Origin of the sequence: Micromonospora sp. NPDC007230, from assembly GCF_042869115.1 — a bacterium.
Lineage (GTDB): Bacteria > Actinomycetota > Actinomycetes > Mycobacteriales > Micromonosporaceae > Micromonospora.
The window spans coordinates 166965-223623 of the sequence record NZ_JBIAFE010000005.1 but is presented as its reverse complement, the minus strand read 5'-3'; the positions used below and the strand labels follow the sequence as shown (position 1 = coordinate 223623).

At 72.4% G+C, this 56659-nt stretch carries 50 protein-coding genes, 1 pseudogene and 1 riboswitch (2 of these 52 only partly in view); of the genes and pseudogenes, 31 read left to right on the top strand and 20 right to left on the bottom strand.

All coding sequences use genetic code 11. The features are described from left to right. Positions 1–70, bottom strand: partial view of a BTAD domain-containing putative transcriptional regulator gene (locus tag ACFYML_RS09850; RefSeq protein WP_387420210.1) — the 5' end (the start) only. 3206 nt of this gene lie to the left of the window's left edge; only the first 70 of its 3276 coding nucleotides appear in the window; its start codon is at positions 68–70; the stop codon falls past the left edge of the window. A gap of 278 nt (positions 71–348) precedes the next feature. Between ACFYML_RS09850 and ACFYML_RS09845 the strand changes: the two genes are divergently transcribed. Beyond that, positions 349–1938, top strand: a complete 1590-nt coding sequence (locus ACFYML_RS09845; protein WP_387420209.1) for an MFS transporter — start codon at positions 349–351, stop codon at positions 1936–1938. A 55-nt stretch (positions 1939–1993) separates the two neighbouring features. On the opposite strand, the gene ACFYML_RS09840 is transcribed toward ACFYML_RS09845, so the two are convergent. Then, positions 1994–3250 (bottom strand): methyltransferase domain-containing protein, encoded by a 1257-nt coding sequence (locus tag ACFYML_RS09840; RefSeq protein WP_387420208.1) that lies wholly within the window; start codon positions 3248–3250, stop codon positions 1994–1996. A 235-nt stretch (positions 3251–3485) separates the two neighbouring features. On the opposite strand from ACFYML_RS09840, the gene ACFYML_RS09835 reads away from it, so the two are divergent. The 5 genes from ACFYML_RS09835 to ACFYML_RS09815 are packed head-to-tail and all read left to right on the top strand — an operon-like array spanning position 3486 to position 9230. Next, positions 3486–5549 carry a hypothetical protein gene (locus tag ACFYML_RS09835; protein ID WP_387420207.1) on the top strand — a complete coding sequence of 688 codons (2064 nt, stop codon included), beginning with the start codon at positions 3486–3488 and terminating at the stop codon, positions 5547–5549. 27 nt (positions 5550–5576) lie between these two features. Further along, entirely contained in the window at positions 5577–5942 is a 366-nt protein-coding gene (locus tag ACFYML_RS09830) for a hypothetical protein (protein ID WP_387420206.1), read from the top strand. 24 nt (positions 5943–5966) lie between these two features. Beyond that, positions 5967–7307 carry a nucleotide disphospho-sugar-binding domain-containing protein gene (locus ACFYML_RS09825; protein WP_387420205.1) on the top strand — a complete coding sequence of 447 codons (1341 nt, stop codon included), beginning with the start codon at positions 5967–5969 and terminating at the stop codon, positions 7305–7307. Between the two features lie 7 nt (positions 7308–7314). Further along, positions 7315–8487, top strand: a complete 1173-nt coding sequence (locus ACFYML_RS09820; RefSeq protein WP_387420204.1) for a DegT/DnrJ/EryC1/StrS family aminotransferase — start codon at positions 7315–7317, stop codon at positions 8485–8487. Positions 8488–8519: 32 nt separating this feature from the next. After that, a complete protein-coding gene (locus ACFYML_RS09815) occupies positions 8520–9230 on the top strand; it encodes a class I SAM-dependent methyltransferase (protein WP_387420203.1) in 711 nt (236 codons plus the stop codon). 45 nt (positions 9231–9275) lie between these two features. Here the strand turns inward: ACFYML_RS09815 and ACFYML_RS09810 are convergent, their stop codons facing one another. Next, positions 9276–10430, bottom strand: a complete 1155-nt coding sequence (locus tag ACFYML_RS09810; RefSeq protein ID WP_387420202.1) for an epoxide hydrolase family protein — start codon at positions 10428–10430, stop codon at positions 9276–9278. A gap of 188 nt (positions 10431–10618) precedes the next feature. Between ACFYML_RS09810 and ACFYML_RS09805 the strand changes: the two genes are divergently transcribed. Then, complete coding sequence (locus ACFYML_RS09805; protein WP_387420201.1) at positions 10619–11068, top strand: DUF1579 family protein; 450 nt, start codon at positions 10619–10621, stop codon at positions 11066–11068. A 54-nt stretch (positions 11069–11122) separates the two neighbouring features. On the opposite strand, the gene ACFYML_RS09800 is transcribed toward ACFYML_RS09805, so the two are convergent. From ACFYML_RS09800 to ACFYML_RS09775, 6 genes are all read right to left on the bottom strand, one after another. Then, the gene (locus tag ACFYML_RS09800) at positions 11123–12490 is read right to left on the bottom strand and encodes an FAD-dependent oxidoreductase (protein WP_387420200.1); all 1368 of its coding nucleotides are present in this window, start codon (positions 12488–12490) and stop codon (positions 11123–11125) included. Positions 12491–12851: 361 nt separating this feature from the next. Next, complete coding sequence (rfbB, locus tag ACFYML_RS09795) at positions 12852–13856, bottom strand: dTDP-glucose 4,6-dehydratase (RefSeq protein ID WP_387420199.1); 1005 nt, start codon at positions 13854–13856, stop codon at positions 12852–12854. Positions 13857–13897: 41 nt separating this feature from the next. Continuing rightward, the gene (gene rfbA / locus ACFYML_RS09790) at positions 13898–14758 is read right to left on the bottom strand and encodes a glucose-1-phosphate thymidylyltransferase RfbA (protein ID WP_387420198.1); all 861 of its coding nucleotides are present in this window, start codon (positions 14756–14758) and stop codon (positions 13898–13900) included. 368 nt (positions 14759–15126) lie between these two features. Continuing rightward, entirely contained in the window at positions 15127–15771 is a 645-nt protein-coding gene (locus tag ACFYML_RS09785; protein ID WP_387420196.1) for a MerR family transcriptional regulator, read from the bottom strand. 167 nt (positions 15772–15938) lie between these two features. After that, the gene (locus ACFYML_RS09780; RefSeq protein ID WP_387420195.1) at positions 15939–16742 is read right to left on the bottom strand and encodes a helix-turn-helix domain-containing protein; all 804 of its coding nucleotides are present in this window, start codon (positions 16740–16742) and stop codon (positions 15939–15941) included. 595 nt (positions 16743–17337) lie between these two features. Further along, on the bottom strand, positions 17338–17907 hold the full coding sequence (locus ACFYML_RS09775; protein ID WP_387420194.1) for a dihydrofolate reductase family protein: 570 nt from the start codon (positions 17905–17907) through the stop codon (positions 17338–17340). An 81-nt stretch (positions 17908–17988) separates the two neighbouring features. Between ACFYML_RS09775 and ACFYML_RS09770 the strand changes: the two genes are divergently transcribed. From ACFYML_RS09770 to ACFYML_RS09725, 10 genes are all read left to right on the top strand, one after another. Continuing rightward, positions 17989–18885, top strand: a complete 897-nt coding sequence (locus tag ACFYML_RS09770) for a sigma-70 family RNA polymerase sigma factor (protein ID WP_387420193.1) — start codon at positions 17989–17991, stop codon at positions 18883–18885. Positions 18886–19244: 359 nt separating this feature from the next. Continuing rightward, complete coding sequence (locus ACFYML_RS09765) at positions 19245–20768, top strand: hypothetical protein (protein ID WP_387420192.1); 1524 nt, start codon at positions 19245–19247, stop codon at positions 20766–20768. Positions 20769–20901: 133 nt separating this feature from the next. Continuing rightward, entirely contained in the window at positions 20902–22797 is a 1896-nt protein-coding gene (locus ACFYML_RS09760) for a glycosyltransferase family 2 protein (protein ID WP_387420191.1), read from the top strand. Further along, positions 22794–23951: a glycoside hydrolase family 26 protein gene (locus tag ACFYML_RS09755; RefSeq protein WP_387420190.1), complete on the top strand. Its 1158-nt coding sequence runs from the start codon at positions 22794–22796 to the stop codon at positions 23949–23951. The genes ACFYML_RS09760 and ACFYML_RS09755 overlap by 4 nt, the downstream gene beginning before the upstream one ends. Positions 23952–24064: 113 nt before the next feature. Further along, positions 24065–25261 (top strand): glycoside hydrolase family 26 protein, encoded by a 1197-nt coding sequence (locus tag ACFYML_RS09750; protein WP_387420189.1) that lies wholly within the window; start codon positions 24065–24067, stop codon positions 25259–25261. 121 nt (positions 25262–25382) lie between these two features. After that, complete coding sequence (locus ACFYML_RS09745) at positions 25383–26537, top strand: glycoside hydrolase family 26 protein (RefSeq protein WP_387420188.1); 1155 nt, start codon at positions 25383–25385, stop codon at positions 26535–26537. 169 nt (positions 26538–26706) lie between these two features. After that, positions 26707–28986, top strand: coding sequence for an FAD-dependent monooxygenase (locus tag ACFYML_RS09740; protein ID WP_387420187.1), 2280 nt, complete (start codon positions 26707–26709; stop codon positions 28984–28986). 23 nt (positions 28987–29009) lie between these two features. Then, positions 29010–29303, top strand: a complete 294-nt coding sequence (locus tag ACFYML_RS09735) for a putative quinol monooxygenase (protein WP_387420186.1) — start codon at positions 29010–29012, stop codon at positions 29301–29303. Next, positions 29300–30526, top strand: coding sequence for a cytochrome P450 (locus ACFYML_RS09730; protein WP_387420184.1), 1227 nt, complete (start codon positions 29300–29302; stop codon positions 30524–30526). Before ACFYML_RS09735 ends, ACFYML_RS09730 begins: the two co-directional genes overlap by 4 nt. A 60-nt stretch (positions 30527–30586) precedes the next feature. Then, positions 30587–31249, top strand: coding sequence for a TcmI family type II polyketide cyclase (locus ACFYML_RS09725; protein ID WP_387420183.1), 663 nt, complete (start codon positions 30587–30589; stop codon positions 31247–31249). A 45-nt stretch (positions 31250–31294) separates the two neighbouring features. Here the strand turns inward: ACFYML_RS09725 and ACFYML_RS09720 are convergent, their stop codons facing one another. Then, positions 31295–31462 (bottom strand): hypothetical protein, encoded by a 168-nt coding sequence (locus ACFYML_RS09720; protein ID WP_387420182.1) that lies wholly within the window; start codon positions 31460–31462, stop codon positions 31295–31297. Between the two features lie 168 nt (positions 31463–31630). Between ACFYML_RS09720 and ACFYML_RS09715 the strand changes: the two genes are divergently transcribed. Beyond that, complete coding sequence (locus ACFYML_RS09715) at positions 31631–32014, top strand: DUF1622 domain-containing protein (RefSeq protein WP_387420181.1); 384 nt, start codon at positions 31631–31633, stop codon at positions 32012–32014. Between the two features lie 11 nt (positions 32015–32025). On the opposite strand, the gene ygiD is transcribed toward ACFYML_RS09715, so the two are convergent. Further along, on the bottom strand, positions 32026–32895 hold the full coding sequence (ygiD, locus tag ACFYML_RS09710; RefSeq protein ID WP_387420180.1) for a 4,5-DOPA dioxygenase extradiol: 870 nt from the start codon (positions 32893–32895) through the stop codon (positions 32026–32028). A 307-nt stretch (positions 32896–33202) separates the two neighbouring features. On the opposite strand from ygiD, the gene ACFYML_RS09705 reads away from it, so the two are divergent. The 3 genes from ACFYML_RS09705 to ACFYML_RS09695 all read left to right on the top strand — a co-directional run bounded on the left by ACFYML_RS09705 (position 33203) and on the right by ACFYML_RS09695 (position 35914). Next, the gene (locus ACFYML_RS09705) at positions 33203–35179 is read left to right on the top strand and encodes a heavy metal translocating P-type ATPase (RefSeq protein ID WP_387420314.1); all 1977 of its coding nucleotides are present in this window, start codon (positions 33203–33205) and stop codon (positions 35177–35179) included. A gap of 33 nt (positions 35180–35212) precedes the next feature. Continuing rightward, entirely contained in the window at positions 35213–35503 is a 291-nt protein-coding gene (locus ACFYML_RS09700; protein WP_387420179.1) for a GNAT family N-acetyltransferase, read from the top strand. A 129-nt stretch (positions 35504–35632) separates the two neighbouring features. Beyond that, the gene (locus ACFYML_RS09695; RefSeq protein WP_357445192.1) at positions 35633–35914 is read left to right on the top strand and encodes a hypothetical protein; all 282 of its coding nucleotides are present in this window, start codon (positions 35633–35635) and stop codon (positions 35912–35914) included. A gap of 160 nt (positions 35915–36074) precedes the next feature. On the opposite strand, the pseudogene ACFYML_RS09690 reads toward ACFYML_RS09695, so the two are convergent. Continuing rightward, positions 36075–38610: pseudogene (locus ACFYML_RS09690) on the bottom strand (CDP-alcohol phosphatidyltransferase family protein). Positions 38611–38703: 93 nt separating this feature from the next. Between ACFYML_RS09690 and ACFYML_RS09685 the strand changes: the two are divergent. The 7 genes from ACFYML_RS09685 (at position 38704) to ACFYML_RS09655 (ending at position 44467) form a co-directional block, all read left to right on the top strand. Then, positions 38704–39681, top strand: coding sequence for a dehydrogenase (locus tag ACFYML_RS09685; protein ID WP_387420178.1), 978 nt, complete (start codon positions 38704–38706; stop codon positions 39679–39681). A 3-nt stretch (positions 39682–39684) separates the two neighbouring features. Further along, positions 39685–40083: a 6-pyruvoyl tetrahydropterin synthase family protein gene (locus tag ACFYML_RS09680; protein ID WP_387420177.1), complete on the top strand. Its 399-nt coding sequence runs from the start codon at positions 39685–39687 to the stop codon at positions 40081–40083. 4 nt (positions 40084–40087) lie between these two features. Further along, positions 40088–41122, top strand: coding sequence for a glycosyltransferase family 4 protein (locus ACFYML_RS09675; protein ID WP_387420176.1), 1035 nt, complete (start codon positions 40088–40090; stop codon positions 41120–41122). Then, positions 41119–41931 carry an SAM-dependent methyltransferase gene (locus tag ACFYML_RS09670; RefSeq protein WP_387420175.1) on the top strand — a complete coding sequence of 271 codons (813 nt, stop codon included), beginning with the start codon at positions 41119–41121 and terminating at the stop codon, positions 41929–41931. The genes ACFYML_RS09675 and ACFYML_RS09670 overlap by 4 nt, the downstream gene beginning before the upstream one ends. A gap of 193 nt (positions 41932–42124) precedes the next feature. Then, entirely contained in the window at positions 42125–43060 is a 936-nt protein-coding gene (locus tag ACFYML_RS09665) for a lysylphosphatidylglycerol synthase domain-containing protein (protein WP_387420313.1), read from the top strand. 70 nt (positions 43061–43130) lie between these two features. Next, a complete protein-coding gene (ribA, locus tag ACFYML_RS09660; RefSeq protein ID WP_387420174.1) occupies positions 43131–43778 on the top strand; it encodes a GTP cyclohydrolase II in 648 nt (215 codons plus the stop codon). Further along, positions 43775–44467 (top strand): RibD family protein, encoded by a 693-nt coding sequence (locus ACFYML_RS09655; protein ID WP_387420173.1) that lies wholly within the window; start codon positions 43775–43777, stop codon positions 44465–44467. Before ribA ends, ACFYML_RS09655 begins: the two co-directional genes overlap by 4 nt. A gap of 523 nt (positions 44468–44990) precedes the next feature. On the opposite strand, the gene ACFYML_RS09650 is transcribed toward ACFYML_RS09655, so the two are convergent. The 5 genes from ACFYML_RS09650 to ACFYML_RS09630 all read right to left on the bottom strand — a co-directional run bounded on the left by ACFYML_RS09650 (position 44991) and on the right by ACFYML_RS09630 (position 49472). After that, on the bottom strand, positions 44991–45746 hold the full coding sequence (locus tag ACFYML_RS09650) for an amino acid ABC transporter ATP-binding protein (RefSeq protein ID WP_387420172.1): 756 nt from the start codon (positions 45744–45746) through the stop codon (positions 44991–44993). Beyond that, complete coding sequence (locus ACFYML_RS09645; protein WP_387420171.1) at positions 45743–46540, bottom strand: amino acid ABC transporter permease; 798 nt, start codon at positions 46538–46540, stop codon at positions 45743–45745. The genes ACFYML_RS09650 and ACFYML_RS09645 overlap by 4 nt, the downstream gene beginning before the upstream one ends. A gap of 41 nt (positions 46541–46581) precedes the next feature. Then, entirely contained in the window at positions 46582–47442 is an 861-nt protein-coding gene (locus tag ACFYML_RS09640) for an ABC transporter substrate-binding protein (protein ID WP_387420170.1), read from the bottom strand. A 102-nt stretch (positions 47443–47544) separates the two neighbouring features. Continuing rightward, a complete protein-coding gene (locus tag ACFYML_RS09635) occupies positions 47545–47670 on the bottom strand; it encodes a hypothetical protein (RefSeq protein ID WP_387273807.1) in 126 nt (41 codons plus the stop codon). A 32-nt stretch (positions 47671–47702) separates the two neighbouring features. Next, positions 47703–47814: riboswitch (SAM riboswitch) on the bottom strand. A 107-nt stretch (positions 47815–47921) separates the two neighbouring features. Beyond that, positions 47922–49472 (bottom strand): NAD(P)/FAD-dependent oxidoreductase, encoded by a 1551-nt coding sequence (locus ACFYML_RS09630; RefSeq protein WP_387420169.1) that lies wholly within the window; start codon positions 49470–49472, stop codon positions 47922–47924. Positions 49473–49650: 178 nt separating this feature from the next. On the opposite strand from ACFYML_RS09630, the gene ACFYML_RS09625 reads away from it, so the two are divergent. Next, positions 49651–50976 carry a hypothetical protein gene (locus ACFYML_RS09625; protein ID WP_387420168.1) on the top strand — a complete coding sequence of 442 codons (1326 nt, stop codon included), beginning with the start codon at positions 49651–49653 and terminating at the stop codon, positions 50974–50976. On the opposite strand, the gene ACFYML_RS09620 is transcribed toward ACFYML_RS09625, so the two are convergent. Both ACFYML_RS09620 and ACFYML_RS09615 read right to left on the bottom strand, forming a co-directional pair. After that, positions 50969–53527, bottom strand: a complete 2559-nt coding sequence (locus tag ACFYML_RS09620; RefSeq protein ID WP_387420167.1) for a DUF6493 family protein — start codon at positions 53525–53527, stop codon at positions 50969–50971. The genes ACFYML_RS09625 and ACFYML_RS09620 overlap by 8 nt on opposite strands. Continuing rightward, positions 53524–54858 (bottom strand): SWIM zinc finger family protein, encoded by a 1335-nt coding sequence (locus tag ACFYML_RS09615; protein WP_387420166.1) that lies wholly within the window; start codon positions 54856–54858, stop codon positions 53524–53526. Before ACFYML_RS09615 ends, ACFYML_RS09620 begins: the two co-directional genes overlap by 4 nt. A 68-nt stretch (positions 54859–54926) precedes the next feature. On the opposite strand from ACFYML_RS09615, the gene ACFYML_RS09610 reads away from it, so the two are divergent. Beyond that, on the top strand, positions 54927–55487 hold the full coding sequence (locus ACFYML_RS09610) for a GNAT family N-acetyltransferase (RefSeq protein ID WP_387420165.1): 561 nt from the start codon (positions 54927–54929) through the stop codon (positions 55485–55487). Positions 55488–55543: 56 nt separating this feature from the next. Beyond that, complete coding sequence (locus tag ACFYML_RS09605) at positions 55544–55954, top strand: type II toxin-antitoxin system Phd/YefM family antitoxin (RefSeq protein ID WP_387420164.1); 411 nt, start codon at positions 55544–55546, stop codon at positions 55952–55954. Positions 55955–56048: 94 nt separating this feature from the next. On the opposite strand, the gene pgi is transcribed toward ACFYML_RS09605, so the two are convergent. Further along, positions 56049–56659, bottom strand: the 3' end of a protein-coding gene (gene pgi, locus ACFYML_RS09600; RefSeq protein WP_387420163.1) for a glucose-6-phosphate isomerase. The gene runs 1024 nt beyond the window's last position; the window shows 611 of its 1635 coding nt (coding positions 1025–1635); its start codon lies off the right edge, out of view — the gene reads right to left on this strand; it ends in the stop codon at positions 56049–56051.

The following is a 56659-nucleotide window of genomic DNA, read 5'->3' as shown; positions in this document are numbered from 1 at the left end:
ATTCCGGAATCGAGACAGGCTCGCCACCATCGGTCCGCACATCAAGCAGGCCCAATATCCGAAAACGCACTCCGTAACGGTAGCGTGACCTGGTCGGCCGCGACACCAGCGGCGTTCGTGGCGGTCGACAATTCTGTCCGGCCCCACCGACAGCCGACCGACAGCCGGCCGACAGTCCTCCCGATCAGACTGGCGTCGCAGAGCGATGTAGACGCAGGCACATCGATCGTGGAAGCCGGCCGCTGATGAGCGACGAGATCCGCGGCGGGTGGTGGTCACCGTCGGCAGCGCCCGCAAGCGGCCCGGCCGCGATCGTCCCAAAGCATCCGATCGGCAGAAGGGATTTCGATGGACGCCAACGCCTCTCCAGGGGAGGGCCCACGGGCTGGCCGCCGGGAATGGATCGGGCTGGCGGTGCTAGCACTGCCGACACTGCTGCTTTCCCTGGACATCAGTGTGCTGAACCTGGCATTGCCCCACCTGAGCGCCGCGCTCGGCGCGAGTAGCACCGAGCAGTTGTGGATCGTTGACATCTACGGGTTCATGATCGCCGGCTTCCTGATCACCTGGGGAACGTTGGGGGACCGGATCGGCCGGCGCAGACTCCTGCTGATCGGCGCGGCCGTGTTCGGTGCCGCCTCGGCGGCCGCCGCGTACGCGGACAGCCCGACGACCCTCATCGTCGCCCGCGCCCTGCTCGGCGTCTCCGGCGCCACCCTGATGCCGTCGCTGCTCGCGCTGATCAGCAACATGTTCAAGGACCCGAAGCAGCAGGGGCTGGCCATCGGGGTGTGGATGAGCTGCTTCATGGGTGGCATGGCCATCGGCCCGGTCGTCGGCGGGGCGATGCTCGGATCGTTCTGGTGGGGTTCGGTCTTCCTGATCGGTCTGCCGGTCATGCTGCTGCTGCTGATCCTCGGTCCGTTCCTGCTGCCCGAGTACAAGGCACCCGAGGCCGGCCGGCTGGACCCGCTCAGCGCGCTGCTGTCGCTGGCGACCCTGCTGCCGGTCATCTACGGGGTGAAGAAGCTGGCCGCGAACGGCGTCGCCGTGCCGCAACTGCTGTCCTTGCTGATCGGCATCGCGTTCGGCGTGGTGTTCGTGCTGCGCCAGCGCCGGCTCGAGCACCCCTTGCTCGACCTGCGCCTGTTCGGTAACCGCGCGTTGCGAGCCGCGCTCGGAGTGGCGCTGCTCTGCTCGGCGACCATGGGTGGCATCACGCTGCTGGTGTCGATGTACCTCCAGCAGGTGGCCGGGCTGTCACCGCTGATTGCCGGTCTGTGGCTGGTGCCCTCGTTCGCCCTCGCCATTGCGGGCAACATGGCGGCCCCGGCCCTGGCGAGCAGGTTCAACCCCGCCTACACCATCGCCGGTGGCCTGCTCGTCACCACCGTCGGGCTGCTCCTGCTGACCCAGGCCGACAGCGCCGGTGGCATCGCACTCGTCGTGGCCGGCTACGCCGTCGCCTTCGCCGGTACCAGCCCGATGGGCGTGCTGAGCACCCAGCTGGTCGTGGGCTCCGCCCCGCCGGAGAAGGCCGGCTCGGCGTCGGCCCTGTCGGAGACCAACGGGGAGTTCGGCATCGCGTTCGGCGTGGCGATTCTCGGCAGCCTCAGCGCGGCCGTCTACCAGGGGCGGATGACCGACGCCGTGCCGGGCGGCGTGGCGCCGGACGCCGCGGCCGAGGCGCGGGACAACCTGCCCGCGGCGTCCAACGTGGCCGACAGCCTGCCTGGCCAGCTCGGCACGCAGTTGCTCGACGTCGCGCGGGACGCCTTCACCGGCAGTCTGCACGTGGTCGCCCTGGTGTCCGCGGGCGCCATGGTGCTGTTCGCGCTCCTGGCGGTGGTGCTGTTGCGCAAGGCGGCCCCGGGCGGGGCTGGCGAGGGGCAGCAGCCGGAGCAGACCGACCGGGCAGCCGAACCCGTCGTCGGGTAGCTGCCGGTACGACGATCGGCGCGGCGCCCGCCGCGCCGATCGTCGTACGCCCGGTTCACAGCACACGTACGGTGGGCACGTAGCGGATCCAGCGCCCGCCCTGCTCGCTGAACTCCCGCTCGTTGGACATGATCTCCTCGGCGTGGTTCCACGCGAACAGCAACGCGTAGTCGGGATAGGGGCGGCTGAACTCCTCCTGGGGCCGGACCGGGATGCCGGAGCCGGGCGAGAGCCGGCCCTGCTTCTCCGGCGTGGAGTCGCAGACGAACGGCACCAGGTCCGGCCCGATACCGCAGTAGTTGGTGACGGTGGCGCTGCGGGAGGTTGCCCCGTACCCGACCACCCGCTTACCGTCGGCCCGCAGCCGCTGCAAGAGCGCGACCAGGTCGTACCGAATGGCCTCGATGCGGGCGGCGAACTCCTCGTACGTCGACAGCTCGGCCAGTCCCTGGCGGTTCTCTTGTTCCAGCAGGTCCCGCACCGCCGGCGACGGGGCGCGCGCACCGGCCCGAGCCACCGAGTACCGCAGCGATCCGCCGTGGACGTCGAGGTGCTCGACGTCGACCAACTCGAGCCCGAACCGGGCGACCATCTCCCGCACCGAGCGGGCCGCGAACAGGTAGAAGTGCTCGTCGTAGAGCTGGTCGAAGGACGAGTTCGCGACGATGTCGCCGAGGTAGCGGTCCTCGAACACGAACACACCAGCCGGGGCGAGCAGCTCCGCCACGCCACGCAGCACCCCGTCGACGTACGGGACGTGGCTGAAGGTGTTGGCCGAGAAGACGACGTCCGCGGGGCCCTCGGCCGCCCGGATCGACGCGGCCGTTGACTGTTCGAAGAAGTCCACCCGGACGCGGATCCCCTCGGCGGCGGCCACCTCGGCGGCGTCGCGTGAGGGGTCCACCCCGAGGTGCCGCACGCCGGCGGCCCGGATGGTCCGCAGCATCACCCCGTCGTTGCTGCCGATCTCGACGACGAGCGGATCCGGACCGGTCAGCTCGGTCATGAGGAGCCGCTCGGCGACCTGTTCGAAGTGCTTGCGCATCAGCGCCGAACCGGACGCGCGGTACGGGTAGTCCGGCCGGAACATGCTCTCCCGAGGGCACTCGTGGCGCTGCTGCACCATCGTGCAGGACTCGCAGATGCCGACCACCAGGTCGTACCGGATCCCGGCCACCGCGTCGCCCGGGTGGTGAAAGGCGTTGGAGATGGGTTGCGGCCCGAAGTCAAACCATTGCCGCACGGTTCCGCCGCAGATCCGGCACGTGAACGTATTCGCCGATGAATTTTCGTCAGTCACATCAGCCACCATTTCGAGATTTCGGCCAGTGATCGTCCGCGCGGCACGTCTCAGGGTGCCCGTCGGCGGTGTGGTGGGCACCTTTCAGGGTGCCGTCCGGGGCCGGGTGCGACGACGGGAGCCCGGCGGGGCCGGGACCGCAATCCTGAAGGTGCGGCGGCGTCCGGCGGACGACCACGATCTTCCTTGTCCGTGCCCGCGACAGGCGGAGCGAATCCGTGCACCGAGCCCTTCGGAGGTCATGACGATGAGTACAGGCAGGTACCGGAGCCGCCCCTGGGGCACCTCGCTCGGGGCCGCCACCATCTTGCTCGGCCTGGTGCTTTCCTTGACGCCGGCGGGCGTGGCAGGCGCGAGCCCGGAGCCGGTGGGCGGGCAGTCGGCCGCGCCGGCCGCCCGCGACCGCCACGTCACGCTGATCACGGGCGACCGGGTCACCGTGTCCGCGGGCACCGGCCGGGTCGTGATCAGCAGTGCCCCGGGCCGGCAGCGGCTGCGCTTCGCCACGCAGCGGGTGGACGGCCGGCTGACCGTCGTACCGGAGGACGCTCGCCCGCTGATCGCCGCAGGGCGGCTCGACCGGCGGCTGTTCGACGTCTCCGGGCTGATCGCTGCCGGCTACGACGACGAACGCCGCGCCGACCTGCCGGTACGCCTCACGACCGGTGCCCGGTCCTCGGTGGTCAAGGCGGCCGCCGGGCACACCTGGCGGGCGCTCGCGCACAGCCTGGCCACCGGCGAGTCACCCGGCCTGCGGCTGGACGGGGTGGCCGGGCCGGCCGCCCGCACGGCTGACGCCGGCACCACCACGCACACGCTGACGGTGCGCCACGTCGACCGCGACGGAAGCCTCGCCACCGACGCCGAGTCGCAGGTCCTGGGGCTGGACACGGCGGTTCGGGAGTACCTGACCCCGACGGGCGGCGTCGCCACGATCGAGCTGCCCGAGGGCCGGTACACGCTGGTCGGTGACATTGTCGACGCCCAGTCGAACTGGCACCGCCTGGTGCAGCCGACGCTCATGCTGGACCGGGATCTCACGGTCACGGTGGACGCGCGTACGACCCGGCCGGTGACCACGCGGGTGCAACGCGGCGACGCACGCCCGGCGTTGGTCGACGTCGGCTTCGACCGCTGGTACGGCGACGGTCAGCTCTACTCTCTGTCGCTCACCGCGGGCACCTTCGGGACGGTGTTCACGGCGCAGCTCGGGCCGGCGGTGACGGCTGCGGAGATGACCTCGGGGATCTCCTCGACGTGGGGCGTTCCCGGCCCGAAGGGCGACTTCCGTAACACCCCGTACACCTACAACCTGATCAACACCTTGCCTGGACAGTTCTTCACCGGGTTCCACCGGACCGTTGCCGACCGGGAACTCGCCGTGCTGACCTCCCGCCACCACAGCCAGGGGCCGGGCCGCATGGGCGTCAAGGGCTGGTACGGGCTGGCGCCCGGGTATGCCGCCGTTTCCGGCACGCTCCTGCCGTACGACCTGCCCGCCCGGGTGACGCATCTGCTGGACGCCCGCGACACGCAGTGGTCGGGGTCGTTCGGCGAGCAGATCCTCCTGAACGGTGTGCCCGTCTATGCGACGGCGATGGGATCGGACTACAAGCCGTACCTGGCGGGCCGGCGGTACACCGACCGCTGGAACGCCGCGGTGTTCGGCCCGTACCTGTTCCGGCCGGACCACGCCGCGGTGCGGGGCGACCGGATGTGGTTCGGGGTGCCGCTCTACACCGACCAGGACAATCACCGGGCCGGCTCGCGCTCCGACCACGCGTCGATCAGCATGTTCCGCGACGGCGTGCCGCTGGGCACGTCGACGGGCGGCCAGTTGACCGTGCCGGTGCCGCCGGGCCGGGCGACCTTCCGCATCAACAACGTCTCCGAGCGCGGGTCGATGTTCCTCATGTCCACGGGCGTCGACGCGACATGGACCTTCACCGTCGACGTCGACGGCACCAGCCGCGACCCGATCCCCCTGCCGCTGTGGGTGGTGCGGTTCTTCCCGGAGGTGGACGAGACCAACCGGCTCGGCGACAGGCCGGTCGTCCAGATCCCGGTCTCGGTGGAGCCCCAGCCCGGGGCCACGGTCGGTGCGCCAGGACAACTCGTGGTCAGCGTGTCCGCCGACGGCGGCACCAGTTGGCACCAGGCCCGCGTCGTGCCGGGCGGGCCGCGCGGCTACGTCGCGACGGTCACCCGGCCCGACGGCGCGCGGAGCCTGTCGCTGCGCGCCCAGTTCACCGACCGCGCCGGCAACTCCGTGGACCAGACCATCCACGACGCCCTGCACTTCGACAGCTGACCGGACCGAACGAGAGGAGCCCGATCCATGACCGCCTTCGCCCTTGCGTTGATGTCGCTCGGCGTGGTGGCCGCCGGTGGTGTGGCCGCACCCGCGCCGGTTGCCGACGAGAGCACCTGCATCACCATGCCGACCACCCCCGCCCGGGACGGCTTCCGGGTCTTCTCGCAGGCTCACAACGGCTGCTCGGCACCGACCACGCTCTGGCTCATCCGGCACGCGGCGGACGGATCTCCGTGGCACACCCCCACCGAGGTCGTCCTGATGCCGGGCACCTCCGGTCGGCTGGACATGCCGTGCCGCGGTACCGGCACGCAGACGTACAGCGCGGTCCAGTTCGACCCGAACATGGCGTTCAACCTGAGCACCCCCCGAGTCCTCATCAGCTGCTGACCCACCACCCTTAGGAGACTTCCGATGCGGGTCATGTTCCCCATCTGGCCGAACCCCTCACACCTCTACCCGATCGTGCCGCTGGCGTGGGCGTTGCAGAGCGCCGGGCACGAGGTGTGCGTGCCGGCACACCCGGACATCGCGGAGGCCACGACCGCAGTGGGGTTGACCGCCGTACCGTTGGGTGACCGGACGAAGATGCCGACCCCCATGGGCCCCGGCCGCCCGTACGTGTCCGAGCGGGCGCAGGTCGCCCGGGCCACCGAGGCCCTGGGCATCGCCGCCGACGAGCAGGAGGCGTGGGACTCGTTCAGCCAGTTCATGCTTCCGGCGATGTGGGACTTCCATCCGTACGGTGCGTCCCCGTCGGAGCCGCAGGAGGTGATGGACGCACTGGTGGCGTTCGCCCGGTCCTGGCGGCCCGACCTGGTGCTGTGGGATCCGTGCTTCCCCGGTGCGGCCGTGGCCGCGCGCGCCTGCGGTGCGGCCCAGGCCCGGTTCATCACCGCGCCCGACTACTGGGTGCACTCGATCGACCTGCTGGCCGCTCGCAGCGGCAAGCTGGCCGCCAACGGGGCCCAGGACCCGATGCTGGAGACGATCGCCCCGGTGGCCGAGCGCTACGGCGTCGAGGTCGACGCGGAGCTGCTGCGCGGGCAGTGGACGATCACGCCGCTGCCGGAAGGCATGCGGCTGCCGGTGGACACCCCGACCGACTCGGTGCGCTGGATCCCGTACTCGCAGCAGACCCCGGCGCCGGACTGGCTGTACCCGGTGCCGGAGCGTCCCCGGATCGCGATCTCACTCGGCCTGTCCTGGCGGAAGTACCTGGAGGGCGGGTGGAGCCATATCCCCGCCCTCCTGGATGCCGTCGCCAGCTTGGACGTCGAGGTGGTGGCGACGCTGAACGCCAAGCAGTTGGCTGAGGTGACCAGCCTGCCCGACAACGTCCGCACGGTCGACTACCTGCCGCTCAACCAGCTGATGCCGACCTGTCAGGCGCTGATCCACCACGGCGGCTTCGCCAGCTACGCCGCGGCGGCCGCGGTGGGGATCCCGCAGCTGGTCACCGACTCGCCCGAGGCGGGGGTGAACGCCGTCGCCGAGGGCGAGGCGATGAGCGCGACCAAGCACGCCGCCTCACCGGTCACCGTCCGGCATGTGACCGCCCGCGGGGCAGGGATGGTGCTCGACATCGGACGGCCGGAGGCCGGGGCGATTCGGGAGCAGGTGACTCGGGTGCTCACCGACCCGACGTTCCGCGACGGCGCGGCCAGCGTGTACGCCGACTACCTGGCCGCCCCGAGCCCGAGCGAGGCGGTCGCCGCCATCGAGGCCCGGATCGCCCGCGGCGCGGGCCGGTGAACCTGCGGTGCTCAACGTCTTCCAGCCCGCGCTCGGCGAGGAGGAACTCGCCGCCGTAGCCGAGGCGTTCGCCAGCAACTGGGTCGGCTACGGGTCCAGGGCGGCGCGGTTCGAGGCGGAGTTCGCCGACCACGTGGGCGTACCCGGTGAGAACATGATCTTCATCAACTCCGCGACGTCCGGCCTGTTTCTCGCCATGGAGCTGGTCGGGCTGGGCCCGGGCGACGAGGTGGTGCTCCCGTCCCAGGCGTTCGTCGCCAACGCCAACGCGGTGCTGGCGGCCGGGGCCCGGCCGGTGTTCTGCGACGTCGACCCGCACACCCTGAACCCGTCCGCAGCGGACGTGGAACGGGTCCTGGGCCCCCGGACGAAGGCGGTGATGGTGCTGCACTACGGGGGGTACCCCGGTGAGATCGCGGAGATCGCCGAGGTGTGCCGCCGGCGCGGCGTCCCGCTGGTCGAGGACGCCGCGTGTGCTCCGGCCTCCGCCGTCGCCGGCCGCAGCTGTGGCTCCTTCGGCGATCTGGCCGTGTGGAGCTTCGACTCGCGTAAGATCATCACCACGGGTGACGGCGGGATGCTGTACGTGCGGGATCCGGCCCTGGCGCGGCGGGCGAACCGGCTGGCCTACCACGGGCTGGAGGACCGCAGCTCCTTCACCACCGCGGCTCGCGTGTCGAGCCGTTGGTGGGACCTGCACGTCGACGAGCCGGGCCGGCGGCTGATCGGCAACGACATGACCGCGGCCATCGGCAGCGTGCAGCTGCGGCGGCTGCCTGGGTTCGTCCGCCGCCGACGCGAGATCGCAGAGCGGTACGACGAACTGCTGCACGACGTCGACGGGGTGCGGCTGCCACCGCCGCTGCCCGCCGGGCACATCAGTTCCTACTACTTCTACTGGGTGCAGATGGCCGCTGCGATACGCGACGAGGTGGCCGAGGACCTGCTCAAGGCCGACGTCTACACCACGTTCCGCTACGCGCCGCTGCACCACGTGCCCCTCTTCGGGTCGGCCGACCTGCCCGGCACCGAAGAGGCGAGCCGTACCACCCTACTGCTGCCGCTGCACCAGGGGCTGTCCGATGACGACGTGCGGCTGGTGACCGGGAGGTTGCGCGAGGCGGTCGAGAGCCGCCTGGCCGCCCGGCGCGCGGGCGCCACCGGCGGTTCCCGGGGGTAACCGGCGGACCGCCGCCAACCGAAGGGAAAGTCGTGTTCGGTGCGGAACTCTCCGAGGTGTACGACCTGGTCTACTCCTCGCGCGGGCAGGACTTCGCGGCCGAGGCGGCGCTGGTGACCGAACTGGTCCGCGCCCGCCGGCAGCAGGTGGCGTCGCTGCTGGACGTCGGGTGCGGTACCGGCGAGCATTTGCGCTGCTTGCGCGGGTCGATAGACCGGCTGGAGGGGGTGGACCTGTCGACCGCGATGGTGTCGGTTGCCCGCGCCAAGCTGCCCGGCGTCCCGCTGCACGTGGCGGACATGTGCCAGCTGGACCTCGGACGTCGCTTCGACGCGGTGATCTCGCTGTCGACCGCGGTGGCGTACCTGCCGTCGGTGGAGGCGATGGGGCAGGCGGTCGCCCGGATGGCGGCGCACCTGAATCCGGCCGGCGTGCTCGTCGTCGAACCCTGGTACTTCCCGGAGACCTTCCTCGCCGGGCACATCGCGGCCGACATCATCCGCGGGGCGGACCGCACGATCTCCCGGGTCTCCCGCACCGAGCGGCTCGACCGGGCCGCCCGCATCGACAGCCACTACGTCATCGCGCACGCCGACGGCATCCGGCACTTCTCCGAGAGTCAGGTGTTCGGGGTGTGGACGCGTGCGGAATACCAGGCGGCCTTTCAGCGGGCCGGCTGCACCGTCGAGTACCTGCCGCAGGTCCAGTCCGGTCGGGGACTGTTCGTCGGGCAGCTGCGGTGATCGCGCACCGCCGGCGGTGCGCGATCACCGCAGCTGGCCGGTTGCTCAGCGCAGGGACCGCGCGAACGCGCGGAGGTCGGTGACCATCGCGGACGGCTGCTCCATGGTGGCGAAGTGACCCCCTCGGGGGAACTCGCTCCAGTGGCTGATCGTCGGGTAGTCCCGCAAGGCGAGAGATCGCACCGGCGCGAAGTCCGGCTGGAAGACCGCCACCCCGATCGGCACGGGAACAGGCGCGGGCGCGGTACCCGGGGTGAACACCTCACGCATGTACTCGCGGGCCTCGTAGAACAGGTTCGCCGCGGAGGCCGCGGTGCCGGTCAGCCAGTAGAGCATCACGTTGGTGAGCATGAGGTCCCGGTCCACGGCGTCCTCGGGGGCGTCCGTGGAGTCGGTGAACTCGTAGAACTTCTCCACGATCCAGGCCAGTTGGCCGACGGGAGAGTCGGTGAGGGCGTAGCCGATCGTCTGCGGACGGGTTGACTGGACCTTCATGTAGCCGGACACCTCGGCGTCGAAGTACGCCAGCTTGCCCAGGCGGGCCAGATCATCCTCGGTCAGCGCGGCCAGCTCGGCGGGGTCTCCGCCGGGGACGGTGAGCAACATGTTGACGTGCACGCCAGCGACCCGCTGCGGAAACAACCGGCCGAGTTCGAGCGAGATGTACGCGCCGTGGTCACCGCCCTGGGCAAGGTAGGAGTCGTAGCCCAGCCGCTGCATCAGTGCGGCCCACGCGTGGGCGATCCGGGTGTAGTCCCAACCGGTCTCGCGCACCGGGCCGGAGAAGCCGTGCCCGGGCAGCGACGGGATGATCAGGTGGAACGCGTCCTGCGCCGAGCCGCCGTGGGCGACCGGGTCGTGCAGCGGGCCGATCACGTCGAGGAACTCGGCGATCGAGCCCGGCCAGCCGTGGGTGATCAGCAGTGGCCGGGCGTCCGGCTCGGGGGAGCGGACATGCAGGAAGTGCACCCGTGTGTCGTCGATCTCGGTGACGAACTGCGGGTACTGGTTGAATCGCGCCTCCGCGGCGCGCCAGTCGTACTTCGTGAGCCAGTGGTCGACGAGGTCGCGCAGGTACGACTGCGGCACGCCGCGCTGCCAGCCGGTGTCGGGCGTGTCGTCGGGCCAGCGGGTCGCGGCCAGGCGGCGCCTGAGGTCGTCCAGGACGGTCTCCGGAATGTCGATACGAAATGGCTTCACCGAATGGCACCTGCCTGTTCGTGATGATCGGGTCGAACGACGAGACCATCGTCGGCCCGCACCTCGCCCCGGGGCTACTTCATGCGTGCGGGATTCGCGCCGGAACCGGTGTGTCGCAATCCGGGGGACGGCAGCCGCGAGGCTGGGTAATCTGACGGGCGTCGACCACCGAACAAAGGATCCTCGCAATGGTGGACACTAGGGCACTCAAGCCACTCGAAGCGCTCGTCGGCAGGTGGCAGACGACCGGAGAGACAATCGCCGAACCGCCCGAGCCAAGTATCGCCATTTCTGGAACCGATGTTTATGAATGGTTCGATAACGTTTTTCTGCTTCATCATGCCGACGTGCAGATGGGCCCGCAGCGGATGCGGGTCCTTGAGATGATTGGCGAGCACGACCCGTCCGACGACAGTTACGCGATGCGCTCATTCGACAGTTCAGGAACCTTCACCACCATGCGGGCCAGCGTCGACGACGAGGGCGTGTGGACCTTCGCCAACGACGACATGCGGGTGAGGCTGGCTATCGGCGAGGACGGGCGGTCGATGGCGGCCCGCTGGGAACGGCGCACCGACGACACGATGTGGCGCCACTGGATGGACATGCAGTTCACCCGGCTACCGGACGCGGGCTGACCGCGTGGGATGTGCCGTACGCTTCTCCGGCACATCCCGGCGGACCCGGCCGTCTCAGGCCTGGCGCACCGGCGGGGCCGGCGCGGTGGCGAGCCAGGACGACGCCGGCTGCGGCCGACGCGGCGAGTGCCGCAGCACTCGCGCCATGATGGCCGGCCGCATCAGCGACGACGGTGGGTCCATCAGGCCGGCCACCCGCATGTACTGGTCGGTGACGGCGGCGTCCTTGGTCGCCGCGTACTGCACCCGGGCGATGTAGGCGTTGCCGACACGGATCTTCACGCTCCGGTGGCCCTCCACCTCCGGGAAGTCCAGGTCGCCCCCTGCCGAGATGTCCCACGGCACATCGATGACCCGGGAGATGTCGTGCAGAAACCGCAGCGGCGCCGGAGAACCGGCACGCAGGTACTTCTGCAACGTCATCGCCTCGATCGCGGCAACGCTCATCCCCTGCCCGTACACGGGGTTGAAGCTGCACACCGCGTCCCCCATGACCAGTAGGCCGTCGGGAAACCTCCGCAACCGCTCGTACCGGCGCCGCTTGCTCGCCGGGAAACGGAACGACTCGGGAGCGTCGAGCGGCTGGGCGTCCCGGATCGCCTCGTACACGTCCGGCACCGGCAGCGTGCGGGCGAACTCGAGGAACCCCTGCGGATCGGTGGGCGGATGGTCGCCGAGGATCCCGGTGAGCGACAGGATGCACGTGTCCGGCCCGACCTGGCCGAAGAACGCACCCCGGGGATGGGCTGGCGAGGCCACCGGATTGATCGATTGCACCCCGTCGAACCATTCGGGGCGGGTGCCGTAGTGACAGGTGGTGTAGGCGATGCCGACCTTCACCTCGTCCACGGTCGGCCGTTCGTAGCCGAGTTCGGTCAGCCATGCCGGGGTGCGGGATCCACGGCCGGTGGCGTCCACGACGAGGTCGCTGTCCAGGGTCTCCTCGGCCGCGTCGCGCGGGTGCACCCGGACGCCGACAACCCGGTCCCGGCCGGGCGTCGCGACCAGGTTCAGCACGTCGCACCGCTGCCGGAAACGAACGTTGGGCAGGGCTGCGACGCGGGCGCGGACGTGGTGCTCCAGCACCGGCCGGTCCGTCGTCACGGAGATCAGTCCGGTGCGGGCGGGCTTGAGCCGGCGGCCGTTGAAGTACCACCGCATCTCCCCCAGGTCGCCGGTGGGCACCCCGGCGGTGGCCAGTTCGGCGGTGAGGCCCGGGAAGAGTTCCTCCACGATGAGGTGCCCCCGGGCGTGCAGGCCGTGCGCGTGACGGGTGTGCGGCGCGCCACGACGGCTCTCGCGTACCCCCAGCACCTCATCCCGGTCGACGACCAGCACGGTGTCGTAGGTCTCGGCGAGCACCCGGGCGGCGAAGAGCCCGGCCATGCTCGCGCCGAGCACCACTGCGGTCTTGGTGGCCATCGTCACCCCTGCGCCGGGAGATGGGTGCGAACGGCGGTCGCCTGATCGTCGGGGCAGGACCGGGTGGCAGTGGATGGTGTGCTCGTGGTGATCATGTCCGTTCCCTTCCAGAGGTGGAGCGTGCGGGGTTCGGACCCGGCCCCAGACCCGGCGGTGCGGGTCGCGAGGTGGGTGCGTCAACGCGTGTCGGAGGTTCATCGCCTGTCCGCGCGGAGGTGAAATCGCTCGCCCCTGCACGCTCACATCCGGGCCGGTCGGGGCGCATCTTCCACATTGCGTGATCCCGTTCCCGGGTGGCCGCGCCCTGCCCGTTGTATGACTCGGCGTGCCGGGTTGCCGCGGTGGTGGTGTCCACTCACGGTCAGTGCGCGGTCAGGGTCATCTCCTGCTCCATCCGGCGGCGCAGCGGCTCCCACCACGGGCGATTCGCGCGATACCACTCGACCGTCGCGAGGATCCCGGCCCGGAAGGGCACCAGCGGCCGATACCCGAGCTCGGTGGAGATCTTCGTGATGTCGAGCGAGTAGCGCCGGTCGTGCCCCTTGCGGTCGGGTACGTACCGGAGCCGGTCGCGGCCTGCGCCGCAGGCCTCCAGCAGCATGTCGGCCAGCTGGTTGTTGGTGGTCTCGACCCCGCCGCCGATGTGGTAGATCTGCCCGGGACGACCGCCGGCGAGAACCAGCGCCAGCCCGCGGCAGTGGTCGTGCACGTGCAGCCAGTCCCGGACGTTGCCGCCGTCGCCGTAGAGCGGCACCGTACGCCCCTCCAGCAGATTGGTGACGAACAGCGGGATGATCTTCTCCGGGAACTGGTAAGGCCCGTAGTTGTTGGAACACCGGGTGACCACCACGGGTAGCTCGTGGGTGCGGTGGTAGGCCAGTGCGAGCAGGTCGGAGCCGGCCTTGCTGGCCGAGTACGGCGAGTTCGGGCTGGCGGGGAAGTGTTCTTTCCAGGAGCCGACGTCGATCGAGCCGTACACCTCGTCGGTGGACACGTGCAGGAAGCGGCGGAGACCGTGCCGGGTGGCCGCCTCGAGGAGGACAGTGCTGCCGAGCACGTTGGTGCGCACGAACGCGGCGCCGCCGTCGATCGAGCGGTCGACATGCGTTTCGGCCGCGAAATGCACGACCGCGTCGTGCCCGGGCAGCAGCGCGTCGACCAGATCGGCGTCGCAAATATCGCCGTGCACAAACGCCAGCCGGGGATCGTCGGCGACCGGGCTGAGATTCGCTCGGTTGCCGGAGTAGGTGAGCGCGTCCAGCACCGTGAGCCGAACGTCGTGCAGCCCCGGTAGCTTGCCGCGCAGCGCCATTCGCACGAAGCACGAGCCGATGAAGCCTGCCCCACCGGTCACAAGGATCCGCATCGATGTTCCCTTCGCATTGTCTGCTACCGGCAGGCGTGGCACTAGCCCAGCAGGCGCAGCAGGTACTCGCCGTACCCACTGCTCATCAGCGGCTGTGCGAGGGTGCGCAGCTGCGCGTCGTCGATGAACCCGGCCCGCCAGGCCGCCTCCTCGATACAGCCGACCTTGATGTTCTGCCGCTCCTCGACGACCCGCACGTACTCGGAGGCACGCACCATGTCGGCGACGGTGCCCATGTCCAGCCAGACCGAGCCACGGTCCATCACGGTGACCCGCAGCGTCCGTTCCCGCAGGTAGTAGTCGTTGATTGCGGTGATCTCCAGCTCGCCGCGCGGGCTCGGCCGCAAGGTACGCGCGATCTTGGTCACCTCGGTGTCGTAGAAGTAGAGGCCGGGTACGGCGTACCGGGACCGTGGCTGCGCTGGTTTCTCCTGCAGCGACAGCACCCGGCCGTCAGCGTCGAGTTCCACCACGCCGTAGTCCGACGGCCGGTCCACTGGGTACGCGAAGACGTGGCCGCCGGCCAGCTCGACCCCCGACCTCACCCAGGACCCGAAGTCCATGCCGTGGAACAGGTTGTCCCCGAGGATCAGGGCGGAGCTGAGCCCGCCCAGGAAGTCCTCACCGATCGTCAGCGCCTGGGCGATCCCCTCGGGCTCGGGCTGGACGGCGTACTCCAAGCGCAGGCCCCACTGGGACCCGTCGCCGAGCAGACGGTGGAACAGCGTTCGGTCCGTTGGGGCGGTGATCACCAGGATCTCCCGTATCCCGATGTTCAGTAGGGTGGACAGCGGATAGAAGATCATCGGCTTGTCGTGGACCGGCATCAGGTGCTTCGAGACCGACTTGGTGATCGGCCAAAGCCGGCTTCCGGTGCCGCCCGCGAGCAGAATCCCTCGCATGGGCGCGGTGTGTGGGTGCGCGGAAAGGCGATCGAGTGGCAAAGTCAGGCTCCTCGCGCTGTCGCGGCGAACGGATCTAGGGTGAGCTGAGCCCATCCAAGGGGCGATCCTCTGGCCGCTAGGTGGCGACCAGAACGTCCGATGCCTCGGTCGTCATCGGGATCGGGCCTTCGCTCAACCAGGATGCGTCGGGCGGGACATAGCGTTCATCTCCCAGGCTGCTCGCTCACCGGTGTCGAGACCGCAGGTCGCCCGCTTTCTCCATTGCGGACACAATGGCGGTCGGTGGGCGGACCGGACGGCTGGCTGTCGCCTCCGGGCAGGCTCACGAGTGGGCCTCCCTGCGGACCCGCAACTCCGGCACCGGCTCAGGCCGGCTCGGCGGTGGTTCGGGCGAACCGCAACGTGACGTGGTGCTCCTGCGCCATTCGGCGCAGCGCAGCGAGCGCGACCTCCAGGAGGATGGTCCGCACCACCGCGGCGGCCCGGTCGGCGTTCTGGCCGTCAGCCGGGAGTAGATCGAGCTCGCGGACCGCCAGATGCTCCGCTGCGGCCGCGTACGGCTTGAAGAACTCGACGCCGCAACCGCAGCCGAGGTGTTGCAGTGCCGCCAGAACGTGGGCGAGCCGATCCCGGCTCGCCGCGTCGGGGACCACCCGCCAGCCCAGTTCGACGATGAAGTCGTCCACATCGGCCCGGGCCCGTCGTACGTCGAAGGTCTCGCCGGTCGCCGGCTCGGCGGGGGAGATCGACTGGGTGACCAGGTCGTACAGCTCCGGCAGGGACAAGTGGTTGGCCTCGATTGCGGCCAGCAGTTCCCGGACGGTGGAGAGATCCAGCTGCCCGATGCCGGTGAACGCCCGGATCAGCCGCAGCCTGCGTACATGCGTCTCGCCGTACTCCGCCTGGTTCCGTCCGGTTGGCGTGCCCGCCGGGAGCAGCCGTTCCCGGAGATAGAACTTGATCGTGGCAACGGGTACGTTGGTCCGCCTGCTCAGATCGGAGATGCGCATCGACTTCCCTCGGCCTTGCTCCGCCGAGCGCGGCGGCGCTGTCTGAACCACCGTACGAGCGACCGAGGTGTGCCGTCCTCTTCAGGGTTGCGGCGCGCGCCGGCCGGCTGTGCCAGGCCCGGGCGGCCGGCTCCGGACCTGGCGGCCGCGACGCATCAGCTCGCCGGTCAGGCTGCGCTGCGGTCTGACGCGCGCAGGGGCGGGACCTGCGCCGTGGCCGGCATGATCGACGGCAGGTGATCGGTCTCCGCCCGGGCTGCGGTCCTGCCCAGGGCCAACTCGCGGGCGTCGAGTAGCGCCAGCAGCACCGGCGGGTCCAGGGCCCGCGCCGGCTGGAGCCGCAGGTCGGTGCGGATCACGCGGTCCTTATGGACGGTGAGCGGCCCGTGGCTGGCGACGGACACCAGACGTTCGGGATCATGCGGGGCAGGCTCGTCGAGATCGTCGGAGACCGACTGGGCCAGTAGGTACCAGGTGCCGGGCGGCACGGCGTCGAACTGGTATGCGCCTGGGCCGGCGAGGATCGCGCACCGGACGGGCTGGCCCTCCGGGACCCGGTTGGGGAACAGGCCGGCGAACACCGGTCCGGGCGCCTGGCCGGCCCCCAGGGAGATCCGGCCGTACACCTTGGCCGTGGAGGTGTGCCCCACGGCGAAGCGCGGGTCGGTGGGGATGCGGCGGGCGAACCCGGACCGCTTGCGGTACGTGGTCGGCGACATCCCGACGCTTCTGGTGAATCGGGAGCTGAAGGTTCCGACGCTGTTGTAACCGACGTACATGCTGATGTCGGCCACGTTCCACGACGTGGAAACAAGCAGATGCTTGGCTCGCTGCAGCCGCAGCGCCGAGAGGAACCGTCCGGGTGAGACGCCGGTGGTGTGCCGGAAGATGCGGGTGAAGTGGAACTTGCTGAACATCGCGGCGCGTGCCATGTCGTCCACGGTGAGTTGCTCGCCGAGGTGCTCCCGCATTGTGGTGATGGCGCGCCTTACGGCTTGCTCGATTGAATCCGCCACGATACCTCCAATCATCGAGAATGCCGTACGGGGCAGGTATTCGATTGGTGCGATGTCGCGCCGGTCGGGCTGCGGAATAAGGAATCGACGCGTCGCGAACCGCGCAGCCAGGATGCGCTTTTGCCGGCGTTTCGTCGCGCGATGGCGAGGTGCTCATTCGGCGAGTGGACTCGGACCGCGTATCCTGCTGTCCTCCGTCTCCACAGCCGGGCGCTTTGTCTTGGCCTGCGGTCGAGGCTAGCGGAGCCCCGTCCCGTCAGCAACGCGGTGGGTAACCGTCGGCCACCAAGCGCAATCGTGAAGTGGGTAGGCGGTCGGATCGGTTCGATGTGTGCCGGAATTGAACCGGATTGGACTCTGTGCGCGGATAGTGCTGCCATCCAGTCTCGATAGTGAGAATTGCCAGTCGACACCGGGCCCCGGTGGCGCTTCAGAATTCACCGGCCGGGGATCGCCGCCCGAGTGGGAGTAACTGGTGTGCGCCCGCCCACGCCGTACCTCACCTCCGGCGCGCCGCAGTCGGCGGCCGGCCGGCGGCAGCCGTCGCGGGTCAGGTTCCGACTCGCCCCACCCGGTAGGTCACGTGGGTGGCCTCCGGGGTGTCGACGGTGTCCAGGTGGTCCAGTTCCGGACCGGCGCCGTCGAACAGCGCGGTGCCGGACCCCAGCAGGAGCGGTACGACGTGCAGCCGCAGGCGATCGACGAGTCCGGTCCGCAGCGCCTGCTGGATGACCGACGCGCCGCCCATGATGTGGACCCGTTGGTCGCCGGCAGCTGCCCTGGCCGCTTCGACCGCGGCGGCCACTCCGCCGGTCACGAACGTGAACGTGGTGTCGCCCCTGCGTACGACGCCATGTGGCCGGTGGGTCACCACGAAGACCGGCATGCGGAAGAAGCCGCCTTCGGCCGCCCAGCCATCGGTGTCGTCGTACACCCGCCGGCTCGTCACGACGGCGCCGGACGCGGCGAACGTCGCCCTGCTCAGCCGCCGCCCCTCGTCGTGGTCGAGCCACGCGTGCAAGCGTTCGCCGCCCTTGCCGAACCCGGGCCACCGGTCCAGATCGGGGCCGGTGACGAACCCGTCCAGCGACATCGAGATGTCCGCTTCCACAACTGCCATACCCGGGTAGACGTAGCGGGGCCGTGAAGTGTCCGATGAGCCGGCCAACTTTTTCTCGTCGGTAGGGGTATGAACGGTGCTGTGGACGCCACGAGTTTCGCGGAGCTGACCCGCCGGTACCACCGCGAACTGCAGGTCCACTGCTACCGGATGCTCGGCTCGTTCGATGCGGCGGAGGACCACGTGCAGGAGGTCTTCCTGCGGGCGTGGCGGTCCAGGGACGCGTTCGAGGAGCGTTCCAGCGTCCGAACCTGGCTGTACCGCATCGCCACCAACGCCTGCCTGGACACGCTACGGCGCACCCGCCCGCCGCTGCAGCCGTACCCGGATGAACTGCTCGACGAGCACCCCGGCCCCGACGCGGTGACCATCGGCCGCGAGACGTTCGGTCTGGCGTTCCTCGCCGCGATCCAGCTGTTGCCGCCCCGCCAGCGGGCCGTGCTCGTGCTGCGGGACGTGCTGTCCTGGTCGGCGAGTGAGGCAGCCGCCCTGCTCGACACGACCGTGCCGGCGGTCAACAGTGCCCTGCAGCGCGCTCGGGCGACGCTCCGCGACCGGTGGCCGGGTGGTCGACTGGAGTGGTCGCCCACCGGTGCTCCGGATCCGGCGCAGCGTGAGCTGCTGCGGCGGTACATCGCCGCGCACGAACGGGCCGACCCCCAGGCCCTGGTGGACCTGCTCCGCGAGGACATCCGGTTGACCATCGAGCCGGACGTCGGCGAGTGGTCCGGCAAGGCCGCCGTCGCCGACGCGCTGTGCCGGGACATGAACACCCCCGGCCAGTGGCGGATGCTGCCCATGGCCGCCGACCGTCAGCCCGCCGTGGCCGCCTACGTCCGCGGCGCCGGCGACGCCACGTTCCGCCCGTTCGCGCTGATCGTGCTACGCGTGGAGGCGGGCCTCCTCCGCGCGATAGACGTGGTCAAGGCACCCGGCCTGTTCGCCACGTTCGGCCTTCCGGCGAGCCTGGACCGGTAGTGCCCCGAGGCTGAGTTTCGGCGCGCCGGAGGCGACGATGTCGATCTTGGTCCTGCCATACCCGGGTGGATCTTGGCGGCTCCGCCGTCCGGCGGTGGGCTGCCCCGTCCCGATGCTGCGATCATTGCATCTTTTGCCGTATCTGTCCTGAGCTGCCACTTTCGCCGCTTTTGCGGGCGTTCGACGTCCTCTGCTGAGGTTTGCTCAATAAGCTCCGAAGCGAGTTGCGGCACCGGCCCAGGCCCCTCCGGCGCGGGTCATGCTGCGCCATCCGCGCACCACGCGGACACCCTGCCTGACGTCCCTCGGGGCGGCCTGGGCGACGACCGCCGGAATCCCACGGAGATGCGTGAGACACGATGAAGGACTCGGACACCATGGTCCTGCCCCGGCTCGGGTCGGCCGAGGCCAGCGTCGAGGACCCCTGGGGAGAAGGGCACGGCGTCCCCGCCCCCGGTCGCCCGGCGACCGACGCCCCGCGGTGGCGTACCGCCGCCTGGCTGGTCCCGGCGCTGCTGATGGGCGCGCTGAGCGTCGTCGGGGCCGGCGCACCCGGACTCCGCACGGAGGAACTCGCGACCTGGGCCAGGGCCAACTCGTCCTGGCGGGACAACTGGTCCCTCCTCCACTCGAGCGACGCCACCGAAGCGCCCTACCACCTGCTGATGCGCGCGTGGGCGGAGGTCTTCGGCACCTCCGACCTCGCCCTGCGCGCGCCCTCCATGCTGGCCATGACCGCGGCAGCAGCACTGGTCGGCGTACTGGCGGCCCGGATGTTCGCGCCGGCCACCGGGGTCCTGGCCGGGGTGCTCTTCGCGTTGCTGCCGACCTCGACGCGGTACGCGCAGGAGGCCCAGCCGTACGCGTTGACCCTGCTCGCCGCGGTGCTCGCCACGTCGCTCCTGGTGCCGGCGATCGATCGGCCGTGGTTCTGGCGCTTCGCCCGCTACGCCGGTGCCGTGGCGCTGCTGGGCCTGGGCAACGTCGTCGCGCTCCTGCTGCTGGTCGGGCACGGCTGGGCGGTGTTCGCCTTCCGGCGCGACAAGGCGCTCCGATGGCTGGCCGCCGCGCTGGCGGGCGCGCTGCCCGCGGCCGCGTTGCTCTGGCTCGCCGCGCCGCACGGCGTATCGCTCGCGCGGAACGCGCACCCGAGCCTGCCGGCGTTGGCCGCGACCCCCCGGGAACTGTTCGGCGTCGCCGCACTGGGCGCCGTGCTGCTCGCACTGGCGTTGTTCAGCCTCCCGCTGCGCTATTCCGCCGCCGTGTGCACCGCCTGGGCGGTGGTGCCGCCGCTCGCGCTGTTGCTGGTCGCCCAGGCGACGCCCGTCTGGCTGCCGCAGTACCTGCTCTTCACCCTTCCGGCGTGGGCGATGCTCGGCGCGGCCGCGCTGTCCCGCGCCCGGCTCGGCTGGGCCGCGGGGGTGCTGGCGGCGATCGCGGTGATCGGCGCCCCGGCCCAGGCCGACCTGCGAGAACCGGACGGACACCAGCAGGCCAGCCACCGGCTCGCGGAGGTCGTCGAACGCCGCCTGCAACCCAACGACGGCGCCGTCTACGGCTCGACGGACGCGGGCGACGGACGGGTCGGCCGGGACCTGGTGGCGCACTACCTGCCCGCCGACCGCCGGCCGCGAGACATCCTCGCCACCGGCCCGCAGCGCGCCGACGGCCGGGGGCCGGTCGCCGAGTGCGCCGACGTGGCCGGATGCCTGCGGGGCACCCGGCGACTGTGGGTGATCCGGCTCGGGGAGCGCGCCGACCCGGTGCAGGGCATCGGCGGGGCGAAGGAGCGGCTGCTCCGCACGAGGTATCAGGTGGCGCAGGTCTGGAGACTCACGGGGCTGACGCTGGCCCTGCTGGTGAACGAGCGGAGCGATCTCTGACCGGTGGCGCGCCGGCGGCGAGCGCCGGGCCCGTCGATCGTCATCTCGCAATCCGCAGTGTCCATCCGTATCAGCCGCTCACGATCGGCCCGCGCCGAGTTCGTGGCGAGCAAGTCGAACCCTTGGGGGAAACGTGGGCGTCGCTGTCGATACGCGCCGGTCTGAATCCGCGGGGGAGGGGCCCCCCGGCCGGCGTCAGACGGTCACCTCGGCGCAGCCGCCAGCCGGCCGGCGCCCTGACCGTCGGCAACTGAACATCAAGGCCCGCCTCGCGTACGCGAAGTGCGGTGCGGTCGCCGGACCGCTGGTCGCGCCGCGGGACCCGCAGGCGCCGGTCGAGTTCCGCCGTGTCGCCTCGCCCGCGGCCCGGCTGATGCTGACCCTGCTCGTCCTCGTCAACAGCGCGGCCGGGTTGTTGCTCGTCGGGTGGCTGCTGCTGCCCGCGCACGTACCCGGCTCGGGCGTGCTCGGGCTCGGCGGCTGGCAGACGGCGGCGGCCCGGCTCGGCTTCTGCGTGGTCGTCGGGGTCGAGCTGATCCGCCTCGCGCAGAACGTGGTCGTCTGGGTGTTCGCGTACCACGCCAAGGACCCGGTGCCGGTCGATCCTCCGGTCGGCCTGCGGGTGGCGCTGCTCACCACGATCGTGCCCAGCAAGGAGCCGATCGACGTCGCCGAGCGGACCCTGCGGCGCCTGCGGCAGATCGTCTACTGCGGTCAGGTGGACGTCTGGATCCTCGACGAGGGGGACGATCCGGCGGTGCGGGAGATGGCCGCCCGGATCGGCGTGCACCACTTCAGCCGCAAGGGCCGACCCGAGTACAACCAGCCGAGCGGTGAGTTCCGCGCCCGGACGAAGTCGGGCAACCACAACGCCTGGCGGGCCGAACACGAGGACCGGTACGACGTGGTCGCCAACGTCGATCCGGACCACGTGCCGCTGCCGAACTTCCTGGAACGGACCCTCGGCTACTTCCGCGACCCGGACGTCGCCTTCGTGGTCACGCCGCAGGTCTACGGCAACATGCACCAGAACTTCGTGGCCCACGGCGCCTCGGTCCAGCAGTACCTCTACAACGGTCTGATCGCCCGCGGCGGGAACGGCCTGGACGCGCCGCTGCTCACCGGCACCGGCCATCTCTACCGGCCGTCGGCGTGGCGGACCATCGGCGGCTACCAGGACTCGATCATCGAGGACCACCTGACCAGCATCCGGATCCACGCCGCCGTCAACCCGGAGACGGGCAACCAGTGGAAGGGCGTCTACACCCCGGACGTGGTGGCCCTCGGGGAGGGCCCGACGTCGTGGGCGGACTACTTCAACCAGCAGAAGCGCTGGGCGGCCGGCATCTGCGAGATCCTGGTACGCCCCGAGCTGCGCGCGCCGCGCGAGCTGCCCGCGCGACGGCGCTGGCAGTACCGTCTGCTCCAGTTCTACTACCCGAGCGTGGCGGTCAGCCTGTTGCTGGGGAACTTCGCCACGGCCCTGTACCTGCTCACCGGGGTGAGTTCGGCGCAGCTCGACCTCACCGTGTGGTCGGTGCTGTGGGGCTCGAGCATGGGCACCTGGTTCCTGCTGTGGCTCTGGCTGCGCCGCTTCAACATCGCGCCGCACGAACGGGAAGAGATCGGGCTGGTCGGCATGGCACTCGCGTTGTTCGCCGGGCCGGTCTACGTGGCCGCCGCGGTCGGTGCGCTGCTGCGGCGGAAGCTCGGGTTCGTGGTGACGGCCAAGGGGAAGTTGCGCACCATCGAGTCGCTCGGCACCTTCCGGCTGCACTTCTGTTGGGCCGCGTTCGCCGCCGGCCTGCTCGGGGCGAGTTTCGTGCTGGACCACGGCTTCACCATGCTGCGGGTGTGGCCGGTCCTGACCCTCCTGACCGGGCTCGTTCCGCCGCTGATCGCGCTCGTCTCGAACATCCGGGCCCGCCGTGAGCAGCACGACGACGCGGCCGAGCCCGCCGCCGTCGCCGACAGCGCGGAACGGCACCCGCCGAAGTCACGGGTGCCGGCTGAAGGGGTCCCGCGATGACGAGGCTCACCGTGCCGCGGGTGGTGATGCTGCTGATCGGCGGGCTGCTGGTGGTCTACGCCTTCGCCCTGCCGGCGGTGACCGCCTCCCGGGGCCCGGGGGATCCCCGGTCCGGTCGGGTGGCGAAGGCCGACGCGGAGGCGCTCGCCCAGCCCGGCGCGTCGCTCCGACCGGCTCAGCAACTCTTCCCGCCGGCGGGAAAGACGTTCATCGGGGTGATGACCGAGAAGGGCCCGCACGACTTCACCGCGATGAACATGTTCACCGCGGCGGCGGAACACCAGCCGCAGGTCATGCTCTTCAGCTCCGGGTGGGCGGTCGACGCCTTCGACCGGACGCTGTTCGACCGGATCAAGGACCGGGGCATGCTGCCGATGCTGGGCTGGGAGCCGTGGGACTACCGGTTGGGTGAGACAGCCGTCAGGGAGGGGCTCCCGACCCCGGAGATCGACAGGGCACGGAACGAGCAACCCCAGTACCGGTTGTCCCACATCGCGCGTGGGGACTTCGACAGCTACCTGCGGTCCTGGGCCGACGGCATCAAGTCGCTCGGCTATCCGGTGGCCATCCGGTTCGGGCACGAGATGAACGGCTACTGGTACCCGTGGTGCGAGTCGGTCAACGGCAACCAACCGGGTGACTACGTCAAGGCGTGGCGGCACATCCATGACCTGTTCCGGGCCGCCGGAGCCACCAACGTCACCTGGGTGTGGAGCCCGAACAACAGGTGGGACGACTCGACGCAAAAACTTGCCACGTTCTATCCCGGGGACGACTACGTCGACTGGGTGGGCATCTCGGGCTACTACAGCACGGTGTTCACCTCGGACTACCGGTCCTTCGACACGATCTTCAGCCAATCCATCCAGGAGATCCGGGCCTTCACCAGCAAACCGCTGGTCATCACCGAGACCGGTGCCTCCGACGCCAACGGGCGCAAGGCCGAGTGGATCACCGAGGCATTCGGGATGCTGGCGCGCTACCGGGACATCATCGGCGTCATCTGGTTCGAGGTGGACAAGCAGAAGGAAGTGGACTGGCGCATCGTCAGCTCACCGGCCGTGGCAAAGGCCTTCGCCAAGGCGGTCGCGGATCCTCGCTACCAGTTCACCTGGTCGCCGGACATGCTCCCGCGCACGAAGCTGGCCGATTAGATGTCCGAACCCCCGTACCTGCGCGCGGATGACGACACGGCCGAGCTGGTCGCTCGCGCCGACAGCGAGGAACGCCCGCCGAAGTCGCGGGTGGCGGCCGAAGGGATTCTGCAATGTTGAGGTTGAGTGTTCCGCGGGTCCTGGTCGTGCTGATCGGCGCGCTGCTGCTGACCTACGCGTTCGCCATCGCACCGATCACCATGTCCGGGGGCCGGGAGGTCGGCCCGTCCGGCCGGGTTGCGCGGGCCGAGCCGGGCGCGGTGCGGACGGGCGAGGCGCTGGCGACGGCCGCACCGGCCGAGTCGCCCCGACCGGCTGCGGAACTCTTCCCACCGGCCGGCAAGGCGTTCATCGGCCTGATGACCGAGAAGGGCCCGCACGACTTCACCGCGACGAACATGTTCGCGGCGGCCGCCAAGCACGAGCCGCAGGTGATGCTGTTCAGTTCGGGGTGGGCGGCCGACCGGTTCGACCGGACGCTGTTCGACCGGATCAAGGACCGGGGCATGCTGCCGATGCTGGGCTGGGAACCCTGGGACTACCTGGTGGACCAGGCGGCCCGCGAGAAGAATCTGCCCGCCCGGGAGATCGACAAGCTCCGTTCCAACCAGCCCGCCTACCAGTTGTCCCGCATCACGGGTGGGGACTTCGACCCCTACCTGCGCTCCTGGGCCGACGGGATCAGGTCGCTCGGCTACCCGGTGGCCATCCGGTTCGCGCACGAGATGAACGGTGACTGGTATCCGTGGTCCGAGGCGACCAACGGCAACCGGCCGGGCGAGTACGCCAAGGCGTGGCGCCACGTACATGATCTGTTCCGGGCGGCCGGGGCCACGAACGTCATCTGGGTGTGGAGCCCGAATGCCCGCTGGGACAAGTCCACCGGGAACATGTCCGAGTTCTACCCCGGCGACGACTACGTCGACTGGGTGGGCGCCACGGGCTACTACGGCACGGGGGTCTTCACGGACTACCGCTCCTTCGAGGCGATCTTCGGCCCCACCATCACCGAGATCCGCACGTTCAGCAGGAAACCGATGGTCATCACCGAGACCGGCGCCTCGGACGCCACCGGGCGCAAGGCGGAGTGGATCAAAGACGCGTTCCAGGTGCTGCCCCGATACCAGGACATCATCGGCCTCATCTGGTTCGAGGTGAACAAGGAGCTGGACTGGCGGGTCGCCAGCTCCCCGGCGGTGGCGAAGGCGTTCGCCGAGGGGGTCGCCGACCCTCGCTACCAGTTCACCTGGTCGCCGGGCTCGCTGCCGCGCACCGCGCCCGACAACCAGGCGTCCCGTGGCCCGGCGTGAGCAGCACGAGGAGACGAGCCGGCCGGTCCGGGCCGGCCGGAAGGAACGCCGCCCGCAGCTGTCGCGGGCGGCGGCGAAACGGGGGAGTGTCTTGGTAAGGCTTACTGTTCCACGGGTCGCGATGGTGTCGGTCGGCGTGCTGCTGCTGGCGTACGCCTTCGCCGTCGCGCCGGTCACCACGTCCCGGTTCCGGGAGGAACCCGCGGCTCACCGGCCTGCGCCGGCCGAACAACAGGACTCGGTGGTGACGACCGAAGCCAACGGGCTCGCGCCGCCCGACCCGATCCTGTCACCACCACCCGAGCGGCAACTCTTCCCGCCGGCGGGGAAGACGTTCATCGGGGCGTTCACCCAGAAGGGCCCGTACGACTTCACCGCGCTGGACACGTTCACGGCGGCCGCCAAGCACCAGCCGCAGGTGATGCTGTTCAGCGCCGGGTGGGCGGCCGACCAGTTCGACCGGACGCCCTTCGACCGGATCAAGGACCGGGGCATGCTGCCGATGCTGGGCTGGGAACCCTGGGACTACCGGCTGGACGAAGCGGCCCGCAAGAAGCGGTTGCCCGCCCGTGAGATCGACAAGCTCCGCTCCAACCAGCCTGCCTACCGGTTGTCCCGGATCGCGCGGGGGGACTTCGACGACTACCTGCGGTCCTGGGCCGAAGGGATCAAGTCGCTCGGCTACCCGGTGGCGATCCGGTTCGCACACGAGATGAACGGCTTCTGGTACCCGTGGTGCGAGTCGGTCAACGGCAACCGAAAGGGTGACTACGTCAAGGCGTGGCGCCACGTACATGATCTGTTCCAATCGGTCGGGGCCACCAACGTCAGCTGGGTCTGGAGCCCGAACGCCCGATGGAGCAGGTCGACGCCGAAGCTCTCCGCCCTCTATCCGGGCGACGACTACGTCGACTGGGTGGGCGCCACCGGCTACTACGGCACGGGGGCGTTCTCCAGGTACCGGTCCTTCGACTCGATCTTCAACCCCACCATCAAGGAGATCCGCACGTTCAGCAGCAAGCCGATGGTCATCACCGAGACCGGTGCCTCCGACGGCCACAAGCGCAAAGCCGAATGGATCAAGGAGGCGTTCCGGGCGCTGCCCGGACACAAGGACATCATCGGCCTCATCTGGTTCGAGGTGAACAAGGAGCTCGACTGGCGCATCGTGAGCTCCTCGGCCGCGGCGAAGGCGTTCGCCCAGTCGGTCGCCGGCCCGCGCTACCAGTTCACCTGGTCGCCCGACACGGTCCCGCGTACCGCGCTGGACGACTAGTCCGGGCCCGTCCCCACGGCGTCACCGGTCGCGGACTGCCCGCCGCCCGCCGGTGACGGCGGGTTGACGCGACCTCCGGCAGGGTGCGCAGGACGACGTCGTGGTGGTCCGGGCCCGCCGGCCTCGACAGGTCCACCGTCTGCCCGCGTAGGCCGTCGAAGGAGACCTCATGATCAGGACGATGGTCCGGATGCGTGCGCGTCCGGGGTGCGAGCCCGCCGTTGCGGCGGCGTGGCGGACGGCCGCCGGGCAGATCGCCGGCCTGGCCGGCAACCTCCGGCAGGACCTGCTGCTCGACGCCAGCGACCCGCGCGTGTTCGTCGTCGTCACCGAGTGGGCCGACGAGTCGGCCCTGCGCGACTACGAGAACGGGGCGGTCGCCGGGCGCTTCGCCGGCGCCGTCCGGCCGCTGGTCGAGCCGCCCGGCCCGGGCAGCTACCGGGTGATGCGCGATCCCGGCGGCGCCGGCTCGACGATCTTCGTGGACGTCGAGGTCACCGTGCCGGCCGCCCGGCTCGCCGAGTTCGAGCGCGGCTACGCCGAGGTCCTCACCCGGATGGCCGGGATACCCGGGTACGTGCGCGAGGAGCTGCTGCGCGAGCCCGCTGCGGACATCTTCCACATCTTCGCTGAATGGAACAGCGAAGCCGAGTTCCACCGCTGGATCGGCGACCCGGCGCACGCCGAGCAGGAGGCTGGGCCGATCGCACCGTTCCTTCTCGACTTCCGGCGCCGCCTGTTCCACGTCGCGGCCGATTCCGGGAGCACCTGGGCACTGAGTACCGGCAGGGAGGCCGACGTGGACAGGACAACGGACGTACTGGTCGTCGGGGCGGGGCCCACCGGGCTGACCGCCGCCGTCGAGCTGGCCCGGCGCGGCATCGAGTGCCGGGTGATCGACAAGCTGGCCACGCCGCCCGGGCAGGCGGACAAGGCGATCGGCGTGCACTGCCGCACCATGGAGCTCTGGGAGGACCAGGGCATCGTGCGGGAGGCGATGGACGCCGGGATCTGGCTGACCGGGAACATGGTGTTCGTCAACGGTGTGGAGACCCACCGGATGAGCTGGGAGCTGCCCGAGCTGCCGTACGCCCACCTCGGCCTGCCCCAGTACGAGACCGAGCGGATCCTCACCGAACGGCTGGCCACCCTCGGCGTACGCCCGCAGCGCGGCGCCGAGCTGGTCGAGTTCACCCAGGACGACGACAGCGTGCTGGCCACGGTCGCGACCGCCGACGGTGGCCGGGAGACGGTCCGGGCGAAGTATCTGGTGGGCTGCGACGGCGCGCACAGCCGGGTCCGCGAGCTGCTCGGCCTGACCTTCACCGGCGGCCTCGGCCGGTTCCCGCAGCTGTTCATGCTCGGCGACGTCGACGTGGACTGGGACATGCCGGACGGCCACCTGCTCCGGTTCCTGCACGAGACCGACGGCCGGATGGACGGGATGCTCGTCTGCGTCCCGCTGCGCGGCGAGGCCCGGTATCGGATCGCGACGCTGGCGCCGCCCAGGTTCTTCGCCCAGACCGGCGGGCAGGACGCACCGCCGGGATTCAGCGAGGAACTGGCCGCGCCGACGCTCGCCGACGTCCAGGCCGCGCTCGACCACCTGGCCCCACCCGGCACCCGGGCGTCGAACCTGCGCTGGTCGTCGGTGTTCCGGATCAGCCACGGCATCGTCGACCGCTACCGGGACGGCCGGGTGTTCGTGGCCGGCGACGCCGCGCACCTGCACCCGCCCGCCGGCGGCCAGGGCATGAACACCGGCATCCAGGACGCCTGGAACCTGGCCTGGAAGCTGGCTCTGGCGGTACGCGGAATCGCGGCGCCCGGACTGCTCGACAGCTACGAGACCGAGCGGCGCCCGGAGGGCGAGGAGATCGTCGGGCGCGCGGTCCGGATGGCCTTCACCGACGAGCTGGACCGCGAGGACCTGAAGCGCCAGTTCCTCCAGGAGATGTCCATGCTGCTCAGCTACGCCGACAGCCCGCTCGTCGGCGAGTGCCTGACCGACCCGGACGCGCTGCGGCAGGGCCCCCGGCCCGGCGACCGCGCCCCCGACGTCGATGGCCTGCGCCGGCAGGGCGTCGGACACCCGCTGCGTTTGCGCGACCTCACCCGCGGCACCCGGCACACCCTGCTGGTCTACGCGGACGGCTCCGCCGACGAGGCGGCGCTGGCCGCGGTGGAGAAGCTGTACGCCGAGGTCCGCGGCCAGACGGCCGGGGAGGTCGACGGGTACCTGCTGCTCGGCCCGGACGCGCAGGCGCCGCGGCTGCTCGCGCCGCCGGTGGTACGCGACGACGAGGGCCGGTTCCGCGCCACGTACGGGGTCGCCGGCACCGCCCTGTACCTGGTCCGGCCGGACGGGCACGTCGGGTTCCGCAGCCAGCCGATCGACGCCGACGCGCTCCGCAAGCACCTGCACCTGGTGTTCGGCGGTGCGCGATGACCCGGGTGCGCACCGTGCTCGCGATGCGGACCAGGGAAGGCTGCGAGGACCGCTTCGAGGCGGAGTGGCTCTCCGCGGCCGAGGAGATCCGCACGCTGGACGGTTGCCTGCACCAGGACCTGATCCGCGACGCCGACGACCCGCGCAGCTATCTGATCATCAGCGACTGGGCGGACCGGGAACGACTGGACGCCTTCGGCCGCAGCGAGCACCGGGACCGGCTCCTGCGCATGATCCGTGAGCTGCGCGAATCCGCGCAGCGGCACACCTACCAGGTGCTGCACAGCGTCGGCAGCGAGCCCGAGGGGGCGAGATGACCGAGCAGGCCGTACCCGCTTCGGAGTTCTACACCGACCAGTTCGCCGCCGACCCCTATCCCAGCTTCGCGCGGCTGCGGGACGACCGACCGGTGTGCCCGGTCAGCTCGCCCCGCTTCGACCAGTACCTGATCACGAGGTACGACGACGCCAAGACGGCGCTGAACGACCCGCGACTGTCCAAGGACCTCTACGGCCCCGGCCAGCACTACCTGCGGCTCTTCGGGCCGAACTCCGAGGGCCTCAACAAGAACATGCTCAACTCGGACCCGCCGGAGCACACCCGGTTGCGCCGGATCATCTCGCAGGCGTTCGCGCCGCGCCGGATCGAGGCGCTGCGGCCGCGGGTGGCGCAGATCGTGGACGGCCTGCTCGACAGGATCGTCCCGCAGGGCCAGGCCGAGCTGATGCACGAGTTCGCGATCCCGCTGCCGATGATGGTGATCTGCGAGCTGCTCGGCATCCCGGAGGCAGACCACGGGCGGGTGCTCGACTGGACCCAGGTGATCCGGACCTCCGGGTCCTCCCGCCGCCCCCCGCAGGAGGAGCGGGCGGCCGTGCAGGAGGCCCAGCTGAAGCTGCACGACTACCTCGTCGACCTGATGCAGGCCAAACGCGCGCACCCGGCCGACGACATCATCGGCGCGCTGATCGACTCCTGTGACCGGGACCGGGCATTGTCCGAAGCGGAACTGGTCACCACCACGTTCCTGCTGCTGTTCGCCGGGCACCAGACGACCGCGGACTTCCTCGGCAACGCCACGCTGGCCCTGCTGACCCATCCCGAGCAGCTGGAACTGCTGCGCACCACGCCACACCTGCTGCCGTCGGCGATCGAGGAACTGCTCCGGTTCGACGGCCCGCTGCCGGTGGCCAGCCCGCGGATCGCCACCGAGGACGTCGAGTACGAGGGGGTGTGCATCCCGCGCGGGTCGATCGTCGGAGTGGTCATCAACGCGGCCAACCACGACCCGGCGCACTTCACCGACCCGGACCAGCTGGACCTGCGGCGCGTCCGCGGCCCGCACCTCGGCTTCGGTCACGGCGTCCACTACTGCCTGGGTGTCTCGCTGGCCCGGATGGAGGCGCAGATCGGCCTCGGTGCGCTGCTGCGCCGGCTGCCCGGGCTGCGGCTCGCCGTGCCGGTCGCCGAGGTACGCCGGCTGCCGGCCGCGTCGCCGTTCCGGGGCCTGCTGGAGCTTCCGGTCACCTTCGCCGCCTAGCACCTCCGGCGCGCCGCGTCCCCGTCCGCCCTACCACCGAAACCCACCCAAGGAGCAGCCATGGTCTTCCGGAACGTGATCGTCTGCCGCATGGTCCCCGGCAGTGAGAACATCGTCGGCGACGTCTTCGGGCACTACGACAAGACCACCCGACCGCAGGACCTCGGAGTCATCGGGCGGATCCTGCTGTCGCACCACGACCTCTACATCCACGTCATCGAGCGCAAGCAGGACCCGAAGGTGTCCGGCCAGACCCGTGGGCTGCCCGCGTTCCAGAAGATCGCCGAGGCCATCGGCCCGTACGTGACGCCGTACCCGAGGTACTGGAAGAACCCGTCCGACTCGGTGGCGAAGGAGTTCTACCAGTGGGTGCCGGACGGGAAGGGGCCCGAGGACACCACGCTGACCATGATCGTGGGCCGGATCAAGCCCGGCGCCGAGCCCGACGTGGCGCGCGTCTTCACCGAGTCCGACGCCGGCCCGCTCCCCGCCGAGCTGGGGGTCACCGGGCGCTGGCTGTACGCCATCGATGACGTCTACGTGCACCTGCTCGAGCAGGACGCGTCGCTCGCCGAGGCCATGCGGCACAACCACGACAAGCCGGCCTTCAGCAAGGTGATGGAGGACCTCAGCCCCTACATCAGCCCGTACCGTCCGGACATCTGGCGCGGGCCGCAGGACTCGGTGGCCAACCCGTTCTACCGCTGGCGAGCCGAGGACTGACCAGTACGACCGCGGTGGGGGCGTCGGCGGACGCCTCCACCGTCGTCACTCGTCCACGACGTTGTCCGTCTCGCCGTCGTGCTGGAACCGCACGGGCTGGTGCTCGTCGGGCCGTGGGTTCTGCGACGGGGTGTGGTGCGGGTCCCCGTCGGGGGAGAAGAGCACCTCGTCGGTCTTGTGGGTCTTCTCCTCGTCCTCTTCCGGCTCCGTCACGTCCGCTCCTCGCCAACTGCGCCTCGCCTGTGCTCCCACCCTAGGTGGGCGGGATGGGCCGGCGCAGGCTTTCCCGTCGTCGCACTCCGAACTGCCGAAACCGCCCAGACGGCGGCCGGAGATGCGGGATGGTGGGTCCCGCAGCGAGCCGGGTGCCGGGGGTGACGGATGCCGACCAGGGAGATCATCCAGCTGATCGGCGAGTTCCTGGACCTCGCCGGGGTGCTGGTCATCGCCGTGGGCGTCATCATGGCCACGGTCGTCTTCGTGCGCGGCTGGTGGCGGACCCGCCGGCTGGTCGACGTCTACCCGCCCTACCGGCAGGGCGTCGGGCGAGCCATCCTGCTCGGCCTGGAGTTCCTGGTCGGTGGTGACATCATCCGTACCGTGGCGGTCTCGCCCACCTTCGCCAGCGTCGGCGTGCTGGCCCTGATCGTGCTGGTCCGGACCTTTCTCAGCTTCTCGCTGGAGGTGGAGATCGACGGCCGGTGGCCCTGGCAGGGCCGGAATCCGGCGACCGGTCTGAGCGCCGGCCCGCGGGCGGGGCGGTAATTCCGCGGCGGTCAGATGTTGGCCGAGTCCGGCGGCACTTCCCGCGGGAGCGCGGGTGCGCCGGCGGCGGGCTCCTCCTGGCGGCAGTGGAGCCCCAGCGTGTACGCCGTCATCGACAGCGAGCCGTACGCGTACCCGTCGACCAGCACGTCCGGCCGGCCGTCGGCGGCGCCGGCCAATCCGGCCAGGTAGAGCAGCGGGATGAAGTGGTCCGGGGTCGGTACGGCCAGGTCGAAGTCGCGGTGCCCATCCAGCCGGGCCGCCTCGGTCGGGCTGCCCCGCATGATGTCCCGGGCCGCATCGTCGAAGCGCCGCGCCCAGTCGAAGCCCTCGTCGGTCAGCCGTGGGTCCACTCCACCCAGGTTGTGCACCACGTTGCCGCTGGCCACGACGAGGACGCCGCGCTCGCGCAGCGGCGCGAGCCGGGCGCCGAGGTCGAGGTGGTAGTCCAGCGGCTTGAACGCGTTGATGCTGAGCTGCACCACCGGGATGTCCGCGTCGGGGAAGGCGTGCGTCAGCACCGACCAGGTGCCGTGGTCGATGCCCCACGAGTCGAGGTCGGCGCCGACCCAGGTGGGATGCACCGCGTCGCTGATCTCCTCGGCCAGTTCGGGCAGCCCGGGCGCCGGGTAGCGCACATCGAACAACTCCTGCGGGAAGCCGTAGAAGTCGTGGATGGTGCGCGGCCGGGGCATCGCGGTGACGGCGGTGGCGCCGATGTACCAGTGGGCGGAAACCACCAGGATCGCCCGGGGCCGGGGCACCGCCCGGCCGAACTCCCGCCAGGCGGCCGTGTAGCGGTTGACCTCCAGGGCGTTCATGGGGTTGCCGTGCCCGAAGAACGCCGCCGGCATCACCGTCTCGGTCGTCTGGCTGCTCATGCCGTCCTCCGGCTCCGTCGTGAGCCGAGCGTAACCCGGGGTGGCCGGCCGCACCTGCCCACCGCGGCACGTGCCACCGGCAACTCGGCCACCACGCCGAGCCGTACGTGCCGGCCTGCGGCCCGCCACGTCGGGCACCCGTTGGTCTGATCTCGCCGCTTTGCCCGTGCGGCGGGGAGCAGGGAGCCGTAGCGTGCGATGGAACCCGCGGGAGGCGAGAGCGGTGGACCACAGCGCCGGTCGGCCGGGCGGTGCCGGCGGCCAGGCGCACCACCGGCACGACAAGCACGCCGGCCACGACCCGGCGATGTTCCGCCGTCGGTTCTGGCTCTGCCTGGCGCTGACCGTGCCCATCGTGCTGACCAGTCACCTGTTGATGAACTGGCTGCACTATTCGCTGCACGTCCCGGGTGTGACGTGGGTGGGTCCGGTGCTCGGCTCGGTGGTGTTCGGCTACGGCGGTTGGCCCTTCCTGGTCGGGGCCGTCCGGGAGGTGCGGGATCGGGCGCCCGGCATGATGCTGCTGATCGGGTTGGCGATCACCGTGGCCTACCTCGCCTCGGTGGCGACCACCATCGGCGTCTTCCACCTGGACTTCTGGTGGGAGCTCGCCGCGCTGGTCACGATCATGCTGTTCGGCCACTGGCAGGAGATGACGGCGATCGGCCAGGCGCGCGGAGCCCTGGCCGCGTTGGCCGCCCTGCTGCCCGACGAGGCCGAACGGGTCGGGCCGGACGGCTCGGTGCAGCGGGTCGCGGTGGTAGGGCTGCGCCCGGGTGACCTCGTGCTGGTCCGTCCCGGCGGGCGGGTGCCCGCGGACGGGCACGTCGTCGAGGGCGCCGCCGAACTGGACGAGTCGATGATCACCGGGGAGTCGCGACCGGTGCCGCGCGGGACGGGGGACCGGGTGGTGGCGGGCACGGTGGCCACCGACTCGGCCCTGCGGGTACGCGTCGACGCGGTGGGGAAGGACACCGCGCTCGCCGGTATCCAGCGGCTGGTCGCCCAGGCGCAGGAGGCCGGCGGCCGGGCCCAGGCGCTCGCCGACCGGTTCGCCGCGTGGTTGGTCTATGTCGCCACCGCCACCGCCGTGGTCAGCCTGGTCGTCTGGGCCGCGCTGGGCCGGGTGGACGAGGCCGTGGTACGCACCGTCACCGTGCTGGTGATCTCCTGCCCGCACGCGCTCGGCCTGGCGATACCGCTGGTCATCGCCCTGTCGACCAGTGTGGCGGCGCGGGTCGGGATCCTGGTGAAGGACCGCCTGTCGCTGGAGCGGATGCGCAGCGTGGACGCGGTGCTGATCGACAAGACAGGCACGCTCACCAAGGGGCAGCACACCGTGACCGGGGTTGCCGCCGTCGACGGCCTCGGCGAGGACGAGGTGCTGCGGCTGGCCGCCGGGGTCGAGGCCGACAGCGAGCACCCGCTCGCCCGGGCCATCGTCGCGGCGGCCCAGCGGGTCGGCCCGGCCACCGGCGCCGACTTCCGCTCCCTGCCGGGACGCGGGGTGCGGGCCACGGTGGCCGGGACGGCGTACGCGGTGGGTGGGCCCGCCCTGCTCCGGGAGTTGGCCGCCGAGGTCCCGGCCGGGCTGCGCCGCGCCGACGGGGAGTGGGCGGCGCGAGGCGCCGCCGTGCTGTATCTGGTCCGGCTCGACGACGCCCCGCGGGTCGTCGGCGCGCTCGCGCTGGAGGACGAGGTACGCCCCGAGGCCCGCCAGGCGATCGTCGAACTGCGGCAGCTCGGGGTCCGGAAGATCGCGATGATCACCGGGGACGCCCGCCCGGTGGCGGAGGCGGTCGCGGCCGACCTCGGGTTCCGGCCCGACGTGGACGAGGTGTTCGCCGAGGTGCTGCCCGCCGACAAGGACGAGATCGTGGCGGGCCTGCGGAAGCGCGGCCACCGGGTGGCGATGGTGGGGGACGGCGTCAACGACGCGCCCGCCCTCGCCCGCGCCGACGTCGGGCTGGCCATCGGCGCCGGTACGGACGTGGCCATCGAGTCGGCCGGCGTCGTGCTCGCCTCCTCCGACCCGCGCGGTGTCCCCGCCGCGGTGCGGCTGTCCAAGGCGTCCTACCGCAAGATGGTCCAGAACCTGATCTGGGCGGCCGGCTACAACGTGGTGGCGATCCCGGTGGCCGCCGGTGTCTTCGCCTGGGCCGGTGTCTCGCTCAGCCCGGCCGCCGCCGCCGTGCTGATGTCCGCGTCGACGATCGTCGTGGCCCTGAACGCCCAGACACTGCGGTGGGTGCGGCTGACTCCCGGGGACCCGGGAGCCCGCTGACCGCCGTGGAAGGATGGCGGGGTGCAGTTTACCGTGACAGACGTACCTGAGCGGGAGCGATTCGAGGCGCGGGACGAGGCGGGGACGCTCGCCGGGGTGGTCACCTATCAGCTGACCGGCAGCATCATCGCCTACACCCACACCAAGGTCGACCCGGAGTTCGAGGGTCAGGGGGTCGGATCGACCCTGGCCCGGGCGGTGATGGAGGACGCGCGGACCAGGGGCCGGACGGTGGTGCCGATCTGCCCGTTCCTCAGTGGGTGGCTGGGCAAGCACCCGGAGTACGAGAAGCTCGTGGCCCGGTCGACCCGGAAGATCAAATAGACGGAGCACCCCGCCTGAGAACTCCCTGAGTGACGGACGCCTCATGGACGGTGACCGGTCGCCCGGGGCAGGTTTGACCTCAATCTGCTCCGGTCATCGAGCCCAGAGCGTGGACGAGAGGGGAAAGGGGTGCCCGAGACGAACCGCGTCCGGCCCAGTCACGACGCAGTGCTGCCGGACGACGTGATCGACACGCTGCTGTGGCGGGTGGCGTACGACGTGGCGGCCGCTCACCAGCCCGACGCGACGGGCGCCTGTGCCAGTCCGCTCTGCGTCGACCAGGGCGTGCCTTGCGCGCCGCTGGTCTACGCCCGCCGGGCGATGCTGGTGGCCCGGGGCGGCGGGCGGCGGTACGCGACCCAGGAGGCGCCCGACCCGATGGCAAGCGACCGGCGGCGCGACGCCGCCTGACGACGGCGCAGGCCCGGTCGTCGTGGGCTGAGTCGGTTACGCCATCAGCTCGAAAGGGCCCGACGAGGACAGGCCTCCGGGCCGATCCAGCTACGTCATCAAGTTCGTCGGCGGCACGGCCCCCAGGCCTGCCGACCACCCGGAGCATGGCGCGGCCGGCTCAGTGGGTCGGGCCGAAGGCGGCGAGGAACCGGTCCCGGAAGGCGTCCATCGGCCACACCGGGGCCTGCGGCCCGGGGCGTAGGCCGTCCTGCCAGCCCCAGCCGGCAATCCGGTCCAGCACCCTCGAGTCCTTCGCCACGATGGTGATCGGCACGTCCCGGCTGGCGTGCTCGCCGGTCACCGGCGCCGCCGGCTGGTGGTCGCCCAGGAACACCAGCACCAGGTCGTCCCCGCCGTACGTCAGCACGTACGAGACCAGGGTGCGCAACGTGTACTCGATCGACTGCCGGTAGCCGGCGCGGATCGCGGCGTTGTCCCGCTGCACCGGGCCCTCGATCCTGGCCTGGTGGAAGACCGTGCCGTCGCCGACCGCCGCCCACGGCACCGGCTGGGGGATCGCCGACCACGGTGAGTGGCTGGAGATCAGCGGGATCTCCGCCATCAGCGGGGCGTGCGGTTCCGCCCGCTCCAGCCGCTGAAAGGTGGCCAGGGCGTACTGGTCGGGCATCGGCGCGTAGCTGAACTTCGGGCCGCGGTAGGCGAGCTTCTCGGCGTCGTAGTAGCGGTCGAACCCGAAGAACCTCCGCTGCGGCCACGGCTCGGTGGCGGCCGGCATCACCCCGACGGTCTGCCAGCCGGCCCGGTGGAACGCACCGTTCAGGGTCAGCCGGTCGCCGGCCAGCAGGTCCCGGTGGCGCTGGTCGTTGTCGACCCACAGCCCCGAGAGCAGGGTGTCGTGCGCCAGCCAACTGCCGCCGCCGAAGGTGGGCGAGCGGAGGAAGCCGCTGCGCGCGTCGTACCCGGCCGCCCGCAGCCGCCGGTAGCCGTCGTCGAGCACCGCGGCCACGCCCGGCGCGAGCCCGGGGGCCTCGACGGCGTCCCGGCCGTAGCTCTCCACGAACGCGACCAGCACGTCCTTGCCCCGCAACCCGGTCAGCAGCCGGTCAGCGGGGACGTCCCGGTACGCGTCGACGGACACCTCCCGGGCGAACGCGACGCGGTCCCGCAGTCCGGCGCGGATCTGCCCGGCGTGTGCCGCGACCAGGGCAGTGGCGTCCCGGTCGGCGACCGGCACGCCGGCGGCGAGCCGGACCCCGAACAGGGCGCAGCCCAGCCAGAGCACCGACAGCGCCGCGACCACCCGCACCGAGGTGGCCCGGTGCCGGACGGCGACCTGGGCTAGCCGCAGCACACCCCAGGCCATCAGGATCGGCAGGCCGACGGCGAGCAGCAGCGCCCCGGCCGCCGCGGCGACCGCGCCGGCCCGGCCGACCGAGTCGGCGAGGAAGCCGAAACCGTCGTCGAACAGCCCCCAGTCGAGCAGCACGTCGAACGGGCGGCCCCGGGCCACGAAGAAGCCCATGTCCAGCAGCTTGAGCAGGCCGAGCAGCCCCAGCACCAGGCCGAGCAGCACCGCGACCGGCCGGCGCGCCCGGGCCGGGAGGCCGAGCAGCAGCCCCGCCGCGACCAACCCCTCCAGCGGGATCCGCAGGAACGCGCCCGGCCCGAGCCGGTGCAGCTCGTCCGGTACGACCAGCGCCGCCACCACCAGCACCAGGGCGAGGCCGGTTGCGGCCCCCGCCGCGATCCGGCGCCCTCGCGGCGGTGCCTCCTCCGGCGCGATCGCCTCGCCCGGCACCGTTGTCTCCTCGGGCGGGCCGGCTGCGTCCGGCGGGGTTGCTCGGACGGAGGCCGGGGTGCGGGGCTGCGGGACGGGCGGGTCCGCGGCCAGCCGGCGATGAGGGGTGCGGAGTGCCACGGCGAGGTCCTTCCCTGCGGCGGGGTGAGCGGGGACGTCAGACCGGCTGGCGAGCGGCGATCCGCGCGGGCGGGGCCGCCGCACCGGCCGGGCGGTGCCGCCAGAGCCAGGCCACATCGTGGCCGAACGACTCGACCAGCAGGGCCAGCGCGCCGGCGACCAGCGCGGCGGTCGCCACCGGCGGCAGCAGCTGACTCGCCGCGACCGCCAGCACCACACCCTGCGCCGCCGCGACGACCTTGCGCCAGTACCGGGGCCGCAGCGTGCCGCGCATCCAGGGCAGCAGCCAGCTCGCCGCGACGAAGGCGTACCGCATGCCGCCGATGGTGAGCACCCAGCCGCCGACGGACGGCGCCAGGTGGGCGCTGAGCACGAGGATCAGGAACGCGTCGACCTCCATGTCGAACCGCGCGCCCAGCGCGCTGGCCGTGCCGGTGCGCCGGGCCACCGCGCCGTCGACCGCGTCCAGCGCCAGCGCCACGGCGGTGAGCGGAACCAGCACTGCCGCCGGCGCCGGCCCGGCCCCGCCCGGCACCACCAGGGCCAGCACCCCGCCGACCAGCAGCGCCCGGGTCAGGGTCACCCGGTCGGCCGGGCCGAGCCGCTGCGCGCCGCTCGCGCGCAGGCCGCGCCACAGCAGGCCGCAGAGCACCCCGCCGTACGCCAGACCGGCGAGCCAGCCCGGCACGCCGATCCCCACCGTGCCGGCGAGCCCGGTCAGCAGAACGAACTGGACGATCAGCCCGACCAGTGGGCCGTTTCGAACCGTGGACACCCTGCCTCCGTGTCTATGATCGACAACCCCTGTCCATCAACACGGGCAATCCGGCCGACCGGTTCGGTCCGGATGCGGAGCGGAGGAGAATCGGTGACCCGGCAAGCCCGCGCCTTCTGGCTCCGCGCCCCCGGCGAGGGTGAACTGCGCCCGGTCGAACTCCCCCCGCCCGGCCCCGACGAGGTGCTGGTCCGCACCCTCTTCTCCGGTGTCAGCCGGGGCACCGAGACCCTGGTCTTCACCGGCCGGGTCCCCGCCGACCAGTACGCCAGCATGCGCGCCCCGTTCCAGGAGGGCGACTTCCCGGCCCCGGTCAAGTACGGCTACCTGAGCGTCGGCACGGTCGAGGAGGGCCCGGACCCGCTGCGCGGGCGGACCGTCTTCTGCCTGCACCCGCACCAGACCGGGTACGTGGTGCCGGCCGACGCGGTGGTGGCCGTACCCGGGAACGTGCCGGCGGCCCGGGCGGTGCTGGCCGGCACGGTGGAGACCGCGGTGAACGCGCTCTGGGACGCCGCGCCGCTGGTCGGCGACCGGGTCACCGTGATCGGCGCGGGCATGGTCGGCTGCTGCGTGGCCGCCCTGCTGGCCCGCTTCCCCGGCGTGCGCACCGAGCTGGTCGACGCGGACCCGGCGCGGGCCGGGGTGGCCGCCGCGCTCGGGGTCGACTTCGCCCTCCCCGCCGACGCGGCCGGCGACCGGGACCTGGTGGTGCACGCGAGCGCCACCGCCGCCGGGCTGCAACGCGCGCTCGACCTGCTCCGCCCGGAGCGCAGCGTGCTCGAACTGAGCTGGTACGGCGACCGCCCGGTCACCCTGGCCCTGGGCGGCGCGTTCCACTCGAAGCGGCTGGGCGTGCGGAGCAGCCAGGTCGGCACGGTGTCGCCCCGGCGGGCCGACCGCAGCTACGCCGACCGGCTGGCGCTGGCCCTCGAACTGCTCGCCGACCCGGTGTTCGACGCGCTGCTCACCGGCCGGTCCCGCTTCGCCGACCTGCCCGACGTGCTCGACCGGCTCGCCTCGGGCCGGCTGCCCGCGCTCTGCCACCTCATCACCTACGACGAGGAGTGATCCGTGTTCAGCGTGACCGTCCGGGACCACATGATGGTCGCCCACAGCTTCCGGGGTGAGGTGTTCGGCCCGGCCCAGCGGCTGCACGGCGCCACCTTCGTCGTCGACGCCACCTTCCGCCGGGCGGAGCTCGACGCCGACGGGATCGTGGTCGACATCGGCCTGGCCACCGAGCAGCTCAACGCCGTGCTCGGCGAGCTGACCTACCGCAACCTGGACGACGAGCCGGCCTTCGCGGGGGTGAACACCACCACCGAGGTGCTGGCCCGCACGGTCGCCGACCGGCTCGCCGAGGCCGTGCACGCCGGCCGCCTCGGCGCGGGCGCCCGGGGCCTCGCCGGGATCACCGTCACCCTGCACGAGTCGCACGTCGCCTGGGCCAGCTACGAGCGGTCCCTGTAGCCGGATGAGGGTCGTCCACGTGGTGCTGCCGGGCGACATCGACGACCCGGCCAGCCCCAGCGGCGGCAACGCGTACGACCGGCGGGCCTGCCACGGCCTGGCCGCCCTCGGCTGGGCGGTGCGGGAGCACCCGGTGCCCGGCGGCTGGCCGCATCCCGGGCCGGGGGAGCGGGCCGCCCTCGCCGGGGTGCTCGCCGGGCTGCCCGACGGCGCGCTCGTGCTGCTCGACGGGCTGGTCGCGTCCGTGGTGCCCGAGGTGCTGGCGCCGCACGCCATGCGGCTGCGCCTGGTGGTGCTGGTGCACCTGCCGCTGGAGGACGAGGCCGAGGCGTGGGCCTTGGCGCTGGCCGCCGGCGTGGTCACCACCAGCGAGTGGACCCGCCGCCGGCTGCTCGACCGGTACGCGCTGCCCGCCGGCCGGGTGTGGTCCGCCCCGCCCGGTGTGGACCCGGCGCCGGTCGCCCCCGGCTCACCGGCCGGCGGCCGGCTGCTCTGCGTCGCGGCGGTCACCCCGGTCAAGGGGCACGACGTGCTCGCCGCCGCCCTGGCCACGCTCGCCGACCTGCCCTGGACCTGCGTCTGCGTCGGCGCGCTCACCCGGGATCCCGGCTTCGTCGACCGGCTCCGGCGGCAGCTCACCGACGCCGGCCTGGCCGACCGGGTCCGGCTGCCGGGCCCGTGCACCGGCGCCGCGCTGGACGCCGCGTACGCCGCCGCCGACCTGCTGGTCCTGCCGTCCCGGCAGGAGACGTACGGGATGGCGGTCACCGAGGCGCTCGCGCGGGGCGTACCGGTGCTGGGCAGCGCGACCGGCGGGCTGCCGGAGGCGCTCGGGCACGCCCCGGACGGCGCCCGGCCCGGCCTGCTCGTACCTCCCGACGACCCCGCGGCGCTGGCCGCGGCGCTGCGCGGCTGGCTCACCGGGCCGGACCTGCGGGCCCGGCTGCGCGGCGCGGCCCGGCGCCGGCGGGACACCCTCACCGGCTGGACGGTCACCGCGGACCGGCTGGCGACGGCCCTGACGGAGGCGACGGCATGACCACCCTGCTCCCACCCGACTTCGCCGACTGGCTGCGGCTGCGCGAGCCCGCCGACGCGGCGGCCCGCTCGGCCGAGCTGGTCGACGTGGTCCGCCACCGGCTGCCGGCCCACCGCCCGGTGGTCGTGCACGACCTGGGCAGTGGCACCGGCTCGATGGCCCGCTGGCTCGCGCCCCGGCTGCCCGGACCGCAGCACTGGGTGCTGCACGAGCGGGACGCCGGCCTGCGGGCGCTCGCCGCCGCCGAGCTGGTGCACGTGGCCGCCGATGGCAGCCCGGTCACCGTGGCGACCTGCGGCTCGGACATCACCCGGTTGCGGGCCGCCGACCTCGCCGACGCCCACCTGGTCACCGCGTCGGCGCTGCTGGACATGCTCACGGCCGAGGAGATCGAGCAGATCGTGACCGCCTGCGCCGGCCACCCCACCCTCTTCGCGATCTCGGTGCTCGGCCGGGTCGAGTTCAGCCCGGCCGACCCGCTCGACGCCGAGTTCGCCGCCGCGTTCAACGCCCACCAGCGCCGCACCGTCGGCGGGCGGGCCCTGCTCGGGCCGGACGCGGTGAACGCCACCGTGGCGGCCTTCCGCCGCCGGGGGGTCGGCGTGCAGGTCCGGGCCAGCCCGTGGTGGCTCGGCCCGGACCAGGCGGCGCTGACCGCCGAGTGGCTGGTCGGCTGGCTCGCCGCGGCCGTGGCGGAGCGGCCGGAGCTGGCCGGCGTGGTCGGGGCGTACCGGGACCGGCGGCTGGCCGAGGCGGCGGCGGGCCGGCTGCGGGTGGTGCTGCAGCACGCCGACCTGCTGGCCGGGTGAACCGCGCGACCCTGCGGCACGTGACAACAGGTAGATCAAGGGAGGACCGTTGTCACCTGCCACCACCGTCGCGCCCACCCAGGCGTTCGCGGACCCTCCCTCCGGCCACTCCGGCTCGGCGTGTCTGACGCCACGCCGCGACCCGGAGCAGCCGGTCGCCCACCCCGGCAAGGCCGCCGTCCCGGCCGGCCCGATCCCGCCGGCCCGGTCGCCCTGGCCGTGGATCCGGACGCTCGGCGGGCTCGGGGTGCTCGCCGTCCTGGTCTGGTCGGTGGGCACCGGCCCGTTCCTGGCCGGGCTGCGGCTGATCGACGCGCCGGCCCTCGCCGCCGCGCTCGCGGTCGGGGCGGTCACCACCGTCTGCTGCGCCTGGCGCTGGTCGCTGGTCGCCGGCGGGCTGGGCGTCCACCTGCCGCTGGTTAGCGCCGTCGCCCACTGTTACCGGGCGGTTTTCCTGAACTCCACCTTGCCGGGCGGGGTGCTCGGCGACGTGCACCGGGCGGTCCGGCACGGCCGCGACGCCGGGGACGTGCTCCGAGGCGTCCGAGCGGTGGTCTGGGAGCGTACCGCCGGGCAGGTGGTGCAGCTGGTCATCGCGGTGGCGGTGCTGGCCGTGCTGCCCTCCCCGGTCCGGCCGTACCTGCCGGCGGTGGTGGCCGGGCTGGCCGCCGCCGGGCTGGGACTGGTGCTGCTGGCCCGGGCGGTGCCCCGCTCCGGCGCGTCCCGGTGGGCCCGGGCGGCGCGTACCGCGGTGGCGGACGTCCGGGCCGGGCTGCTCGCCCGGCGGACCTGGCTCGGCGTGGTGCTGGCCTCCGCCGTGGCGGTCGCCGGCCACCTGGCCACCTTCCTGATCGCGGCGCGCACCGCCGGCGCCGACGCGCCGCTGTCCCGGCTGCTGCCGCTGACCCTGCTGGCCCTGCTCGCCATGGGGGTGCCGGCGAACGTGGCCGGTTTCGGGCCGCGCGAGGGGGTGGCCGCTTGGGCGTTCGCCGCCGCCGGGCTCACCGCCGCCCAGGGCGTCGCCACCGCCACGGTGTACGGGGCGCTGGTCCTGGTCGCCAGCCTGCCCGGCGCGGCGGTGCTGCTGGTGCGCCGGTTCCCTTCGCGGGTGTCCGGCGACTGTCGGTGATCCCGCCTACGGTGAGGGTGCGAGGTGTGCGTTGCCGGCGCGTCCGGCAGCCCCGGACGAAGGAGAGCGGATGGACGAAGCGCTGCCCACGGCGACGGTCCGGACCCAGGTCACGGTCCCGCTGCGGTTCCCCGACGGGTACGTGACGGCCGCCCGGGTCTACTCCTTCCACGGCCTGGTGGACGGCCGCGAGCACCTCGCCTTCGGGCTCGGCGACCGGGCGGGGGACTCGGCCGCCCCGGACGCGTCCCCGCCGCTGGTGCGCCCGCACAGCGAGTGCCTCACCGGGGACGTGTTCGGCAGCCAGCGCTGCGACTGCGGGCCGCAGCTGCGGGAGGCGGTCGAGCGGATCGCCGAGGCCGGCGGCTACCTGCTCTACCTGCGCCAGGAGGGCCGGGGCATCGGCCTGTACGCCAAGCTCGACGCGTACGCCCTCCAGGACGGGGGGCTCGACACGTACGAGGCGAACGTGGCGCTGGGCCGGGGCGCCGACGAGCGCGACTACACGGTGGCCGCGCAGATGCTCGCCGCGCTGGGCGTGACCCGGGTGGACCTGCTCAGCAACAACCCGGACAAGGCGGCCCAGCTCGACCGGCTGGGCGTGACGGTGGTCGACCGGGTGCCGACCGGGGTGCACCTGTCCCCGGCGAACGCCAGCTACCTGGCGGCGAAGGCGACCCGCGCCGACCATGCCCTCGACCTGCCGTTCGTGCCGTGACCGGCCGGCCTTACGTGCTGCTCAGCTGTGCGATGTCGATCGACGGCTACATCGACGACGCCTCCACCGAGCGGCTGCTGTTCTCCAACGACTCGGACTTCGACCGGATCGACGCGGTCCGGGCCGGGTGCGACGCGATCCTCGTCGGCGCGGCCACGGTCCGCCGGGACGACCCGCGGCTGCTGGTGCGCTCCGACCGGCGGCGGGCCGACCGGGTGGCGCGGGGCCTGCCGCCGTCGCCGGTCAAGGTCACCGTCACCGGCAGCGGCGACCTCGACCCGGCCGCCCGCTTCTTCGCCCTCGGCGACGGGGCGAAGCTGGTCTACTGCCCGGGTGGCGCGGTGGAGAAGACCCGGGAGCAGGTGGGCGAGGTGGCCACCGTGGTCGACGCGGGCGACCCGGTCACCCCGGAGGCGGTGCTCGCCGACCTCGCCGTCCGGGGCGTACGCCGGCTGATGGTGGAGGGCGGTGGCAGCGTGCACGCCCAGTTCCTCGCCGCCGGCCTCGCCGACGAGTTGCACCTGGTGGTGGCGCCGTTCTTCGTCGGCGACGGCCGGGCACCCCGCTTCGTGGCGGACGGGCGCTACCCGTGGCACCCGGGCCGCCGCGCCCGGGTCGTCGAGGTGCGCCAGATCGGCGACGTGGTGCTCACCCGGTACGCCCTCTCCGACCGCTGCGACACCGCCTGACGCGGACGGCCGATCTTGATCGGTCAGACTACGGTCGGCCGCATGCCGTCGTCCGGGTCCGGGATCCCGTGGAAGATCTACCCAGGGATCCCCCTCGCCTTCCTGCTGCCGTGCGCGATGATGGTGGTCATCGGGATCTTCTCCGACCCGAAGCCACCGCCGCCACCGGCCGGCGTGCTCGTTCCGGCCGACGTGCTCGACGTGCGGCGGGACGAGAACGGCCGAGTCTCCGTAACGCTGCGGGTGGACCAGGCCGACGACTTCCCGGTGTTCTGCGGGATCGAGCGGGACGCCTTTCCCGACGGGCGCCTGCCGGAGGTGCATTCGCGGATGACGGTCGACTACACGCCCACCGGCTGCGCGCCGCCGCCGTCGGCCGAAGATCAGTTCCCTGGCTGGGCGGTGAGCGTGACCGGGGCCGCCGGGCTGGCCCTGATGATCTTCTTGCTCTGGGCGGGTTCGGCGCGCGCCGCCCGGCCCCGCTACCGGAGGACGGGGGAGCGGGCCCGGGCGGCGGCGCGCCTCAGAGCACCTGGGACAGGAACCGGCGCAGCCGCGGATGCTCCGGCGCCTCGAAGATCGCGGCCGGCTCGCCGGCCTCCAGCACGACGCCCCGGTCAATGAACGCCACCGTGTCGGCCACCTCGCGGGCGAACCCCATCTCGTGGGTCACCACCACCATGGTCATGCCGGCGGCGGAGAGGTCGGCCATCACCCCGAGCACGCCCTTGACCAGCTCCGGGTCGAGCGCCGAGGTGGCCTCGTCGAAGAGCATCACCTGCGGCCGCAGGGCCAGCGCCCGGGCGATCGCCACCCGTTGCTGCTGCCCGCCGGAGAGGTGTGCCGGCCGGGCGTCTGCTTTGGCGGCCAGCCCGACGAGGTCCAGCTGGGCCCGGGCCACCTGCACCGCCTCGTCCTCGGAGAGCTTCTTCAGCTTCCGCAGGGCGAGGGTGATGTTGCGCAGGACGGTCATGTGCGGGAAGAGGTTGAACTGCTGGAAGACCATGCCGATCCGCTGGCGCAGCGCGTCCGGGTCGTCGCGCAGCACGCTGCGGCCGTCCAGCAGCACGTCGCCGCGGTCCGGCTCGATGAGCCGGTTGATGGTGCGCAGCAGGGTCGACTTGCCGGATCCGGACGGGCCGATCACGCAGGTGGTGCCGCCCCGGGCCACGTCCAGGTCGGCGCCCCGCAGCACCTGATGCGCGCCGAAGGCCAGGTGCACGTCCCGGACGGCCAGGCTGACCGAGGTGTCGGTGGTGGCGGTGGCGGTGGTGCTCATCGCGGGTCCCTCCGTCCGGTGGCGGGCAGGCTGGTCTCCCCGGCCAGGGCCAGGCCGGCGTCGTCGGCGTCGTCCGGGGCGACGGCGACGCTGCGGCCCTGCCGCAGCCGGCGGTCGATCCAGTTGACCGCGTGGGTCAGCGGCACGGTCAGCGCCAGGTAGAACAGGCCGGCCAGCAGCAGCGCCGACTCGTTGCCGGTGGTGGCCGCATAGTCCTGGCCGATCCGGAACAGCTCGCGCTGGCTGGCCACCAGGCCGAGGAAGTAGACCAGGCTGGAGTCCTTGATCAGGGCGATCAGCTGGTTGACCCACGCCGGCAGCACCCGGCGTACCCCCTGCGGGACGATGACCAGCCGCATCGCCTCGCCCCAGGAGAAGCCGAGGGCCCGGGCCCCCTCCAACTGGGCGGCCTCCACGCTCTGGATGCCGGAGCGGAAGATCTCCCCGATGTAGGCGGCGGCGATCAGCGACAGCGCCAGCACCCCGAGCGGGTAGGGGTTCGGCCCCCACACCTGCATGCCGAGCGGCGCCAGGCCGACGCCGATGAGCAGGATGGTCGCCGCCGCCGGCAGGCCGCGGAACACGTCGGTGTAGACCCGGGCCGGCCACCGCAACCATCGGGTACGCGAGATGCCCGCGATCGCCAGCAGCATGCCCAGCACCGAGCCGAGCAGGGCGGCGGAGACCGCCAGGATCAGCGTGTTCGGCAGCCCGACCGTCAGCATCTCGGGCAGCGCCTCGCGCATGGAGTCCCAGTCGAAGAAGGTCTCCCACAGGGTGCTCAACGGATCCATCAGACGTCTCTCCTACCGCCCCGCTCGTTCGTCGTCGTACGTCAGGAAGCCGCCGACGGCGACGGCACCGCGACCGCGCCGCTGCCGGGCTTGAAGTCGGCCGGGATCGGCCGGCCCGGGTAGTACTGCGCCTGCAGCTTGCTCCAGGTGCCGTCGGCGATCACCTCGTCGAGGCCCTTGTTCAGCGCCTCGCGCAGCTTGTCGTTGCCCTTGGCGACCGCGTACGCGGTCGGGGCCGGGCTGAGCTGCTTGGCGGCCACCTTGATCTTGCCGTTGCTGTCGGCGGCGGACTTGTCGCCGATCTCGGCCGGGGCGATCCAGGCGTCGGCGGTGCCGGCCTTGAGCTGGTTGATCGCGCCGTTGTAGTCGGGCACCCGCACCGGGTTGAGGTTTTCCCGGGTGGCGTAGTCGTCCTGCACCGTGCCCTGCACGACCACCACCCGCTTGCCGGCGAGCTGTTCGAAGCTGGTGATCGACGAGCCGGCCGGCACGTCCAGCCCGAAGTAGCCGAAGTCGTAGCCGTTGCCGAAGTCGACGGTCTTCTTGCGGGCCTCGGTGATGGTGATGGACGAGCTGCCCACATCGAACTTGCGGTTGTTGACCTGCGAGAGCAGGGCCGAGAAGTCGGTGCCGACGAACTCGACCTTCAGGCCCACCTTGGCGGCGACCGCGCTGAGCAGGTCGTTGTCGAAGCCGGTGAACTTGCCGTCCTTCAGATAGACGTTCGGCGGGGCGTCGGTGAGCGTGCCGGCCCGCAGCACGCCGGCCTGGAGCAGGCCGTACGGGTTGGCGGCCGCGCTGGTGGCGCCGCCGTTGTCGCCGCAAGCGGTCAGCGCGGTGGCGGCGAGCACGGCGGCGGCGCCGAGCGCGGCGACGCGAGTCAGGGCAGGAAGGAATCGCACAGGTGCCTCCAGGGTCGAATGGCGACGTGGGCGTACGCCGCCGACGGCGCGCCCGGACGGACGAGCCGGAAGGGATGGTGCGGAAGGAAGGGAGGTGGGCGCTCAGCGCATTCGGCGACAGGCGTCGCTGCACACCCGCATCAGGTCGACGTGCCGGCGCTTGACCAGCGCGAAACCGGCCGGGTAGGCGACGCCGTCGGCGGGCAGGGTGCGGAAGTGAGCAGACACGGTTCTCCCTGGTCGGTGATGACCTGGGTACCAGGCCACGCTTGCACCGGCGTGCTGCCGATGCCTGGTCCTCACCCGGGGCACCCCACCGCGGAGGAGGGTTGCCGGCCAGCGAGCCGGGGCTTGGCGCTGGCGCTCATGACCTGGCGAGAAGGCTAGCAGCAGCCCCGCCCCGGACGTCCAGCCGTTATGACCACCCTCACGTGCCGCGCCTTACCCCGCGTCGGGCGGCGCCGCCGTCCCGGCAGAGCTCAGCGACGCCGTACCGGAGTGGGCCGGGCGGCCCGGACCGACCCGATCCGGCGGTACCCGACGCGGCCGCTCGGGCGGGCGGGCACGATCGGGGCATCCCGGCCCGTGCCGTGCCGGCCGTCGCCGGACGACCGCTGCTCGTGGTACTCCTGCTCGACGTTGACGGTCCAGACGTCGTGCCGGGTGCCGTGGGCGATGTTCTCGGCGGTCAGCATCGCGGTCAGCATCGAGTGGTCCTGGTTGTTGTAGCGGTGCATCCCGTTGCGCCCCACCGGGTGCACGTTCGGCACCTCGCGGGCCAACCAGTCGCGGATCACGTCCAGGTTCCGCTGGTACCGCTCGTCGTAGACCGGGTACGCCTTCGGCATCCGCACCACGTGGCCGCCCTCCACGCAGCCGGGCCGGACCAGACCGAGCCGCTCCAGCTCCGCGGTGGCGAGCGCGACGAGTTCCTCGTCCGGGGTACGCCACATCTCGTCGTCCTCGAAGACGAAGTACTCCAGCCCGAGACAGGTACGCCCGTCCTTGACCAGGTACGGCGACCAGGAGCCGAAGTTCTGGATGCGACCCACCCGCACGGCCGGATCGTGCACGTAGATCCAGTTGTCGGGGAAGGAGAACTCGGCGGGCACCACCAGGGCGACGGTCAGAAAATCCCGGTAGCGCAGGTCGTCGGCGGCGGCGCGGACCTCGGGCGGGGCCGCCGGGCGCATGGCGTGGACCAGCGCGGAGATCGGCATCGAGCAGACGACGTGGTCGGCCCGCTCGGTGCGTTCCCCGTCCGCGTCGGCCACGGTCACGCCGGTCGCCCGTCGGGTCGCCGGATCCCGGTGCACGGCGGTCACGCGGATGCGGGTAGCCACCGATCCGCCCCGCTTCCGCACCTCCTCGGCGCAGCGCTCCCACATCATGCCGGGCCCGAGCTTCGGGTACTGGAACTCGTCGATCAGGCTGGTCACGTCCGTGCGGTTGCGCCCGGGCAGCAGGGCGTTGCGGAGCGCCTTGGCGAGCGAGAGGTTTTTGATCCGCTGTGCCGCCCAGTCGGCCTGCAACTGGTCAGCCGGCATCCCCCAGACCTTCTCGGTGTAGGTCTTGAAGAAGATCGAGTAGAGCCGCCACCCGAACCGGGCCGACACCCAGCCCTCGAAGTGCGACTGGTCCTTCGGCGGCCGCAGCCGCGTCCACGCGTACGAGCCGAGGCAGCGAACCGCCTCGGCGATGCCCAGGTTGCGCAGCGCGTTGCCGGCGTTCAGGGGGTAGTCGAAGAGCGCGCCGCGGTAGTAGATCCGGCTCATCCGGGGTCGGAGCAGGAAGTCCTCGTCCGGCAGGATCTCGTGCCAGAGGGCCTCGACCCGGGCGACCTTGGTGAAGAACCGGTGCCCCCCGATGTCGAAGCGCCAGCCGTCCCGTTCGACCGTGCGGCTGATGCCGCCCACGACGTCGTCGGCTTCGAAGACACGGACCGGCTCGCCGTGGCGCAGCAGTTCGTACGCGGCGGTCAGTCCCGCCGGTCCCGCGCCGATGATCACGGTGCCGTTGTCGTCGCCCATGCTGCCCGGAGCCCCCCGCTGCCGTGTCGGATGCGGCAGCGCGCATACCCGTCCGGCGCCCCGCCTCACCTGTGTCGGCCGGGCGAATCTCACCCGCATCCGGTCCGCCGCGGCTCCGTCCGTGGACACAATCCACTCGGTTCGGCGACGACCACGGCTGGGTGAGGTGCCAACGGGGATGTCGGGGACCTCCGCGGTCCGGCGGTCGGTCGCGGTCGCGACGACCGGTGGGGGACGGATGGGTGGCGGGCTACGGGTGGGCCGTGCGGCCCCGGTTGCCCGCCGCTCCCGCCTCCGCGATCGGCTGCGGCCGCTGGCCCGTGCGGCGTCCGGGCTCGCCGCCCGGGTGCCCGCCCCCTGGGGCTTTGTGCTCGCGGTCTTCGTCGGGTCGAAGGTCGTGCTCAGCCTGATCGGCGTGGCCGTGCTGGCCGCCTGGGACGGGGTGCCCGGCGCGCCACCCGCAGACGAGACGCTGATGCGCGCCCAGCAGCACGATGTCTCGCCGCACCGGTGGATCTCCCTCTGGTTCGCCTGGGACTCGTTCCTCTACGACCATCTGGCCCAAGTGCCGCTCGATCGGCCCTGGCACGACTTCGGCTTCCCGCTGCTCTACCCGTTCCTCGCCCGGCCGTTCGCCGTGCTGCTCGGCGGGCACACGGCGTGGGCACTGCTGCTGGTCAGCAACGCCGCCCTCGTGTTCCAGCTCTATTACGCCCATCAGCTCGGCGGTCGCCTGCTCGGCGACAACGGCGCGGACGCCGCCGCCTCGGGGCGTCGGTTCACCCGCTACCTGCTGCTCCTGCCGGCCGCCTTCCTGTTTCAGGCGGCGCTGACCGAGTCGCTCTTCCTCTGCCTCGCCCTGGCCGCCTTCTGGTACGCCGAGCAGGGCCGCTGGCCGCTGGTCGGGATCGTCGGCTACTTCCTCGCGCTGAGTCGCTCGATCGGCTTCCTGGTGGTCGTCCCGCTCGCCCTGGTGCTGCTGCGCCAGCACGGCTACCGCCTCGGGCTCCGGTCGCTCGGTCGGTACCTGAGGATCGGCTGGCCGCTGCTGCTCGTACCGGCCGGGTGGCTGACCTTCATGGCGTTCGGCAAGTGGCAGAGCGGCGACTGGTACGCGTACAAGCACGCCCAGGAAGAGGGCTGGGGCATCAGTGTGCAGAATCCGCTGGGGGTGATCAGCCACGGGCTGACCGGCTCGTCGGGCGACGCCCTACGGGCCGGGGCCGCCGTGGCCGTGTTGGTGATGGCGCTCGTCGGCCTGCGTCGGGCCGAGCTGCCTTACCTGGTCTACACGGTGATCGTGGTGCTGGTGCCGCTGTCGATGGGACCGCCGGTGTACCGGAGCCTGCTCCGCTACCTGCTCGCCGCCTTCCCGGTCGCCCTGGTGCTGGCCCGCTGGGCCCACCGGGCCACCCTCGACAGCTGGCTGACCGCCGCCCTGGCGCTGATCCAGGGCGCGCTGTTCGCGGTGTGGCTGACCTACTGGACGCACTTCATCATCTGACATGCGTGACCGCGGCGGCGAGCCGGCGGGCTTCGGTCACCAGCCGGCTGCCGCCGCCCCGGGCCACCACGTCGGCCAGGCCCGGCACCTCGATCCGTACCCCGGTCGCGGTGGCCGTCTCGGCGGCCAGGGTGAGCAGGTCCGGGGTGCCCCGGGGTGGGGTGGGCGCGGCCAGCAGCGGCGGCAGCGCCGCAGCGAGCAGCCGCCAGGTGCTCAACCGGGCGCCGGCCGCGACCATGTCGCGCAGCGGCGTCGCCGCCCGGGTCAGCGTCACCTGGCCGTCCGCCGCCAGCGCCCCCAGGTGCCCGCCCACTGCCGGCGCGTCCAGGTCTCCCGCCGCGGCCAGCATCAGCAGGGCGTCGAGCGTGGCGACCCGGTCCACCTCGTGCCGGGCGCACAGCCCGTACGCGAGGGCCAGGTCGAGCGCCGGACCGCCCGCGCCGGTGCACTCGGCCAGCGCCGGCAGGATCGTGGCGCCCTCGCGGACGTCCTCCTGCGCCGTCTGGGCGATCTCCCGGAGCAGGTGTGCGGCCACCAGGCCCCGGTGCCCGGGCAGTACGGCCGGCCAGAGGTCGTCCCAGCCGTCGTGGTGCCGCCCCACCGGCCGGGGCGTGACGGTGAGCAGACCGAGCGGGTCCGCCACGCCCTCCGGTGGCCCCGTGGCGACCAGCGTCCGCCGCACCGGCAACCGGTCGTAGCCCCAGTCGTAGGAGCCCGACCGGTCCCGCCGGCCGACGGTCACCACCTCGTAGGTCGGTGCCGGGAGGGCGTCGCCGCGCAGCCAGCTGGCCAGCTCGTCGCCGGCCGGTGTGCCGAGTGCCGCCGCGCGGGCTGCCAGCGGCTCGTCCACCACGGCCGGTAGCCGCAGCAGCGCCTGGGTGAGATCCCACCGCCAGACCGGGCGGTCGCCCAGGGCGGCCAACCGCTCGTACAGGGCGGCCGGGTCGAGGGCTCCGGTGGCCGAGGTCGGCGCGGCGAGCAGGCCGGGATCGTGCCGCCCGTCCAGCCGCTGCCCGATCTCGGCGAGCCGGGCGCAGTACAGCTGTGTCAGGGCGGGTCGGCGGGCCCGGTCGACGGCCGGGCCACGGCGGAACAGGCGCCACGTCCGGGGGCGGGACTCGGTGAGCATGTTGGCCCAGTGGCCGCGGCGGGTGGCCGCATCGGCCGGGTCGGCGGCGGCCAGCAGGACCCAGTGCAGCTGGACCGAGAGGTTGAAGACCGCCCACATGTGGTCGTACGCGCCCACCCGGTGGCGTTGCAGCACCGGCAGCAGGGCCGCCTGCAGCCGGTCCCCGTCGGTGGTCGCCAGCCGGACCAGCCCGTCGAGGATCCGCTCCAGCGTCAGCGCCGGCCAGCGCCCGCCGAGCAGGGCCGACACCTCCTCGACCAGCTCGTCCACCTCGGCGATCGGCGGCGGGGCGGCGGCCGGCGGCGCGGGGGGCGGCAGTTCGTCGCCGGCCACCGGCAAGGCGACGGCGGCGGTCGGCCGGTGACCGTGCCGCGTGGCGATCGCGGCCGCCCGGTCCCGCAGGTCCGCCGCCGGGTGCTCGGCGGCCACCGCCACGACGGCCGCGATCTCCGCCGCCCGGTCCGGGCGCTGCCGGGCGAGCCGGTCCAGCCAGGACAGCTGTCCCCGGACCAGCGCCTTCTCCGGGCGGGTGAGCACCGCGCGGGACACGTCCAGCAGCGACTCCAGCTCCACGTCGCCGGCCAGGCTTCGCAGTGCCCGCTGCGACATGAGGGCGACCGGCCCGGGCGCGTCGGCGAGCAGCCGCAGATACGCGGCCGACCGCGCCGCCACCTCGCCCGCGGTCGGCGCGAGCACGTCGTGCAGGTCGACGAACGGCCGCAGGGCCGCTGGGCGGTCCCCGCGCAGCAGCCGCCCGAGGACGCCGTCCAGCAGCGTCGACCGGTCCAGCCGCCCCTCCGCCGCCAACGCGGCCAGGGCCTGGGGCACCGCCTGCCGGTCGTCGCCGAAACCCCATGACGCCAGCTCGAGGCCGACGCCGTCCACCTCGAACAGCCGCGGCAGCAGCGCGTCCAGGAACGGGTCGGCCCGCAGCCGGTCGAGCAGGGGGAGCCGCTGCCGGTTACCGGGGCGCCACCACATCGACTGCGCCCAGCCCGCGACGAACGCGTCCCCGGTCGGCGGCGCCACCTTCTCCGCCATCAGCAGGCCCGCGACGAAGTGCCAGCCCGCCCCGGGCTCGTTCCGGGGCAGCCGCTCGGCCAGCCGGTAGGCCAGGTCGGCCAGCCAGGTCACCCCCCGCTGCCGGGCCGTCTCGACCACCGGCTCCGGATCCGCGTCCCGCAGCCACACCGACCGCCGGCCCAGCAGGGCCGCCGCCTTCGTCGCGGTGTTAAGCGTGCCCACGGCGGCCACCACCAGCGCGGTCGCCTCCCTGCCCGACCACCAGTGGTCCCGCCGCCGCCGGACGTGCGCGACCAGCTCGTCGCCGAGCGCCCGGCGGGCCGCCTCGTCCAACTCGACCAGCGCTGCCTGGACAGCCGGAACCTTGCCGCGGACCAGCGGCTCCCAAAAGTTCCTCATGCCCCCACCTCCGCCGGCGCCGTCGCCATCGACACGGCCAGCGCGTGCTTGCAGGGCCCGCGCTGCCCCTGATGCCGCCCCCACCAGCGGCAGGAGCAGGTGTACGCCCCGTCCGGCAGCCGCCGCACCCGGTAGACCTCCGCGCCGCTGCGTACCGTGGCGTGCCCGTCGGTCCACTCGACCGCGCCGCGTTCGGCCAGCGCCCGCGCCCCGACCAGGCGCGGATTGTCCCGCTCGGCCCGGCCCGCGTCGTACGGCATGACCCGGTGGAAGTACCCGCCGTCGACCACGTCGTAGCCGACCCGCCCGGCGGTGCCGAGCTGGGCCAGGGCGGCGCGTACCCGGTCGTCGGGCAGGCCGGCCGCGTCGGCGAGCGCGGCGACGTCGATCGTCGGGTCCCAGGAGAGCAGGGCGCCGACCAGTTCGGCGTCGTCGATCACGTCGTCTCCGGCCAGGGCGAGCAGGGCGGCGCCCTCGCCGGAGAACCCGCGGTAGGGCTCGGGGGAGAGGGTCAGCGAGAGCCGCAGCGCGCCGGTGTCGAGTTCCCAGGTGCTCGCCACCGCGGGGGAACCGGCCCGCACCGGTGGCCCGTACACCCGCAGGGTGCGCGCGTGCCGGAGCAGGCCCCGCAGGGCCGCGAGTCGGCCTGCGCCGGCCAGGCAGACGGCGCCCGGCGCCGGTCGCGAGGTCAGCCGAAGGGTACGCCCGGCGGGCACCGCCCAGAGCACGGAACGGTCGTTGGCGCCGGGGAGCCGGCGCAGGAACGCGGCGGCCTCCGCGGCGGGGATCTCGGCGCGCGGCTCGAACGCGGCGGTGAGCACGTGCACCTCGGCGAAGCCGCGCAGCCAGCGCCCCGGCAGCGGGACCTTCTTCTCCACCACCGTTGCGTCCATGGTGGAGACCGTCAGGTCGTCGGGTCCGACGGCCACCTGCAGCGGCTCGATCCCGCCGACCCGGGCCAGCGCCTCCCGCAGCGGCGGGTTCACGTCCACGTTGGTGGTGCCGTGTCCGACGATGTCGCCGTCGAATCCGGCCGGGACGACGTCCATCCGCGCGTACACCCCGCAACAGCCGGAGAAGGACTCGAAGCGCAAGCGGTCCCGGCTGCCCGTCACCACCGGGTCCAGGCTCGCGGGGCTGACCGGCTGGTGGTAGCGGGTGCGGGCCACCTCGGCGACGGCGAGCAGCCCGGCGGCCGCCGCCGCGGGAGTGGTGAGGAAGCCGCTGAAGAAGCGCGGGTTGGCGGCGGGGCCACCGCAGGTCTGGAGGTCGAGACCGGCGGGGCGCAGCGCGGACGGCTGGAGGTATCGGTATGTCTGGACGGCGTTCACGGCGCACACCGTAGGGCGACCGGCCGACATCCTCCGCCGGCCCGGCTCCGGCCTGCTACTTTCTGGCGATGTTCAGCCTGCCCCTGACCGACGACGCCGAGCTGCGCCCGCTCCAGCCTTGGCACTCCGACGAGTTCCTCGCCAACCTCGACCGGTGCCGGGAACACATCGCCCCCTGGGTGGGCGCGTCCTTCGTGGCCACCGACGCCGACTCCGCCCGCCGGGTCCTGCAGAACTACGCCGACCGGTGGGCACGCGACGACGGCGGGATCTGGGGCATCTGGCAGCGTGGCACCCTGATCGGCGGCGTGCTGTTCGTGTCGCTCAACACCACCACCGGCGTCTGCGAGGCCGGCTGCTGGCTGGAGGCCGCCGCCGAGGGGCAGGGCCTGGTCACCCGCGCCGCCCGGGTGATCATCGACTGGGCGGTCCGGGAGCGGGGCATCCACCGGGTGGAGTGGGTGACGAAGGCCGGCAACGAGCGCAGCATCGCCGTCGCCCGACGGTTGGGCATGCGCCGCGACGGCGTCCTCCGCGCGGCCGCCCCGGGCCCGACCGGCCGGGCCGACATGGAGGTCTGGTCGGTGCTGGCACCGGAGTGGACGGCAGAGGCCCCGGCCGCCCGCTGACCCGCGGCACCGCCACGCGGCGCAGTTTTGTCGTACCCGGGCGTGAACATCTGTCCATGGCTGCCCCCGCCCTGGCCGACCGGTCCCCCCAGCCGCGCGCCCTGCCGCTGCGCGAGGTCCGCACCCGGCTCACCCAGCTCGTCGCCCTCGCCGAGCTGACCGACACCGTCACCGTCGTCACTCGCGACGGCGACACCCGCCCGGTCGCCGCGATCGTGCCCGCCCCGGCGGCGCGCACGGCGGCCCAGGCCCGGGCCGACGCCGAGCGGATCGCCGCGATCAGCGCCGGCTGGTCCCGCCGTCTCGAGGAGCTGCACCGGCAGAGCAGCCGGCGGCACGCGGCCGAGCGGCGCGCGCTCACCGACGCCCTCGCCGAGGTCTGGGCCGAGCTGGAGCGCCGCGTACCGGCCGGCGACCCGGCGCTGGCCCGGCTCCGGGCCGCCCACACAGAGTTCCTCCGCGACTGACCCGCGCGACCGGCCCGGCGCCAGCCGGGCCGCCACGCCTCGGAGCCCTTAGCGGTCGCTCCTCGGCATGGCGGTCACCGCGTCTGAATACGGGTCAGTCCCGGCCGCGCTGGGCTCGGTAGCGACGGATCAACGCCGCAGTGGACGAGTCCACGTCGCCGAGCGCGGGGTGGGAACCGGTGAGCTTGGGCGCGAGCTGGTTGGCCATCACCTTGCCCAGCTCCACGCCCCACTGGTCGAACGAGTTGATGTCCCAGACCGTGCCCTCGGTGAAGACGATGTGCTCGTACAGGGCGATCAGCTGGCCCAGCGTCGACGGGGTCAGCTTCGGCGCGATGATCGACGTGGTCGGGTGGTTGCCCGGCATCACCCGGTGCGGCACCACGTCGGCCGGGGTGCCCTCCGCCTCGACCTGCTCCCGGGTGCGTCCGAAGGCCAGCGCGGCGGTCTGCGCGAAGAAGTTCGACATGAACAGGTCGTGCATGTCGCCCAGGTCGTGGTTGGGCTGGCTGAACGCGATGAAGTCGGCCGGGACCAGCCGCGTCCCCTGGTGCATCAGCTGATAGAAGGCGTGCTGGCCGTTGGTGCCCGGCTCGCCCCAGAAGATCTCCCCGGTCGGGTACGTCACGGGCCGGCCGTCGACGGTCACCGACTTCCCGTTGCTCTCCATGGTGAGCTGCTGCAGGTATGCCGGGAACCGGTGCA

What these genes read in the sequence shown, in the direction of transcription:
- ACFYML_RS09845 (WP_387420209.1), top strand. Translation starts at nt 349, where the DNA reads ATGGACGCCAACGCCTCTCCAGGGGAGGGCCCACGGGCTGGCCGCCGG.
- ACFYML_RS09840 (WP_387420208.1), bottom strand. Translation starts at nt 3,250, where the DNA reads ATGGTGGCTGATGTGACTGACGAAAATTCATCGGCGAATACGTTCACG.
- ACFYML_RS09835 (WP_387420207.1), top strand. Translation starts at nt 3,486, where the DNA reads ATGAGTACAGGCAGGTACCGGAGCCGCCCCTGGGGCACCTCGCTCGGG.
- ACFYML_RS09830 (WP_387420206.1), top strand. Translation starts at nt 5,577, where the DNA reads ATGACCGCCTTCGCCCTTGCGTTGATGTCGCTCGGCGTGGTGGCCGCC.
- ACFYML_RS09825 (WP_387420205.1), top strand. Translation starts at nt 5,967, where the DNA reads ATGCGGGTCATGTTCCCCATCTGGCCGAACCCCTCACACCTCTACCCG.
- ACFYML_RS09805 (WP_387420201.1), top strand. Translation starts at nt 10,619, where the DNA reads ATGGTGGACACTAGGGCACTCAAGCCACTCGAAGCGCTCGTCGGCAGG.
- ACFYML_RS09800 (WP_387420200.1), bottom strand. Translation starts at nt 12,490, where the DNA reads ATGGCCACCAAGACCGCAGTGGTGCTCGGCGCGAGCATGGCCGGGCTC.
- rfbB (WP_387420199.1), bottom strand. Translation starts at nt 13,856, where the DNA reads ATGCGGATCCTTGTGACCGGTGGGGCAGGCTTCATCGGCTCGTGCTTC.
- rfbA (WP_387420198.1), bottom strand. Translation starts at nt 14,758, where the DNA reads ATGCGAGGGATTCTGCTCGCGGGCGGCACCGGAAGCCGGCTTTGGCCG.
- ACFYML_RS09785 (WP_387420196.1), bottom strand. Translation starts at nt 15,771, where the DNA reads ATGCGCATCTCCGATCTGAGCAGGCGGACCAACGTACCCGTTGCCACG.
- ACFYML_RS09780 (WP_387420195.1), bottom strand. Translation starts at nt 16,742, where the DNA reads ATGCGGGAGCACCTCGGCGAGCAACTCACCGTGGACGACATGGCACGC.
- ACFYML_RS09775 (WP_387420194.1), bottom strand. Translation starts at nt 17,907, where the DNA reads ATGGCAGTTGTGGAAGCGGACATCTCGATGTCGCTGGACGGGTTCGTC.
- ACFYML_RS09765 (WP_387420192.1), top strand. Translation starts at nt 19,245, where the DNA reads ATGAAGGACTCGGACACCATGGTCCTGCCCCGGCTCGGGTCGGCCGAG.
- ACFYML_RS09755 (WP_387420190.1), top strand. Translation starts at nt 22,794, where the DNA reads ATGACGAGGCTCACCGTGCCGCGGGTGGTGATGCTGCTGATCGGCGGG.
- ACFYML_RS09750 (WP_387420189.1), top strand. Translation starts at nt 24,065, where the DNA reads ATGTTGAGGTTGAGTGTTCCGCGGGTCCTGGTCGTGCTGATCGGCGCG.
- ACFYML_RS09745 (WP_387420188.1), top strand. Translation starts at nt 25,383, where the DNA reads ATGGTGTCGGTCGGCGTGCTGCTGCTGGCGTACGCCTTCGCCGTCGCG.
- ACFYML_RS09740 (WP_387420187.1), top strand. Translation starts at nt 26,707, where the DNA reads ATGATCAGGACGATGGTCCGGATGCGTGCGCGTCCGGGGTGCGAGCCC.
- ACFYML_RS09735 (WP_387420186.1), top strand. Translation starts at nt 29,010, where the DNA reads ATGCGGACCAGGGAAGGCTGCGAGGACCGCTTCGAGGCGGAGTGGCTC.
- ACFYML_RS09730 (WP_387420184.1), top strand. Translation starts at nt 29,300, where the DNA reads ATGACCGAGCAGGCCGTACCCGCTTCGGAGTTCTACACCGACCAGTTC.
- ACFYML_RS09725 (WP_387420183.1), top strand. Translation starts at nt 30,587, where the DNA reads ATGGTCTTCCGGAACGTGATCGTCTGCCGCATGGTCCCCGGCAGTGAG.
- ACFYML_RS09715 (WP_387420181.1), top strand. Translation starts at nt 31,631, where the DNA reads ATGCCGACCAGGGAGATCATCCAGCTGATCGGCGAGTTCCTGGACCTC.
- ygiD (WP_387420180.1), bottom strand. Translation starts at nt 32,895, where the DNA reads ATGAGCAGCCAGACGACCGAGACGGTGATGCCGGCGGCGTTCTTCGGG.
- ACFYML_RS09705 (WP_387420314.1), top strand. Translation starts at nt 33,203, where the DNA reads ATGTTCCGCCGTCGGTTCTGGCTCTGCCTGGCGCTGACCGTGCCCATC.
- ACFYML_RS09675 (WP_387420176.1), top strand. Translation starts at nt 40,088, where the DNA reads ATGAGGGTCGTCCACGTGGTGCTGCCGGGCGACATCGACGACCCGGCC.
- ACFYML_RS09670 (WP_387420175.1), top strand. Translation starts at nt 41,119, where the DNA reads ATGACCACCCTGCTCCCACCCGACTTCGCCGACTGGCTGCGGCTGCGC.
- ribA (WP_387420174.1), top strand. Translation starts at nt 43,131, where the DNA reads ATGGACGAAGCGCTGCCCACGGCGACGGTCCGGACCCAGGTCACGGTC.
- ACFYML_RS09650 (WP_387420172.1), bottom strand. Translation starts at nt 45,746, where the DNA reads ATGAGCACCACCGCCACCGCCACCACCGACACCTCGGTCAGCCTGGCC.
- ACFYML_RS09645 (WP_387420171.1), bottom strand. Translation starts at nt 46,540, where the DNA reads ATGGATCCGTTGAGCACCCTGTGGGAGACCTTCTTCGACTGGGACTCC.
- ACFYML_RS09630 (WP_387420169.1), bottom strand. Translation starts at nt 49,472, where the DNA reads ATGGGCGACGACAACGGCACCGTGATCATCGGCGCGGGACCGGCGGGA.
- ACFYML_RS09625 (WP_387420168.1), top strand. Translation starts at nt 49,651, where the DNA reads ATGTCGGGGACCTCCGCGGTCCGGCGGTCGGTCGCGGTCGCGACGACC.
- ACFYML_RS09620 (WP_387420167.1), bottom strand. Translation starts at nt 53,527, where the DNA reads ATGAGGAACTTTTGGGAGCCGCTGGTCCGCGGCAAGGTTCCGGCTGTC.
- ACFYML_RS09610 (WP_387420165.1), top strand. Translation starts at nt 54,927, where the DNA reads ATGTTCAGCCTGCCCCTGACCGACGACGCCGAGCTGCGCCCGCTCCAG.
- ACFYML_RS09605 (WP_387420164.1), top strand. Translation starts at nt 55,544, where the DNA reads ATGGCTGCCCCCGCCCTGGCCGACCGGTCCCCCCAGCCGCGCGCCCTG.